Origin of the sequence: Amycolatopsis sp. NPDC058278 (genome assembly GCF_042881395.1) — a bacterium.
Classification (GTDB): Bacteria; Actinomycetota; Actinomycetes; order Mycobacteriales; family Pseudonocardiaceae; genus Amycolatopsis.
The window spans coordinates 1-54444 of the sequence record NZ_JBHVXZ010000068.1; the positions used below are offsets into that span (position 1 = coordinate 1).

Genomic DNA, 54444 nt, shown 5'->3' on the forward strand with positions numbered 1-54444 from the left:
GGTCGGGGCTATCCCCTCGGGGGGCAAACCGGGGTCCCCCCCCCCCCCAAACCCAACGGCGGGGGGGCCGGGGCCTCGCCCGGGGGGGGGTCTGGGGGTTCGACCCCCAGAAGAACACAACGAAACCAGAACCGCGGCTCAACCGCGAGCGAAGCGAGCGAGGAGATGCCGCGGTGGCGGTGAAGCCTGGGGGTCGCCTCACCGCGACCGCGGCGGCCGCCGGACCGAGGGGGGAGGTGCCCGGCGGTGTCTGTGTCTTCCCAGTGGCGCGCCCGAACATTGAGTGGCGCGTTAATAAACGAGAGTAACGGGTCGGAGCGTGATCGCGCCATAACTGGGCGCAAAATTCGCCCGGTTTTTTGGTGATCTCACTGCCAGCGAGTCGTGAGCGCGCCGAGCGCACCCAGGGCCACCGCGGCGGCGGTGGAGGTGCGCAGGACCGTCGTCCCGAGCCGGACGGCCCGTGCGCCCGCGTCGCGGAGGACGCGAAGTTCCTCGTCGGTGATCCCGCCTTCCGGCCCCACGACCAGCAGCACGTCCCCGGTCTCGGGCAACTGCAGGTCGGCGAGCCGCTCGGGGACGTCGGACTCCAGCACGATGGTCAGCGACATCGTGGCCGCGAGCCCGGCCAGCTCCCTCGTGGTCACCGGTTCGGCGACCTCCGGCACGTGCGCCCGCCGGGCCTGTTTCGCGGCCGCCCGGGCGGTCGCCCGCCAACGCGCCAGGGCCTTCTCGCCGCGACCGCCGTCTTCCCACTTCGCGACGCTCCGAGCCGCTCGCCACGGCACGATCGCGTCGACCCCGGCCTCGGTGGCGAGTTCGACGGCGAGCTCGCCGCGGTCGCCCTTGGCCAGCGCCTGCGCGACCAGGACACGCAGCGCGGGCGGCTCCTCGGTCCAGTACGACTCGACCGACAGCGTCACCAGCGCGTCGCGCCCGGCCTGGACGCCTTCGACGACGCACCGGGCCATCGCGCCGGCGCCGTCGGACAGGACCAGCCGCTCCCCCGCGCGCAGGCGGCGGACGGTGGCCGCGTGCCGGGCTTCCTCGCCGTCGAGGACCGCGCGGCCCGAAGCCGGCACCGACGCGGCGAGGAAGACCGGCAGGGTGGTGTCGGGCACGGTCAGCGGTGGTTCTTGGCGCGGAGCTTGGAGAACAGCCCGCCGTGCTTGGTGCCGTTGGACGCCAGCGTCGGGACCTCTTCGCCCCGCTGCTGGGCCAGCTCGACGAGGAGTTCGCGCTGGGCTTCGTCGAGCTTGGTCGGGACCACGACGTCGATGTGGACGTGCAGGTCGCCGCGGCCGTCGACGCGGCCGGAGGACCGCAGCCGCGGCATGCCCTTGCCGGTGAGGACGAGCTCGGCGTTGGGCTGGGTGCCCGCCTCGATGTCGAGTTCGTAGTCGCCGTCCACGAGGGTCGAGATCGGCACCGTGGCGCCGAGCGCGGCCGTGGTCATCGGGATGCGGAAGTTGCAGTGCAGGTCGTGGCCCTGCCGGACGAAGACCTCGTGCGGGGTCTCGTCGATCTCGACGTACAGGTCACCGGCGGGGCCGCCGCCGGGGCCGACCTCGCCCTGGCCGGACAGCCGGATGCGCATGCCGTCGCCGACGCCCGGCGGGATCTTGGCCGTGACGTTGCGGCGGGCGCGGATGCGGCCGTCGCCGCCGCACTGGCGGCAGGGGTCGGGGATGACCTCGCCGAAGCCGCGGCAGACCGGGCAGGGGCGGGCGGTGACGACCTGGCCGAGGAACGACCGCTGGACGGACTGGACCTCGCCGGCGCCGCCGCAGGTGTCGCACGTCTTGACCGAGGTGCCTTCGCTGGTGCCCGCACCGCGGCAGAGGTCGCAGACGATCGCCGTGTCGACGGCGATCTCCTTGTCGACCCCGGTGGCGCACTCCTCGAGGGTGAGGCCGAGCCGGATCAGCGCGTCGGAGCCGGGCTGGACGCGGCTGCGCGGGCCGCGCCCGCGTCCCCCGCCCCCGCCGGCCGCGCCGAAGAAGGCGTCCATGATGTCGCCGAGGCCGCCGAAGCCGGCGAACGGGTCGCCGCCACCGCCGCCGCGCGCGCCGCCGTCCATCGGGTCGCCGCCGAGGTCGACGATCTTGCGCTTCTGCGGGTCGGACAGCACCTCGTAGGCCGTCGTGACCTCGCCGAACTTGTGCTGCGCGTCTTCCGACGGGTTGACGTCGGGGTGCAGCTCCCGGGCCAGCTTCCGGTACGCGCGCTTGATGTCCTGATCGCTCGCGTTCTTGGCCACCCCGAGGATGCCGTAGTAGTCCCTCGCCACCGTCTCTGCTTCTCCTTCTGCTCTGCCCGGCTCAGCGGCCGGCCAGGATCTGCCCCACGTAGTTGGCGACCGCCCGCACCGCGGCGATCGTGCCGGGGTAGTCCATCCGGGTCGGGCCGACCACCCCCATGCCGCCGAGCACCACGTCGTCGCGGCCGTAGCCGATCGAGACGACCGAGGTGCTGCGCATCTGCTCGTCTTCATTTTCCTCACCGATGCGCACCGTGATCGCACCGGGGTTGCGCGCGGCGGCCAGGAGCTTGAGCACGACGACCTGTTCCTCGAGGGCTTCGAGGACCTGGCGCAGCGAACCGGGGAAGTCGGCGACGTTGCGCGTGAGGTTCGCGGTGCCGCCGAGCACCAGGCGTTCTTCGGGGTGTTCGGCCAGTGACTCGACCAGGACCGTGGTGACGCGGATGAGCGTGTCACGCAGCTCGCCGGGCGACTTGTCGGGCAGCTCGGCGACCCGCGCCGCGGCGTCGTTGAGCCGCCGTCCGGCCATGGCCGCGTTGAGCACGCTGCGGAGCCGGGCGACGTCTTCTTCGGTGATGACGTCGCCGAGGTCGACCGTGCGCTGGTCCACGCGCCCGTTGTCGGCGATCAGCACCAGCATCAGCCGCGCCGGGGTGAGCGGCACCACTTCGAGGTGACGCACCTTGGCGTTGGTCAGCATCGGGTACTGGACGACGGCGACCTGGCGGGTCAGCTGCGCGAGCAGCCGGACCGAGCGCTTGAGGACGTCGTCGAGGTCGGTGCCGCTGTCGAGGAACGTGGTGATGGCGCGGCGCTCGGCCGCGCTCAGCGGCTTGATCTCCGACAGCCGGTCGACGAAGAGGCGGTAGCCCTTGTCGGTCGGGACGCGGCCGGCACTGGTGTGCGGCTGGGTGATGTAGCCCTCTTCCTCGAGCGTCGCCATGTCGTTGCGCACCGTGGCGCTCGACACACCCAGGTTGTGCCGCTCGACGATCGCCTTGGACCCGACCGGTTCCTGGTTGGACACGTAGTCGGCCACGATCGCGCGCAGCACGTCGAAGCGGCGTTCCTCCGCGTTGGCCACCGGTTCCTCACCTACCTCGCTCGCTGCTCGATCCGAGTTTACGTAAGCCTGAGCCGGTCGCGCTCAACGCCGCCCGCCCGGCCGGGTAAAGAGTCCGCAAACCGACGCCCATGAATTGTTCTAAAAATGAGTTTCCCGCTTGAATGGGGAACCGAAAACCGGTTTGCTCCCTCTGATCGACACATCCTTCCCCGACTGACGAGGTCGCCGTGAACAATTTTGCCCCGGCTTCGGCCGGTATGCCCGAAATAGCCCGGCGCGCGGCCGAGGCGAAGGCACGGCTGGAGCACGTCTCGGCGACCGCCACGAGCGCCGACGGGGCCGTCACGGTCACCGTCAACACCGCCGGTGCGCTGCAGGAACTCAGCTTCGGCCCGCGTGCGGACGAGCTGCCGCGGACCCGGCTGGCCCAGGCGGTCCTGGCCGCGGCGCGCCGGGCCCAGCTCGACGCGGCACAGCAGCTGACCGGCATCATGGCGCCGGTGATCGGCGAGCACAGCGAGGCGATGGAATTCCTCAAGGAACAGATTCCGGCGCCCGAAGTCCCCGAAGAACGCAGCGGAGAACCGCGCCGGAAACCGCCGTCCGACGACGACTTCGGCAGCCCGATCCTGCGCCGGGGGCTCTGATGGCGATGCGGGTCGACTTCGACGTCCTCGGCGGGCACGAGGACGACATCCGCGAGATCGCCGCCAAGGTCCAGCAGGCGCTCGACGCCGCCGGCACCGCACAGGCCCTCGACTTCGACGCGTTCGGCCTGGTCGGCCAGGTCTTCGCCCTCCCCATCCAGGCGTGGATCGACACGGCCGACAGCTTCCTCGCCGCGGCCGTCGAGGCCGGCCACGAAGTCGCGGACCGGGTGAAGACCGCGCACACGGCGTTCCGCGAGCACGAGCAGAAGACGAAGTCCCTGATCGAAGGTATCGGCAAGGAGCTGCCGGCATGACGGAGACGCAGGAGAACCCGCTGGTCACGACGGCCGAGTCGCCGGGCGGCTTCTGGAGCGGCATGGGCGACGGCTCGAAGGGCGAGCCGGCCAACCTCAACGCCCAGACCGGCGGCGCGGGCATCTTCAGCGACGCCGCGTCGACGCTCACCGACGCCCGGAACGGCGACTGGGGCAACCTCGCCATGGACGTCGGCACCGACGCCCTCGACCTGCTCGGCGCGGCGATGGATCCGCTCGGGACCCTGGCGAGCGCGGGCGTCGGCTGGCTGATCGAGCACATCAGCTTCCTCAAGGACGGTCTCGACAAGCTGGCCGGCAAGCCCGAAGCGATCACCGCCAAGGCCGTGACCTGGACGAACATCGCCAAGCAGCTCACCGAGACGGCCGAGAGCTACGAACAGCAGGCGAAGAAGGTCCAGGGGTCGTTCAGCGACTGCGGGTCCGCGGAGGCCTACCAGCGGACGGCCGAGAGCTACGTCGGCGTCCTGCGCGGCGCCGCGTCCCACGCCGAAGGCGCGTCGACCGCGATGAACGTCGGCGCGGCGCTGGTCGGCACCGAGCGCGGGCTGATCCGCGACCTGATCTCGTCGTTCGTGGGCGAGCTGATCGTCAAGGCGCTGGCCGCGCTGGCGGCGTCGTGGTGCACCTTCGGCGGCACGATCGCGGCGTTCATCGCGGACACGGTGATCGAAGGCGGGGTGCTCGCGGAGAAGATCAGCACGCGCATCGCGAAGATCGTCGAGAAGCTGGAAGGCCTGGCGAAGGGCGCGGGCAAGTCGAAGGCGGCTCTCGAAGGCGCGGCGAACGCGCTGAAGAAGGCGGGGAAGGCGGCCGACCGGATCGTGGACCGCAGCGTCGAGACGGCGGCCGGCATCGAGCGGAAGGCGAACGAGCTCAAGCAGGCGGGCCGGGAGGCGAAGTCCGCCGAAGAGACGGCGAAGGGCTGGAGCGACGCCGCCAAGGAGCGCGTCCCGGGCCGCGAGAAGCTGGAAGGCCCCGGCAAGTACTCCGAGGAGGGCCGCAGCGTCCTGAACCAGCACAAGGTCCTCGACCCGAACGAAAAGGTGCACTGGAACACCGCCGACACCGTCGGCGTGGCGACCGAAGGCCGCCGCCAGGAGAACGAACAGTACGACCGCTACCACGAGGCCCAGGAGGCCTACGAGAAGGAACACCCCGAAGGCGAGGGCGAGTGAACGACCGGCCCGAGGTGGAGCTGGCCAACCGCAACGGCCGGCTCCACCCCGCGCAGCGCGGCGCGCTGCTCGACCTGAACTTCTGGGTGGCGGCGACCCTCGTCATCGCCGGTCTGGTGGTGACGGTGACCCTCGCCACCGCGGCGGAGACCGCGGGCGAAGTGCTGGGCACCGTGGTCCCGCTCCTGGCGATCACCGGCTGGTTCGCGTTCGTCTGCTGGCGCCGGCTCGCCGACGCCTTCGGCGGCCGGCTGACCGCGGTCACCGGCTGGACGCACGACTTCGACAGCGCTCGCCTCACCGACGAGTACCCGATCGGCCTGCACCGCAGCCCGGAGGGGTTCAAGAGCCTCGAATCGTTCAGCCTGCGCGCCGGTGGCCGGACCTACCCGCTGGAGCGGAAGCTGCGCGAGCGGATCCGGCCGGAGCGGGTCAACACGATCCTGATCGCGCCGCGGTCCAAGGTGCTGATCAACGTCCTCCCGGCCTGACCGGCACGCGCTCAGCGGCGGGCTTCGATCCGCAGGTCGCCGCGGGTCACCGTGCGGAGGTGGTCACTGGCGAGCACGTCGTGCGGGTAGCCGAGCTCGATCGCGGCGACCTCCTCGAGGCAAGCCAGGTGCGAGGCGCTGAAGGCGACCTCCAGGGCACCCAGGTTGTCTTCGAGCTGGGCGGGGGTGCGGGCGCCGATGATCGGCGCCGTCACGCCCGGGTTCCGCAGGGTCCAGGCCAGCCCGACCTGGGCGGGGGTGCGGCCCAGCTCGGCGGCGACCTCCCGCACGACGTCGGCGACGGCGAGGCTGCGCTCGGTGACCAGGCCCAAGCCCGCGTTGAAGCTCTTGCGGGCGCTTTCGCCGGGTCCGGGCTCCGCCGCGGTCAGGTCCGCGCGGCGGTACTTGCCGGTGAGCAGGCCGCCGGCCAGCGGCGAGTACGGGGTCACCCCCAGCCCCATCGCCCGGGCCATCGGGATCAGGTCACGCTCGGCGGCCCGGTTGAGCAAGTTGTATTCGATCTGCAGCGCGACCAGCGGCGACCAGCCGCGCAGGTCGGCGATCGCCTGCATGCGCGAGACCTCCCAGGCCGGGACGTTGGACATCGCCACGTACAGGACCTTTCCGGCGCGGACGAGATCGTCCATGCCGCGCAGGATTTCCTCCACCGGCGTCGTGAAGTCCCAGACGTGCAGGTAGAGCAGGTCGAGGTAGTCCGTGTTCAGCTGCCGCAGGCTGGCCTCCACCGACGCGAAGAGGCTCTTGCGGTGCGGTCCCCCGGAATTCGGGTCACCGGGCCGGCGCAGCGTGGTGTACTTCGTCGCCAGCACCAGGCTCTCGCGGTGCTCGCGCGCGAACTCCCCGAGCAGGCGCTCGGAGCTGCCGTCGGTGTAGGTGGGCGCGGTGTCGACGAAGTTGCCGCCGCGCTCGACGTAGGTGTCGAACAGCTTGCGCGCCTCGTCCTTCTCCGCGCCCCAGCCCCACTCGGTGCCGAAGGTCGCCGTGCCCAGCGCCAGCGGGGAGACCCGCAGCCCGGAGCGGCCCAGCAGCCGGTAGGTGTCAAGGGTGAGGGACATCAGGTCCTCCTGTGCTCGAAATCCGTCGGGCACCAGCCTGTGATCACCGCGGGCCGGGGGTAAGGGAGAGGACTTCCTGGGAACACGAGTCCTACCCCCGGCGGTTGTACCGGGCATGATCACCCCGACCGAGGAGCTGGCCGCGTTCCTGCGGACCCGGCGCGAGCGCCTGGACCCGGGCGACCTCGGCTTGCCCGCCCGCCGGCAAGCCCGGCGGACCCCGGGTCTGCGCCGCGAAGAGGTCGCCGAACTGGCCGGCGTCAGCGTCGACTACGTCGTGCGGCTCGAGCAGGGGCGGGGGCTGCGGCCTTCGGCGGACGTGGTGGCCGCCCTGTCCCGGGCGCTGCGCCTGACCCCCGCCGAACGCACCTATCTGTTCGACCTGACCCGGCAGCGCCCGGACGACGCCGTCGAGCCCGCGACCACCGCGGTGCCGTCACTGGCCCGGCTGGTCGACGACCTCTCGCCGCTGCCGGCCATGCTGATGAACCACCGCTACGACATCCTGGCCTGGAACGGCGAAATGGCGGCGCTGCTGCTGGACTTCGGCACGCTGCCGCCGTCACAGCGCAACGCGATGTGGCTGTGCCTGCTGCACCCGGAGATCCGCGACTACTACGTCGACCGCGAGCGCGTGGTGCGGGAAGGCATCGCCCACCTGCGCGCCGCGTGGGCCGCCCACCCGGAAGACCCGGCGTTGCTCGGCCTCATCGCCGAATGCACCCGGGACGAGGAGTTCGCGCGGCTGTGGGCCGAGCGGGACGTCAAGGCCACCGGCCGCGGGAGCAAGGTGCTGCGCCATCCCGCGGCCGGCGTCCTCGCGGTGGACTTCGAAGTGCTCCTGCCCCTCCGGGACACCGATCAGCGGGTGATGATCGGCCGGCCCGCGGACGAGGCGAGCCGGGCCGCGCTCAGGAGTTGCGTGGGAAGCCCAGGTTGACCCCGGCGTGCGAGCGGTCCGGCCACCGCGAGGTGACGACCTTCGTCCGGGTGAAGAAGTGGAACCCCTCCGGCCCGTACGCGTGGCTGTCGCCGAACAGCGAGTCCTTCCAGCCACCGAACGAGTAGTAGCCCACCGGGACCGGGATCGGGACGTTGACCCCGACCATGCCCACCTCGACCTCGCTGGAGAACTTCCGCGCGGCCGCGCCATCACCGGTGAAGACGGCCGTGCCGTTGCCGTACGGGTTGGCGTTGATCAGCGCCAGCGCGTCGTCGTAGGAGGCCGCGCGCGCCACCGAGAGCACCGGCCCGAAGATCTCGTCGGTGTAGATCGACATCTCTGGGCGGACGTGGTCGAACAGCGTCGGGCCGAGCCAGAAGCCGCCTTCGGAGACCTCGATGCCCCGGCCGTCGACGACCAGTGACGCACCGGCGGCCACCCCGGCGTCCACATAGGACTCGACGCGGGCGTGGTGGGCCGCGGTGACCAGCGGCCCCATCTCCGACTCCGGGTCGCGACCGTCGCCGACGCGCAGCCGGGACATCCGTTCGGTGATCTTCTCCACGAGTGCGTCGCCGACCGGGTCGACGGCCACGACCACCGACACCGCCATGCACCGCTCCCCCGCCGAGCCGAACCCGGCCGACACCGCGGCGTCGGCGGCCAGGTCGAGGTCGGCGTCCGGCAGCACCACCATGTGGTTCTTCGCCCCGCCGAGGGCCTGGACGCGCTTGCCGTGCCGGGTGCCGGTTTCGTAGACGTACCGCGCGATCGGCGTCGACCCGACGAACGAGATCGCCTTGACGTCGGCGTGTTCGAGCAGCCCGTCCACGGCGGCCTTGTCGCCGTGCAGCACGTTGAGCGCGCCCGCGGGCAGCCCGGCCTCGGCGAACAGCTCCGCGATGAACACCGCCGCCGACGGGTCCTTCTCGCTCGGCTTCAGCACCACGGTGTTCCCGCAGGCCAGCGCGTTGGGAACGAACCACAGCGGCACCATGGCCGGGAAGTTGAACGGCGAGATCACGCCGACCACGCCCAGCGGCTGGGCGATCGAGTAGACGTCGACACCGGTGGAGGCGTTCTCGCTGAACCCGCCCTTGAGCAGCTGGGCGGCCCCGCACGCGAACTCGACGTTCTCGATCGCGCGGGCGATCTCGCCGGCCGCGTCGGACTCGACCTTGCCGTGCTCGCTCGTGATGATCTTCGCCAGCTCGTGCTTGCGGGCGGAGAGCAGCTCGCGGAAGGCGAACAGCACCCGCGTCCGCCCGGCCAGCGACGTCCCCCGCCAGCCCGGCAGCGCCGCCTTGGCCGCGGCGACGGCGGCTTCGACCTCGGCCTCGCCGGCGAAGTCGACGTGCGCCCGGACCTGTCCGGTGGCCGGGTCGAAGACCTCGCCGGACCGCCCGGTGGCCCCGCTGAACGGCTTGCCGTCGATCCAGTGGCTGATGCGGTCGGTCACGGCGGGCACTCCTCGCACTCGGCAACATCCCGTGACGAGTCTCCGGGCGGGCGCCACGCCAGGCCATCGGCAACGTGTACGCCAGTTGGCTTCCGGCCGTACAGTCTGTCCCTGCCGACCCCCACGCCGAGGAGCCATGTACCCGACCGTCGCCGAGGTCCTCGCGCTGCCGGTGCTGCGCCAGGGCCGTCCGCACGTCGTCGCCGGCGCCGCCGGGCTGGACGCGCCGGTGCGCTGGGCGCACGTCGCCGAGGTCGCCGACATCGCGCACCTGCTGCGCGGCGGCGAGCTGGTGCTGACCACCGGCGTCGCGCTGCCCGACGACGGCCCGGCGCTCGCCCGGTACGTCGCCGACCTGGCCGGGGTCGGCGCCGCCGGCGTCGTGGTGGAGCTGGTCCGGCACTGGAGCGACAAGCTGCCCGCCGCGCTGGTCGGCGCGGCGGAGGAGCACGGCCTGCCGCTGGTCACGCTCTCGCGGGAGACGCGGTTCGTGAGCGTCACCGAGGCGGTGAACGGCCAGATCGTCGACGCCCAGGTCGCCGAGCTGCGCGCCGCCGAGCGCGTGCACGAGACGTTCACCGCGCTGACGGTCGCGGGCGCCGAACCCGGCGTCGTCCTGGGCGAGGTCGCCCGGCTCACCGAGCAGCCGGTCGTGCTGGAAACGCTCTCCCACGAGGTCCTCGCCTACGACGCGGCCGGCACCGACCCGGCCGAGCTGCTCACCGGCTGGCCGGCCCGGTCGCGGGTGGTCCAGGTCGGCGAGCGCACCGGCTACCACCCGGGTTCGGGCTGGCTGGTGACCGTGGTCGGCGCGCGGGGGCACGACTGGGGACGGCTGATCCTGGTCTGCGCCGACCAGCCGCCGCACCGCCACCGGGTGGTCGCCGAGCGGGCCGCGTCCGCGCTGGCCGTGCACCGGCTGGTCGCCAAGGAGTCCGAGGGGCTCGAACGCCAGGCCCACCGCGCGGTGCTCGCCGAGCTGCTCGCTTCGCCCGCCCCGACGGCGGAGCTGCTGGCCCGGGCCTCGGCACTGGCCGTGCCGCTGCCCGGACGGCAGCTGGTCGGGCTGGCCGTCCGGCCGCGGCTGACGGGGACGGCGCGGCCGGCGCTGTCCACCCCGCCGGTGCTGCGCGAGCTGGCCGAGGCGACGGTCCTGGCGGCCCGCCGCGCGAAGGTGTCGGCGCTGGTGGCGGCGGACGACCTCGGCGTGCGGGCCCTGATCGCGCTGTCCCCGGAGGCGAACGCCGACGCCGTGCTGCACCGGCTCGCCACCGACGTCCACGAGGCCCGCGGCAGCGCACCGGGGGTGCTCGCGGTCGGCACGACGGTGGCGTCCCCCGCCGAAGCCCGCCGGACGTTGCTGGAGGCGGGCCAGGTCGCGGCGGCGGCGCTGGGCACGGGCGCGGACCGGGTGGTGCACCGGTTGTCGGACGTCCGCCTGCGCGGCCTGCTGCACCTGCTTTCCGGCGACGACCGCGTGACCGCGTTCGCGGCGCGGGAGCTCGGCCCGTTGCTCCAGCGCGACGCGGCCTCGGGCAGCCGGCTCGTCCAGGCGTTGCGGCACTACTGCGAGCAGGGCGGCAACAAGTCGGCGGCAGCCGCGGCGGCCCACACCTCACGCACGGCTTACTACCAGCAGCTCGCCCGGATCGAGCAGGTCCTCGGCGTCCGGCTGGAGGACCCCGAGTCGATGTTGTCGCTGTACGTCGCCCTGCTGGCCTGGGACCTCACCCGGCCGAGGGAAGAAGACTCACCCGGACGTGCAGCACAGTGATCGGCACCGGACGGCCGATGACACCGATATGGCCCTAATCCCCTTCGCAGCTTGCTTGCTGAGTCTCGGCTGTCTGACACCGGCGCAGCCCCCGGCCTCGACCCTGCAGCTGACCACCCACGACACCGCCGGCCGGATCGGCTCGGTGGTGCTGACGTGCGACCCGGTGGGCGGCACGCACCCCAAGCGCGACAAGGCGTGCGCGGTGCTGTCCGGCGTCGGCGGTGACTTCTCGCGGATCACCGCGCGGCACCAGGCGTGCACGCTGATCTACGCCCCGGTGGACGTCGCGGCGATCGGTACCTGGCACGGGAAGCCGGTGTCGTTCGAGACGACGTATGCGAACCGCTGCGAAGCCGCCCGCGACTCGGACGAGGTTTTCGCGTTCTGACGCCGCTCCGCGACAGCTGAACGGCATCACCCGGCCGGGCACGGCCTGCCCCGGGGCAGGCTGTGCCCATGCCACCACCGATCGCCACGCCCCGGGCCCGCGCGCTGGGCTTCGGGATGAAGAGAGCCCGGCAGGCACGGAACCTGAAGGTCCGCGAGCTGGGCCGGTTGACAGATGTGCTGCCGCAGAACATTTCCAACTGGGAGAGCGGCAAGCGCATCACGAAGATCGAAGAGGTCGCCACGATCCTCGCCGCACTGCGGGTGGAGTCGGGCGAACGCGCCCGGCTCCTCGAGTTGGCCCGCAACGCCAACGAGCCCAACTGGCTCGAGCAGCACGCCCCGCCGATGGCGCTCGGCGAACCCGGATCGCTCCAGCTCGTCCAGGGGGTGATCTCGGAACCGGAGGCCTGAAATGTCAGATGTCACCTGGCGGAAGTCTTCTCACAGCGGCGAAGAGACCAACTGCGTCGAAGTTCGGCTCGCCGGGCTGTCGCAGATCCGCGACACGAAGACCGCGCGGGCGGCACACTCTCCGTCACCACCCGATCGTGGGAAGCCCTGGTCACCAGCCTGAATGCGCGGAAGCCGCCGGGCCGCCCCCACGACGACCCGGTGACTTCCGCGTAACTCTTAACCACGCACTACTCGCCGGTCCGGTTCACCCGCACGCGGTGACCGGGCCGAGAGTCACATCACGGGCCGCCGAGCGGCTGAGGTTCCACGCCGGCCAGCCGTCTGAGGTGCCGTCGGTGTCGTCGCGGAGGACCTGCCGCAGCACGCAGGTGCGCAGCGGATCCGCCAGGCGGTCCGAGACGACCGGGACCACGTCGGCGGAGAAGCGGGCCAGGTAGCGGTCGTCGAGGGGCTTGCCGGCGGCCGCGCGGTCGAGGTTGGCGTCGGCGATGAGACGTTCCGGGTCGAGGACGGCGAGGCCGAGCAGCGCCGCCGCGGCCGTGCCGATCGCCGCGCGCGGCAGCCACGCCGGGCGCAGCCGGACCAGCGCCGCCAGCACCAGCACGAACAGCGCGCCGAACCAGAGTTCGCAGACCTCGACCAGCAGCCGCAGCACGGTGAAGCCGTACCCCTGCTGGTAGGTCCACATGCGACTCAACGCCCGAACCGACGAGCACCAGGGACAGCGCGCTGAGCGCGCCGAGCAGGACGCGCTGCCGGAGCCGGTCGGCCTTCGTCGAGTCCGGCGCCCACCGCAGCGCCGCGGCGACGATGGCCAGCGTCAGCACCGTGACGGCGCACAGCTGCCAGAAACCGCCGCGGGCGTACTCCGCCGACGTCAGGTTGCTGGTGCGCAGGACGTACTCGGTGCCGCCGAAGAGCACGACCAGCCGGACCCCGACGAAAACGCTGAACACCAGGACGAGGACGACCAGCGGGACCGTCCACTCCAGACCGTATCCGCTCCGGTGTGGACGGTCGCCCGAGACGCGCGGCGGTGGCGCGGCGAGGAAGTAACAAGCTCCGGCGACGACCAGTGCGACGACGGCGAACACCGAGCACCACCGCACGACCGTCGCGACGCTGAGATCGGGGATCATGGCGTTGACGACGGCGGCGAAGGCGGCATCGGCACTGGCCAGCAGCGGCACGAAGACCCCGACGAGACCGGCGGCGGCCAGCACGGCAAGCGCGATCCGCCGGGCGACGCCGTCCCGGCGGGCGGTGAAGCGACCGGTCCCGCGCCCGACCCACGGAATGGCCCGGAAGGCTTCGATCGGGACGGCGAGCATGTCGTAGAGAACGGAGTGAACGGTCCGCTCCCCGACGACAGCCAGCGACCCGGCCACGACGGCGGCGACGACGCAGAGGACGAACAGCCACCCCGACGCCCGCACGGCCCCCACGGCGAGCAGCCCGAGCGCGAGTGCGGCCCACCCGGCGCTGCGCCAGGTGAAGGCCCCTTCCGCGGTTTCGCGCGAACGCCGATCGGCCACGACGACAGCGGCGGCCACGGCCAGCCCGCTGAGCAGCCACCCCACCCCGGGCCGGTCGACGGGCAGCAGCAGCGCTCCGGCCACCCCGGCCAGGCCGGCGGCCGGGAGAACGGCGGGCGGCAGCGGAACGACAGCGGACTTCGGCGGCGGCAACGGCCGCAGCAGCACTTGCGGAGCAGCAACGGCCACCCCACCGCCCGAGGCAGTGGGCAGCCCGGCCGTCACTTCCGGACCGCGGGCCGCGCCGATCTCCCGCGTGGCCACCGATCGCTTGCCCCGGGGCACCCCGGAACCACCGACATGAGCTTTGGGCATTTCGCCTCTTCCTCGAGATCCCGTGTTCACTTTTGCAAATGGCGATCCTCGCAACGGCTCCAGGCAAGGCAGCGAGCAGGACTAAACCGGCAGCGTCACCCGGATCCGGCTGCCCGGCCCCGGCGCCGGATCCACCACCCCGATCGTTCCCCCGTGCAGTTCCACCGCCCACCGGGCGATCGCCAGCCCCAGGCCCGTGCCCCCGCCCGAGGGCCGCTCGCCCCGGGTGAACCGCTCGAACACCCGCTCCCGGTCCGCCGGCGCGATCCCCGGTCCCTCGTCGCACACGTCGATGCGCACCTCCCCCGGCCGCACCTGGGCCACGACCCGGACCTGACCCCCCGCCGGGCCGTGGCGGGCCGCGTTCTCCAGCAGGTTCGCCACCACCTGGAACAACCGCCCGCGGTCCGCCGTCACCACCGCGCCCTCCGGGGACACCGACACCTCGAACGTCACCCCGCGGCCCGCGAACGCCGCCTCGCCCACCACTTCCGACAGCAGCGACCACAGCGAAAACGACGTCTTGTGCAGCGGGATCGCCCCCGCGTCCAGCCGCGACAGGTCCAGCAGTTCGTTCACGAGCGTCGCCAGGCGTTCGGTCTGCTGCAACGCCGTCTTCAGCGTCGCCGGGTCCGGGTCCTCGACGCCGTCGACGAGGTTCTCCAGCACGCCGCTCAACGCCGTGATCGGCGTCCGCAGCTCGTGGGAGACGTTCGCGATCAGCTCCCGGCGCTGCCGGTCCGCGTCGCCGAGGTCCCCGGCCATCTGGTTGAACGCCCCGGCCAGCACCCCGACTTCGTCGCGCGTGGTGGCCCGGATCCGGCGGCTGTAGTCGCCCTTCGCCATCGCGCGCGCCGCCGCCGTCATCTCCCGCAGCGGCCGCGTCATGCCGTGGGCCAGCACCTGCGACAACACCAGCGCGAGCACCATCGCGGTGATCGTCGTCTTCGGCGGCAGCCAGCCGATCTGCCAGTTGAAGAACGCGAACGCCACCCCACCGGAGGCGACCATCAGGATCGCCAGCTTCAGCTTGATCGACCGGATCCGGTCCAGCGGCCTCGGCACGAAGTTCACGATCCCGCCTCCAGCGCGTACCCGACGCCGTGCACGGTCCGGATCAGGTCCGCGCCGAGCTTCCGCCGCAGCGCTTTGATGTGGCTGTCCACCGCCCGGGTGGCCGCGGACGTGCCGTGGACGTCCCAGTCCCACACCTCCGACAGCAGCCGTTCCCGCGGCTGCACCACCCGCGGCCGCCGTGCGAAGTGCACCAGCAGGTCGAACTCGATCGGCGTCAGCTGCGCCGCGACCCCGGCCCGGGCGACGCGCCGCTGGTCGACGTCGATCTCGAGGTCGCCGAGCACGATCCGGGTGCCGGCCACCGAAGACGAGCGCTCGACCCGCCGCAGCAGCGCGTGCACCCGCGCGGTCAGCACCCGCATCGAGAACGGCTTCGTGAGGTAGTCGTCTGCGCCGACGCCCAGCCCGACCAGCAGGTCCGTCTCGTCGGCCCGTGCGGTCAGCATCAGCACCGGCACCGGGCGGCGGCCCTGGATCCGGCGGCAGACCTCCAGGCCGTCGAAGCCCGGCAGCATCACGTCGAGCACCACCAGGTCCGGCTCCGAAGCGGCCTCCGCCTCGACGGCGGCCGGTCCGTCGTGGACGACCTCCACCCCGAACCCTTCGGCCCGCAGCCGGGCCGCGATCGACGCGGCGATCGTGACGTCGTCCTCGACGACCAGCACCCGCCGCCCACCCAGTTCCATGACCACGACCCTAAGCACCTCCGGTGGAGACGGTTCGCGTGAAGTGTGAAGATCCTGTGGAGACGTTTCAGCCGCTTTGCCGGTTGATGACGGCCGGATGTGTGACGCAGGTCATGCACTCCGGGACCTGTTCGCGCAATCGACAGACTGCACTCCTGATCGGCGAAGAGTGAACAGACTGCCGTTGCCCCGGCGATGACCAGGCGCGCAGGATTCCGCAATGGCGCCGACACCCGCAGACCAGCGCGTGCACGACGACGGCCGGGTCGAGCTCGACCCCGCCGACGTCCGGTCTCTCGAAGGCAGCCGGTTCTTCAACGAGGAACTGGCCCCCGTTCCGGTCGAAAAACGGACCTGGACCACCTACAACTACTTCGCGCTCTGGATGGGGATGGCCCACAACATCCCCAGCTACGCCCTGGCCGCGTCGCTCATCGCGCTCGGCATGAACTGGGTGCAGGCGCTGATCACGATCACCATCGGCAACCTGGTCGTGCTGGCCCCGATGCTGCTCAACAGCCACGCCGGCACCAAGTACGGCATCCCGTTCCCGGTGTTCGCCCGCGCGTTCTACGGCCTGCGCGGCGCCAACCTGGCCGCGCTGCTGCGCGCGTTCATCGCGTGCGGCTGGTTCGGCATCCAGACGTGGGTCGGCGGCGAGGCCATCTACGTCATCGTCGGCCGGCTGCTCGGCTCGTGGTGGCGGGACTCCGCCGTCGTCGCCGGGCAGCACTGGACGCTGTGGCTGTCCTTCGTGGTGTTCTGGATCGGCCAGATGCTGATCATCTGGCGCGGCATGGACGCGGTCCGCCGGTTCGAGAACTGGACGGCACCGCTGGTGTCCGTCGGCTTCCTGATCATGCTCGGGTACGTGCTGGTCAAGGCGGGCGGCCTCGGCCCGATCCTTTCGGCGCCCGGCGAGCTGGGCTGGGGCCCGGAGTTCTGGAAGGTGTTCGCGCCGTCGCTGATGGCGATGATCGCGTTCTGGTCGACGCTGTCGCTGAACATGCCGGACTTCACCCGCTTCGGCGGCAGCCAGCGCAAGCAGGTCCGCGGCCAGGTCCTCGGCCTGCCGACGACGATGACGTTCATCGCGATCGTGGCCATCCTGACGACGTCGGGCGGGCACGTGCTCTACGGCGAGGACATCTGGGACCCGGCGAAGCTGGCCGACAAGTTCACCAGCCCGGTCGTGGTCGTCATCGCGCTGGTCGCGCTGGTGCTCGCCACCATTTCGGCCAACCTCGCGGCCAACGTCGTCAGCCCGTCCTACGACTTCTCGAACGCGTTCCCGAAGAAGATCACGTTCGCGGTCGGCGGCGGGATCACCGGCGTCATCGGCATCCTCATCCAGCCGTGGCGGCTGTACTCCGACCCGAACATCTACATCTTCGCCTGGCTCGGCTTCTACGGCGGCCTGCTCGGCGCGGTCGCCGGGGTGCTCGTCGCCGGCTACTGGCTCGTCAACCGCACGAAGCTGCGGCTGAAGGACCTCTACACACCCGATGGGGTGTATTGGTTCAGCGGCGGGTGGAACTGGCGCGCACTGGTCGCCACGCTGGTGGGAGCGCTTCTCGCCGTCGGTGGCGCCTACAGCGCCGACAACTCCGGCCCCTTCCCCGCCGACGGTTTGATCCCGTTCCTCAAGCCGCTTTACGACTACAACTGGGTGATCGGCCTCGTCGGCGCGTTCGTCGTCTTCGCCGCCCTTTCGATTCCGTCAACCAAGCCGTCAACCAAGGAGGAAGCAAGTGAGCGTCGTCCGAGCCGGATTGATCCAGCAGCGGTGGACGGGTGACAAGGAGTCCATGATCAAGGCGGCGGTCGACCACATCGCCACCGCCGCCTCGCAGGGCGCCCAGGTCGTCTGCCTCCAGGAGCTGTTCTACGGGCCGTACTTCTGCCAGGTGCAGGACGCCGACTACTACTCCTACACCGAGGCCATCCCAGACGGGCCGACCACGCGGCTCATGCAGGAGGTGGCCGAGCGCCACGGCATCGTGCTGATCGTGCCGATGTACGAGGTCGAGCAGCCCGGCGTCTACTACAACACCGCCGCGGTGATCGACGCCGACGGCACCTACCTCGGCAAGTACCGCAAGAACCACATCCCGCAGGTCAAGGGGTTCTGGGAGAAGTTCTACTTCCGCCCCGGCAACCTCGGCTACCCGGTGTTCGACACGGCCGTGGGCCGCATCGGCGTCTACATCTGCTACGAGCGGCACTTCCCCGAGGGCTGGCGCGCGCTCGGCCTGGCCGGGGCGAAGATCGTGTTCAACCCGTCGGCCACCAGCCGCAGCCTGTCGCAGTACCTGTGGCGGCTGGAGCAGCCGGCGGCCGCGGTGGCGAACGAGTACTTCGTCGGCGCGATCAACCGGGTCGGCGTCGAACCACTGGGCGACAACGACTTCTACGGCCAGACGTACTTCGCCGACCCGCGCGGCCAGCTGGTCGGTGACGCCGCGTCCGACACCGACGACGAGGTCGTGGTGCGCGACCTCGACCTGGGGCTGCTCGACGAGGTCCGGAACCAGTGGGCGTTCTACCGCGACCGCCGTCCGGACACCTACGGCCCCCTCGCGGAGGCCTGATGACCACGCTCATCCAGGGTGGTCAGGTCGTTTCGCCGTCGGGAGCGATCCTGGCGGACGTCCTCGTCGACGGCGAAACCATCGCCGCGGTCGGGGCGCCCGGGACGCTGACCGGCGACGAGACGATCGACGCCACCGGGAAGTACGTGCTGCCGGGTGGCATCGACGCCCACACCCACATGGAGATGCCGTTCGGCGGCACCCACTCGGTCGACACCTTCTCGACCGGGACCACGGCCGCGGCGTGGGGCGGCACGACCACGATCATCGACTTCGCCGTGCAGGCCAAGGGCACGTCACTGCTGTCCACACTGGACAAGTGGCACGCCAAGGCCGACGGCAACTGCGCGATCGACTACGGCTTCCACATGATCGTCTCCGACGTCAACGACCAGTCGCTCAAGGAGATGGAAGCCTGCATCGACGGCGGTGTCGGCAGCTTCAAGATGTTCATGGCGTACCCGGGAGTGTTCTACTCCACGGACGGGGAAATCCTGCTGGCGATGCAGAAAGCGCGCGAAATCGGCGCTACGATCATGATGCACGCCGAAAACGGCATCGCGATCGACCAGCTGGCGGCGCAGGCCTTCGAAGCGGGCCACATCGACCCCGTGCAACACGGCCTCACGCGGCCGCCGGAACTGGAAGGAGAAGCGACGTCGCGGGCGATCCAGCTCGCGAAAGTGACCGGATCCCCGCTGTACATCGTGCACCTTTCGGCGTCGCAAGCGCTTGCGGCGGTCGCGGAAGCGCGCAACGACGGTCAGAACGTCTTCGCCGAGACCTGCCCGCAGTACCTGTACCTGTCCATTGAGGACCTGGCGAAGCCGGACTTCGAGGGCGCGAAGTACGTCGCTTCACCGCCGCTGCGGGAGAAGTCGCACCAGGCGGACCTGTGGCGCGGGCTGCGGACGAACGACCTGTCCGTGGTCTCCACCGACCACTGCCCGTTCTGCTTCAAGGACCAGAAGGAACTGGGCCGCGGCGACTTCCGGGCCATCCCGAACGGCATGCCGGGCGTCGAACACCGGATGGACCTGCTGCACCAGGGCGTCGTCGCCGGTCAGCTGACACTCGGCCGGTGGGTCGAGACGTGCTCGGCGACACCGGCGCGGATGTTCGGGCTGTACCCGCGAAAAGGTGTCATCGCGGCGGGTTCCGACGCGGACATCGTGATCTACGACCCTTCGGCGACGCAGACGCTGTCGGCTTCGACGCACCACATGAACGTGGACTACTCGGCGTACGAAGGATTCGAGATCACCGGCCGCGTGCACACCGTGCTGTCCCGGGGGCGCGTTGTCGTGTCGCCCTCAGGGTTCTCCGGTTCGACGTCGCACGGCAAGTTCCTGTCCCGCTCGCTGAACCAGTACCTGAACTAGGGGGCGGGCCATGGATTTCGGGATCGTGCTGCAGACGGACCCGCCCGCGCGGGACGTCGTGCGGCTGATGAAGGACGCTGAGGACGCGGGGTTCCGGTACGGCTGGACGTTCGACTCCTGCGTGCTGTGGCAGGAGCCGTTCGTCATCTACTCGGCGATCCTGGCGGCGACGTCGTCGCTCGTCGTGGGGCCGATGGTGACCAGCCCGGGCACGCGGGACTGGTCGGTGATGGCGTCGACGTTCGCCACGCTCAACGACATGTACGGCAACCGGACGGTCTGCGGCATCGGCCGCGGCGACTCCGCCCACCGGGTGGTCGGCAAGCCGCCGTCCACCTTGGCCACGGTGCGCGACTGCATGCGCGTGGTCAAGGACCTGGCCGAGGGCCGCCCGGTGACCATGAACGAGAAGACCGTGCGGATCCCGTGGATCTCGAACGGGCAGCTCGAGATGTGGATGGCCGGCTACGGGCCGAAGGCGCTGCAGACGGTCGGCGAGCACGCCGACGGCTTCATCCTCCAGTGCGCGGACCCGGCGATCGCCCGCTGGACGCTCGGTGCGGTCCGCGACGCGGCCCGGGCGGCCGGGCGCGACCCCCGCGGCATCACGGTCTGCGTCGCGGCCCCGGCGTACGTCGGCGAAGATCTGCCGCACCAGCGCGAACAGCTGCGCTGGTTCGGCGGGATGGTCGGCAACCACGTCGCGGACCTGGTCGCGCGGTACGGCTCGTCGGGGGCGGTACCGCGGGAGCTGACGGACTACATCCGCGAGCGGGAAGGGTACGACTACAGCCACCACGGCAAGGCGGGCAACCCGTCGACGGAGTTCGTCCCGGACGAGATCGTCGACCGGTTCTGCCTGCTGGGGCCGCCGTCCGCCCACGTCGAGCGGCTGCAGGAACTCGCGGACCTGGGTGTGGACCAGTTCTCGCTGTACCTGATGCACGACGACCGCGAGGCGACGCTGGCGTCCTACGGGTCGCAGATCATCCCGAAGCTCACCGCGTAGGGCCCGCCCTACCCCGGTTCCGGGGGTGCGCACCAGCGCGCCCCCGGTCCCGGTGCCGGGACCATCAGGGCCATGAATTCTCCGAAACTCCGTGCTGCGCTGGCTCTGGGGGCCGCCGCGAGCGTGGTCGCCTTGAGTGCGCCCGCGGCCGTGGCGAGCCCGGCCGGAATCGTCTGGGAATCCGCGTGCGCCGCCGGGTACCAGTGCGGCCACCTCGACGTCCCACTGTCCTACCAGGACCCGTCGGCGGGCTCCGTCCGCATCGCGGTGGGTCGCTTGCCCGCCACCGACCAGGCCCACAAGCTGGGCACGATCTTCTTCAACCCGGGCGGCCCGGGTTCGTCCGGCCGGCTCGCACCCGCGTTGACACCGTTCCTGCACGAGCGTTACGACATCGTCGGCTTCGACCCGCGCGGCGTCGGCGCGAGTTCGCAGATCCACTGCTTCACCGACCCGTCGCAACTCGAGGTGCTCCAACGAGCTTTGGGCACCTTCCCGCTGACGCGCGCGGCCGAGCAGCAGCAGATCGCGGACACCCGCACGATCACCGACCTCTGCGAACAGAACGCGGGCCCACTGGCCGGCCACCTCTCCACCGGCACGATCGCCCGCGACCTCGACCGGCTGCGCGCGGCGTTCGGCGAGCCGAAGCTGCGGTACTACGGCAAGTCGTACGGCACCTACCTCGGCGAGACCTACGCCAACCTGTTCCCCGGCCGGGTGGGTTCCCTGGCCCTCGACGCGGTCGACGACCCGGTCCGCTGGTCGACCGGATCCGGCCCGATGAGCTACCGCCTGCAAGGCTTCTCGGACGCCCCCAAGGCCCTCGCGTCCTTTTTGGACTACTGCGGATCACGCTGCACCTTCGACTATTCCGCGATCCTGGACCGGCTGGAGGCGGGTCCGATCACGGTGACGGACACTTCGGGCAAGCAGGTCACCGTCACTTACCAGAGCGCGATCGCCCGGATCCACGGTTACCTGACGGACGTGCAGTCCGCACCTTCGCTGACGGCATTCCTCCAAGCACTGGCCAACCCGGCATCCCCCGCTCCGGCTTCGGCTGACGGACCACCGGACATCGACTCCCTCCTCGGCGGCGGCGCAACACTGTGTTCGGACGCGGCGAACCCACGCGACCCCGCGGTGTGGTGGGACTACGCCCGCCGAGCCAACCAGGTCGCCCGCGGCTTCGGCCCGTACGACGTCTACAAGACCCTGCCGTGCGCGACCTGGGACGTGTCGGACACGGACCGCTACACGGGCCCGTGGAACCACCCGACGGCGCCGATCCTGCTGATGGCCAACCGCCAGGGCGACCTGGAGACCCCGTACGCGGGCGCGCAACGGACAGAGCGCCTGCTGGGCAATGCGCGCTTGCTGAGCCTGGACACGTACGGCCACGGTGCCCGCGGCAAGAGCACCTGCATCGACGCGGCGCTCGACCGCTACTTCGGCACGGGAGCGGTGCCCGCCCTGGGCACGGTCTGTGCGCCGGACCGCGGTCCCTTCGGCTGAAGGTCGTCCACGCGGCGGGGCGCGATCACCCGGCCGGCCTACGTGGAGGGCCGGGTTCTCGAAGAGGTGAGCGAACCGGTGCGTCATCTCGGGCACGCGCTGTGCAGTGTCCAAAGTAGCCAGAACGTGGTCCCGGGGGGCAGGAGACCGGCCTCGCGGGCCGAAGTCCTGCTGCCCGAACTCCGGCCGATGAGGTTTTGAAGGATTAACGTGGTAAAGTATTCGTCATCCGGCCACCACGGTGGTTGATTCAACTCTGATTTCTTCGGCGAGTCGGGAACAGGCGAAACTGGATCGTTGATCCAGTTTTCACACCCTCGTAACCGGACGACGAATCGCCATTTCGAAATCCGGACCAGTTCTCGCACAGAACGGCACCGGCATGGACATCGCGGAGCGCGCCCAAGCACTTGCCCTGAAGATCCGCAAGCACAAAGAGGGCATCGAGACCGAAGAGGCGACTAAGAACGCCTTCGTGATGCCGTTCATCAGCACCGTGCTCGGCTACGACGTATTCAACCCGGCCGAAGTGATCCCCGAGTTCACCGCCGACGTGGGCACCAAGCGAGGCGAGAAGATCGACTACGCTATCGTGCACAACGGCCAAGTGGAGATTCTCGTCGAGGTCAAGAAGATCAACGACCCGCTGCGCATCGAGCACGCTTCCCAGCTCTTCCGTTATTTCGCCGTCACGAACGCCAGGATCGCCATCCTCACGAACGGGCAGGTGTACGAGTTCTACACCGACCTCGACGCGCCGAACCGGATGGACGCCAAGCCGTTCCTTGTGCTGGATTTCGCCGACATCGACGACACCCTGTTGCCCGAACTGGCCAAACTCACGAAGGGGTCCTTCGACCTCGACTCGGTCATCAGCGCCGCCGGCGAGTTGAAGTACATCGGTCAACTCAAGCGCGTCCTCGCGGCGCAGTTCAAAGAACCCGAAGACGAGTGGGTGAAGTTCCTGACGACGCGGGTGTACGAGGGATCGTTCACCCAACGGGTCCGCGAACAGTTCGGACCGCTGGTGGGTAAGGCAGCCCGCCAGTTCCTGAACGAACAGGTCAACGACCGGTTGAAGAACGCTCTCGGTGGACCCGACTCGTACGTCAGCGTGTCGAGCGGCAGCACCGCACCACCCGACCAGCAGCCGCAGGCGGCCATCGAGAAGGGTTCGGCCGACGACGAGCACGCCATCACGACCGAAGAAGAACTCGACGGCTACCGGATCGTCCGTGCCATCGTCTGCGCCGAGGTGCCCGCCGCCCGGATCGTCGCCCGCGACACCAAGACCTACTTCGGCATCGTCCTGGACGACAACAACCGCAAGCCCATCGCCCGGCTCTGGTTGAACCCGTCGAAGAAGTACCTCGGCGTGTTCGACGAGAACAAGGTCGAAACCCGGCTGCCGATCACGTCGGTCGAGGACATCTACCAGCACTCGGACCACCTGCGGAGCACGGTGGCGCGGTACGTCACGCTGCTCCCGGCGGTGCCGGAACCCGCTCAGTCCACCAGCGCTTGGTAGACCAGCTGCCGCAACTGCGGCCGCAGGCGATACGTGCTCGACGGCAGCAGCTGCGTGTAGAAGCCCACCGTCAGGTCCTTGTCCGGATCCACCCAGAAGGCCGTCGAAGCCGCGCCGCCCCAGGCGAATTCGCCCGCTGATGACAACGTTCGGGCCTTCACCGGGTCCTCCAGTACCGAGAAGCCGAGGCCGAACCCGTGGCCGTCGAAGGGCATCTCCGCGAACAGGGGGCGGCCGAACGCCTCCAGGTCCACCCGGCCCGGCAAGTGGTTGCTCGCCATCAAGGACACCGTTCGCGGGGACAGCAACCTGACGCCGTCCAGGTCGCCTCCGCGCCGGAGCATCTCCGTGAAACGCCAGTAGTCCGCCGCCGAGGAGACCAGTCCGCCGCCGCCGGAAAGGCAGTCCGGGCGGGCCGTGCCCAAGCGGCCGAAGGCGTCGTTGCGGGTCGCTCGTCCCGATGACGGGTCGCGCACGTACATCGCTGCCAAGCGCGACGGCGACGATGCCACGAAACCCGTGTCCGTCATGCCCAGCGGCGTGAAGATCCGCGACGCGAAGAACTCGTCCAGCGGAAGACCGGACACCACCTCGACGAGCCGGCCGAGCACATCGGTCGCGACCGAGTAGTTCCACTCCGTGCCCGGCTGGAAGACCAACGGCAGTGACGCCCACTGCGAAGAACACGCCGCCAGATCAAGGCCCCGCGGAGTGCCCCACTCGAAGCCCGCCGCGCGGTAGATCGCATCCACCGGGTGACCGTGGTGAAAGCCGTACGTCAGGCCCGCCGTGTGGGTCAGCAGGTGCCAGACGCGGATCGGCGAAGTGGCGGGCTCGGTCAACGGCGCCAGCGCCGACCCCTTGACGTACACGCGCGGCGAAGCGAACTCCGGCAACCAGCGCGAGATGGGGTCGTCCAGCTCCAGCAGGCCCTCTTCGGCGAGCATCATCGCCGCGACCGAGGTGATCGGCTTGGTCATCGAGAAGATCCGCCACAGCGTGTCCGTCTCCACCGGCGACCCGGCTTCGACGTCCCGATGCCCGCCGCGGCCCAGGTGGACGATCCGCCCGCGCCTGCTCACCACCGCGAGCCAGCCCGGCAACCGGCCATCCTCGACGTACCGGTCGAAATGCGCGTCGATCCGGGAAAGCCGTGCCGCGTCGAAGCCGGCCTCGGCCGGGTCGACGTCCACCTCGAAGTCCGCCATGCGGCGAGGCTACTGGCCGGCTTGCTACTTTTCCCGCGCCCGCTCGGCTGCCTTCTCCTCGCGCCACGCTTCGTCGTTCTTCCCGTAGCGCCAGTAGCCCGAGATCGACAGCAGCTCGCGCCGTACCCCGCGCTCGTCGAGCAGGTACCGCCGCAGCTCGCGCACGAACCCCGCCTCGCCGTGGACGAACGCCTGGACGATGCCCTCGCGCCACGGCAGCTCGCGCACCGCGGCGGCGACGTCGCCGCCCGACGCCCGGTGCAGCCAGGTGATCTGCGCGTCCGCCTTCGTGACCAGCGGCTGCTCCTCGTCCGCGTTCTCGACGAGGATCACCGCGTGCGCCGGGACGCCGGCGGGCAACGCTTCGAGCGACGAAGCGATGGCCGGCAAGGCGCTTTCGTCCCCGGCCAACAAGTGCCAGTCCGCCTCGGGGCCGGGCGCGTACGCGCCTCCCGGGCCCAGCACCAGCAGCTCGTCGCCCGGCTGGGCCGACGCCGCCCACGGGCCCGCGATGCCCTCGTCGCCGTGGTGGACGAAGTCGAGGACGAGCTCGCCGGCCTGCGGGTCGAACCCGCGGACGGTGTAGGAGCGCTGCCGCGGCCAGTGCTCGCGCGGCATGTTCGCCCGGCACTCCTGGACGTCGAACGGCTCCGGGTACTCGACGCCGGGCACCTTGAACAGCACCTTCACGTAGGCGTCGGTGAACTCGTTCGGCGTGAAGTCCGCGACGCCCTCCCCGCCCGCGACGATCCGGATCATGTGCGGGGTCAGCCGCTCGGTCCGCAGCACCCGCAACCGCGTCGCGGGACGCCCGGACCGCCGGGGTGCTTCAGCCATCGGCCACTCCAACCATCGCTAAGGCTTACCTAACTCAGCCTACGCGCCGGAACTGGCACGCGGCTACTCAGGTGTACCCAGCTCGTCGAGCAATCCCACGAACCCGGCGGCGACCTTCGCCCGGAACCCCACGAAGAACCGGTTCGCCAACGGCACGCCCCACCGCCCCCGTGAAGCCGCGTTGATCACCCGGTGCTCGACGCGCGTTCCAGCCGGATCCGCCGTGACGCGGTACTCCCCGCGGTACCACCAGCCGCCCTGCACCGCCACGAACCCCCGCTCCCGGTCGACCTCCATTCGCATCGAGTAGCCGTCACACAGCTTCCGCCACAGCCGTTCGAACACCTCCGCGGGTGGCCGCGCGACCACCCCGGACGCCTCCGCAAGCGTTTTCACCCGCGCGGATCCGAAACCCGCGTGTTCTGGAACGCGGTGATCAGCCATTCGCCTCCTTCCCGGACGAGCACGAAGGAAACGGTCGACTCGCGCCCTTCGTCCGCGACCTCCGCCCCACTCAGCGACGAGCCACCGCCGACGACGGCCACGGCGACGTCCGGCCGGACGAACCGCACCTTCGCCGCTCCGCCCAGCGACCCGGTGAGCTTCGACCCCCGCAACGGCCCCTCGAACAAGGCCCGGTGCGAACTCTCGATCGCCTCCCGACCCGGGAAGTTCGCCCCGAAGAACGTCACGTAATCCGCATCTTCGGTGAAGAGCCGCCCGTACGCGACGGCATCCCCGGAGTTCCACGCGTCGGCGAGCCGGCCCAGCACCCCACGCACATCGGCTTCGGCGGTAGCAGTCATCAGATCCCCCTCGAACGCTGTTCGTCTTACAAACACCGTTCTACTCTCGAACAGCGTTCGCGTCAAGTACAGTGTTCGGGTGACCCTTCCCCCGCCGCCGTGGCGCAGCGCTCCCCGCCGCCGCGCCGCGAAACCCGTCCTCTCCCAGGCCTCGATCGTCCGAGCGGCCTTGATCGTCCTGGACGACGAGGGGTTCGACGCGGTCACCATGCGGCGGATCGCCCAGGAACTGGAGACCGGACCGGCGTCGCTCTACGCGCACGTCTCGAACAAGGACGAACTGGCGGAGCTGATGCTCGACGCCGTGCTGGCCGACGTGCACGTCCCCGAGCCGGACCCGGCGCGCTGGGACGAGCAGGTCAAAGACCTCGTCCGCGACCAGATCCGGGTGATGGCCGCGCACCGCGGCATCGCGCGCATCGCGTGGGACATCGCCGTGCCGGTCACGCCCCACTCGCTGAAGCAGGGCGAGGCGATGCTCGCCCTGCTTCGCGCGGGCGGGTTGACCCTCAAGCAGGCGACCTTCGCGGGCGACGCCCTCTCCCTCTACGCGAAGGCGTACGCCTACGAAGCGAGCGGCTGGACCTGGGGCGAGATCGACCAGGCCGAAGCCGGCGAACGCGGCAAGCAGATGGTGGCGTACATGCGGTCACTGCCCGCCGAGTCGTTCCCCAACATGCTGCACATCGGCGAGTTCTTCTCCGCGGAGACGGCGGCGGAACGCCTCGAGTTCGCGCTCGACACCCACCTCGCCGGCCTCAAGGTCCTCGCGGCGAAGAACTAGGGCCGCAGCACGATCTTGCCGCGCGTGTGCCGCCGCTCCAGCTCGCGGTAGGCGTCCCGGACCTCGTCCAGCGGGTAGACGCGGGCGATCGGCAGCGTCAGCAGCCCCTTGTCCAGCAGGAGGCCCAGCTCGCGCAGCACGTCGGCCGACGCCCCGGCCGCGTTGGCGTCGGTTTTCACGTTGTACTTCTCCGCCGCCGCGAAGTCGATGATCGTGTCGATCCGCCCCGGGTGGATCCCCAGGTGCAGCGCCAGTTCCACGTACCCCGAACCGAAGGTGTCCACGAACGCGTGCACGCCGGAAGGCGCGGCTTCGCGGATCCGCTCGAGCACGCCCTCGCCGTGGGAAACCGGGATGACACCGAGCTCGCGCAGCCAGTCGTGGTTCGCCTCGCCGGCGAGGCCGATCACCGTGGCGCCGGCCAGCTTCGCCAGCTGCACCGCGAGCGAGCCCACGCCGCCCGCCGCCCCCGAGACGACGACCGTCTCCCCTTCCCGCGGGCACACCGCGCCCACCGCGGCGTACGCGGTGGTGCCGGCGACGAACAGCGAGCCGGCGACCTCCCACGGGACGCCTTCGGGCCGCGGCGTGAGGTTGGCGGCCTCCGCCACGACGAACTCGGCGTGGCTCGACCGCGTGTCGACGAACCCGATCACCTCGTCGCCGACGGCGATGTCCGACACGTCTTCACCGAGCGAAGCGACCACCCCCGCGAAGTCGCTGCCCTGTCCCGACGGGAAGGTCGCCGGGTAACGCGAGTGCAGGAGGCCCCGCCGGATGGCGGCCTCGCCCGGGTTGATCCCGGCGGCACGCACCTCGACGAGCACCTGACCGGGTCCCGGAACCGGACGCGGGACGTCCTCGACCCGGAGGACCTCCACGTCGCCGTACTCGTCGAACCTGATCGCGCGCGCCATGGGGCCTCCTCGAAAGTCGTTGCTGAGTACAAGTAACGACACGGTCCCCGGTTTTAATCCCTAACCGGCGAGGCGGCGCACCACCCCGTCGGCCAGCAGCCGGCCGCGGTCGGTGAGCACCGCGCGACCCCGCGAGTCCAATGCGGACGGATCGAGCAGCCCCTCGGCCGCGGCCGCCCGTGCCTCGGCCAGCCCCGGCTCGTCGAGCACGTCGAGCGGCAGCCCTTCGGCGACCCGCAGTTCGAGCATGATCCGCTCGAGGTGCTGATCGTCGTCGGTGAGCACCTCGCGCCCACCCGCGGGCGAGTCGCCGCCGGCGAGCAGGGCGGCGTAGCGGGCCGGGTGCTTGACGTTCCACCAGCGCACCCCGCCGACGTGGCTGTGCGCCCCAGGACCGGCGCCCCACCAGTCGTCACCCCGCCAGTAGCCGAGGTTGTGGCGGCAGCGGGCCGCGTCGGAGGCCGCCCAGTTCGACACCTCGTACCAGCGCAGGCCCGCCGACGACAGCGTGGCGTCGATCATCTCGTAGTCCGCCGCCAGCACGTCGTCGTCCGGCGCGGGCAGCTCGCCGCGGCGGACGCGGCGGGCCAGCGCCGTGCCCTCCTCGACGATCAGCGCGTACGCCGAGACGTGGTCGACGCCGGCGGCCAGCACGGCGTCGAGCGTCGCGCGCAGGTCGTCGGCGCGCTCCCCCGGCGTGCCGTAGATCACGTCGAGGTTCACGTGCTCGAACCCGGCCGCGCGCGCTTCGGCGGCGGCCTTGCCCGGACGCCCCGGGGTGTGCACGCGGTCGAGGATCTTCAGCACGTGCGACGCGGCCGACTGCATGCCCAGCGAGATCCGCGTGTAGCCCGCTTCGCGGATCCCGGCGAAGAACTCCGGTGACGTCGATTCCGGGTTCGACTCCGTCGTCACCTCGGCCCCGGGCGCCAGGCCGAAGACGTCCCGGACGGCGTCGAGCACCGAACGCAGCCCGTCCGCGCCGAGCAGCGACGGCGTGCCGCCGCCGACGAACACGGTGTCCGCGGCCGGCGGCACGACGAGCACGCGCGCGGCGAGCTCCAGCTCGCGGCGCAGCCCTTCGAGCCAGGACTGCGGCGACGCCCCGGAGTCGAGCTCGCCCGCGGTGTAGGTGTTGAAGTCGCAGTACCCGCAGCGCGTGGCGCAGAACGGGACGTGCACGTACACCCCGAAGGCTCTGCTGCCGAGCCCCTTCAGCGCGCTTTCCGGCAACGCCGGATCGATCGGTGTGGCGGGGTCGGGACGCAGCTGAGGCACCCTCGGATTGTCCACCCCGCCACGCTCGGTCGCGCCGGGAGGCCGATCGGGTTAACACCCGTTACGACGCCGGAAGGTCGGCCGCCGCCCAGTCCGGGTCGACCGGGATCAGCTCGATGACGTCGAGCAGCACGTCGTTCGGGTCGGCGACGTAGAAGTGCCGCTGCCCGTAGACCTCGTCCACCACCGGCGTCACCAGCTCGACACCCGCCTCCTCCAGCCGTTTCGCCTCGGCGTGCGCGTCTTCGACGACGAGCCCGAACATCAGCCCGGCCGTCTCCTGCGTGCGGTAGCCCGGCGGCACGGTCTCGTGCCCGCGCTGCACGAAGCTGATCTCGTACCCCGGCGCGCCGGCGTTGACGCTGGCGAACCAGTCGAGCTCGACGGTGACCGGCAGGCCGACGACGTCCGCGTAGAAGCGGGTGGTCGCCGCGATGTCGTCGACCAGGTAGCCCGCCCCGAAACCCTTGACCTGCATCCCCAGTTCCTCTCTTCAAAGCACTTTGGTTGAAGTACTCTACATGTAGTGGTTCAGTCGGCGCAAGTGGGTGCGCTCTGGACGGTTGACACGATTTCCGCAGGTAAGTGACCCTTCTCCCACCATGCGGGCAGGCCTGGACCACATTGTGGACGCGTGGCACGCTGACGCCGTGACTCATGCCGGTGTTCTGCTCGTGGCCCGCCGCCACGTCGACCTCCTGCGGGTCGCCAGCGCCCTCTGCGTACCCGTTCGCTGACTCCCGAGCGCCACCACCTGCCACGAACCTGGACAGCCGGTGCCGGAGGAAACCCGCGAGCCGGCGGGCCTCCGCCGCCACGAACCGCCTTTCGGAGGACGCCGCCATGGCCACGCCCCAAACCCCAGCCCGCCCCGCGCGCGCCAAGCAGAAGCGCGGCGAAGGGCAGTGGGCGCTCGGTTACCGGGAGCCGCTGAACCCGAACGAGCGGTCCAAGAAGGACGACCACCCGCTCAACGTGCGGGCGCGCATCGAAAACATCTACGCCCACCGCGGGTTCGACGCGATCGACCCGGGTGACCTGCGCGGCCGGTTCCGCTGGTTCGGCCTCTACACCCAGCGCAAGCCGGGGATCGACGGCGGCCGCACCGCGGCGCTGGAGCCCGAAGAGCTCGACGACCGCTACTTCATGCTGCGGGTCCGGATCGACGGCGGCGCGCTGACGACCGGGCAGCTCACCGTGCTCGGCGAGATTTCGCAGGCGTACGCGCGCGACACCGCCGACATCACCGACCGGCAGAACATCCAGTATCACTGGATCCGGATCGAGGACGTCCCGGCGATCTGGGCCAAGCTCGAGAACGCCGGCATGACCACGATGGAGGCGTGTGGCGACAGCCCGCGCGTCATGCTCGGCTCGCCGGTGGCCGGCATCTCGGCGGACGAGGTGATCGACGGCACGCCCGCGCTGGACGAGATCAAGCGCCGCTACATCGGCAAGCCGGAGTTCGCCAACCTCCCCCGCAAGTTCAAGACCGCGATCTCCGGCCAGCCCGACGTCGCCCACGAGATCCACGACGTGGCCTTCGTCGGCGTGGAGCACCCCGAACACGGACCCGGCTTCGACGTCTGGGTCGGCGGCGGCCTGTCGACCAACCCGATGCTCGGGCAGCGCCTCGGCGCCTGGGTGCCCCTGGACGAGGTCCCGGACGTCTGGGAAGGCGTCATTTCGATCTTCCGCGACTACGGCTACCGCCGGCTGCGTTCGCGGGCCCGGCTCAAGTTCCTGGTCAAGGACTGGGGCGCGGAGAAGTTCCGGCAGGTGCTGCAGGACGAGTACCTGAAGCGTGAGCTGCTCGACGGCCCGCCGCCGGTGGACCCGGCCGTCCCGATCGACCACGTCGGCGTGCACCCGCAGGTCGACGGCAAGTTCTACGTCGGCGCCGCGCCGATCGCCGGCCGCTCCAGCGGCGGCACGCTCGTCGCCGTCGCCAAGGCCGCCGAGCGGGCCGGCTCCGGCCGCGTACGGCTCACCCCGCAGCAGAAGGTCGTCGTGCTCGACGTCCCCGAGGCCCAGGTCGCCACCCTCGCCGCCGAGCTGGCCGAGCTGGGACTGGAGACGAAGCCGTCGCCGTGGCGGCGCGGGGTGATGGCCTGCACCGGGCTGGAGTTCTGCAAGCTCGCCATCGTCGAGACGAAGGCCCGCGCGCAGCAGCTCGTCTCGGACCTCGAGAAATCCCTCGCCGACATCCAGGACGGCCTCGAAACGCCGGTGACCGTGCACCTCAACGGCTGTCCCAACTCCTGCGCGCGGATCCAGACCGCGGACATCGGCCTCAAGGGCCAGATCGTCACCGACGCCGACGGCAACCAGGTCGAAGGCTTCCAGGTGCACCTCGGCGGCGGGCTCGGCCTCGACGCCGGGTTCGGCCGCAAGCTGCGCGGGCACAAGGTGACTTCGGGCGAGCTGACCGGGTACGTCGAGCGGGTCGTGCGCAACTACGTCGCCGGGCGCGAACCGGGCGAACGGTTCCCGCAGTGGGCGGCGCGCGCCGAGGAAAGCGCCCTGCAGTGACCTCCACCGAGCGTGCGGCTCCGTACTACTGCCCCTACTGCGGCGACGAGGACTTGCGGCCGGAAGAGAACGGCGGCTGGCTGTGTTCCGCTTGTCGCCGGGTTTTCTCGGTCAAGTTCCTCGGTCTTTCCCTCCCGGAGGTGTCCCGATGACCGCCACTGCCGACTACAAGACCCTCGCCGAGCGCGCGTCGAAGGAACTCGCCGACGCCACGGCGGAAGAAGCGCTGCGCTGGACCGCCGACACGTTCGGCGACGACTTCATCGTCGCGTCCAACATGCAGGACGCCGTGCTGATCGACCTGGCCACGAAGGTCAAGCCCGAGGTGGACGTCCTGTTCCTCGAGACCGGCTACCACTTCCCGGAAACGATCGGCACCCGCGACGCGGTCGAAGCGGTCTACCCGGGCGTGAAGATCGTCAACGCCCAGGCCGAGCAGAGCGTCGCCGAGCAGGACGCCGAACACGGCGCGAAGCTGCACGACCGCGACCCGACGCTGTGCTGCAACCTGCGCAAGGTCGTGCCGCTGCGCAAGACCCTGGCGAACTACTCGGCGTGGGTCACCGGCGTCCGCCGCGTGGACGCGCCGACCCGCGCGAACACCCCGATCGTCACCTGGGACGACCGCAACGGCCTGGTGAAGGTCAACCCGATCGCGCCGTGGACCGACGACGAGTTCAAGGCCTACATCGCCGAGCACGGGATCCTGGAGAACCCGCTGGTCTCGATCGGCTATCTCTCGATCGGCTGCGCGCCCTGCACGGCTCGCGTGGAGCCGGGCCAGGACCCGCGCAGCGGCCGGTGGGCCGGGCAGAGCAAGACCGAGTGCGGACTGCACGGCTGAGGAAGGGACGCATGACGACCTTGGAGCCCGCGACCGATGCGGCACAGGACAACTTGGCGGCTTTGGAATCCGAGGCCATCCACATCTTCCGCGAGGTGGCGGGCGAGTTCGACCGGCCGGTGATCCTCTTCTCCGGCGGCAAGGACTCGACGCTGCTGCTGCACCTGGCGATCAAGGCGTTCTGGCCGGCGCCGGTGCCGTTCCCGCTGCTGCACGTGGACACCGGGCACAACTTCGACGAGGTCATCGAGTTCCGCGACCGCGTCGTCGAGCAGCACGGGCTGCGCCTGGTCGTCGCGAAGGTGCAGGACTGGATCGACGACGGGCGCCTCGAAGAGCGCGCCGACGGGATGCGCAACCCGCTGCAGACCACGCCACTGCTCGACACGATCGCCGAGAACAAGTTCGACGCCGTCTTCGGCGGCGGCCGGCGCGACGAGGAGCGGGCCCGGGCCAAGGAGCGGATCTTCAGCCTCCGCAACTCCTTCGGCCAGTGGGAACCGCGGCGGCAGCGGCCCGAGCTGTGGAACCTCTACAACGGCAGGCACCGCCCGGGCGAGCAGGTCCGCGTCTTCCCGCTGTCCAACTGGACCGAGGCCGACGTCTGGAACTACATCGCCCGCGAGAAGGTCGAACTGCCGTCGATCTACTACGCGCACCAGCGCGAGGTGTACCTGCGCGACGGGATGCTGTTGACCGAGGGCCCGTGGGGCGGTCCGCGCCCGGGCGAAGAGGTCCGGGAGCGGACCGTCCGCTACCGGACCGTCGGCGACGGCTCGTGCACCGGCGCGATCGAATCCACCGCGGCCACCGTCGAAGAGGTCATCGCCGAGGTGTCGGCCTCGCGGCTGACCGAGCGCGGCGCAACCAGGGCCGACGACCGGATGTCCGAGGCGGCCATGGAAGACCGCAAGCGTGAGGGGTACTTCTGATGAGTTCGCTGCTGCGCCTGGCCACCGCCGGGAGCGTCGACGACGGCAAGTCGACCCTGGTCGGCCGGCTGCTGTACGACACGAAGTCGGTGCTCGCCGACCAGCTCGACGCGGTCACCCGCGCGTCCGTCGACAAGGGACTGTCCACACCGGACCTGTCGCTGCTGGTGGACGGCCTGCGCTCGGAGCGCGAGCAGGGCATCACCATCGACGTCGCCTACCGCTACTTCGCGACGCCCAAGCGGTCGTTCGTGCTGGCCGACACGCCGGGGCACGTGCAGTACACGCGCAACACGGTGACCGGCGCGTCCACCGCGCAGCTGGCCGTGCTGCTCGTCGACGCGCGCAAGGGCGTGATCGAGCAGACCCGGCGGCACGCGGCCGTGCTGGCCCTGCTCGGCGTGCCGCAGCTGGTGCTGGCGGTGAACAAGATCGACCTGGTCGGCTACGACGAAGCGACGTTCACGGTGATCGCCGAGGAGTTCGCCGCGCACGCCCTGTCGCTGGGCTACCCGCGGGGGTCCGTGCTCGCGATCCCGGTGTCGGCACTGGAAGGCGACAACGTCGCGAGCCGCTCGGAGCGGACGCCGTGGTACTCCGGCCCCAGCCTGCTGGAGCACTTGGAGGAGGTGCCGGTCGCGCCCGATCCGCACGACCAGGCCCTGCGGTTCCCGGTGCAGTACGTGATCCGCCCCCGCACGCCCGAGTACCCGGACTACCGCGGCTACGCGGGCCAGATCGCGGCGGGCACGGTCCGCCCGGGTGACGAGATCGTCGTGCTGCCGCAGGGCATCCGCAGCCGCGTCGAGCGCATCGACACCGCGGACGGCCCGCTCGAGGAAGCCGGCGCGGGGACGTCGGTGACGCTGCTGCTCACCGACGACATCGACATCTCCCGCGGCGACCTGATCGCCGCCGCGGACGCGCCGCCGCGCGTCACCGACGAGATCGCCGGCACGCTGTGCTGGCTGTCGTCCAAGCCGCTGAAGCCGGGCGCGCGCGTGCTCGTCAAGCACGGCACGCGCACGGTGCAGGCGCTGGTGGACGAGTTGCACGCCCGGTTCGACGAGCAGACACTGTCCAGTGTGGACTCACCGGCCTCGCTGGAGCTCAACGACATCGGCCGCGTCTCCCTGCGGCTGGCCGAGGAGCTGGGTGTCGACGACTACGGCGTCAGCCCGCGCACCGGCGCGTTCCTGGTGATCGACCCGAAGGACGGCGACACGCTGGCCGCGGGGCTGGTGGGTGAGCGCTTCTCGTGACGCCACCCCTGGTCGCCGTCGCGCACGGCAGCCGTGATCCCCGTTCGGCGGCGACCGTGCGGGCGCTCGTCGACGTCGTGCGCGCCCAGGCACCGGGCCTTTCGGTGCACGAGTCCTTTCTGGACCTGTCGGCGCCGCTCGTCACGGACGTGCTGCGGTCGTTGTACGCGGACGGCCACCGGACGGCGGTCGTAGTCCCGCTGCTGCTGGGCAGCGCGTTCCACGCCCGCGTCGACCTGCCGGCGCTGATCGACTCGGTGACGGCGTCCTGCCCGGGCTTCGTCGTGCGGACGTCCGACGTGCTCGGCGCCGACCCGGCCCTGGAGGCCGTCGCCCTCGACCGGCTGGCGTCCGCGCCCCACCGCCGCGACACGGGTGTGATCGTCAGCGCGGTCGGCTCGTCGAACGCTTCCGCGAACGCCGTCGTCGCCTCGCTCGCTTCCCGCTGGGAAGAGCGGCTGGGGGTCCCGGTGAGCGAGGCGTTCGCGTCCGCCACCCAGCCGGACATCCCCGCGGCGGCGGCTTCGTTGCGTTCGCGGGGCACGCGGCACCTGGTCGTCGCGTCGTGGTTCCTGGCGCCGGGCCTGCTCCCGGACCGGATCGCCGCGCTGGCCCGCGAGGCGGATCCGAAGGCGTTCATCGCGGAGCCGCTGGCCGACGACCCGCGCGTCGCCGACGTGGTGGTCAGCCGGTACGCGTCCGCGGTCAGCGAACTGCTCCGCCAGTACGCGTAGCTCCCGGCGCTAGGCGTCGAAGATCGCGTACATGTCGGCCACGGGCAGCGCGGGTGACGAGGCTGCCGCGGAGACGACGCCCGGGTCCTCATCGGCCAGCAGCCGCCGGACCGTGGGGAAGGGCACGTTCGGGTGGCGGGCGGCTGCTTCTCGCGTGCCGGCCACGGGATCCGTCGCGACCTCGGCGACGAGCGGCGCCGGAAGATCGGGGTAGGAGCAAGCGATGGCGCGCAGGCCGGAGTCGCCGCTGTGCGCGAACCGGAGGAAGGCGTCCCGGGGAAAACAGGGATGCTCGGTCAGCAACCGCCCGAACGCCCGGCTCTCGCCGTGCGAGAGAAACAGCTCTTCGAGTGCGGCGCCGGACACGGAATCGTGGTCTGCCGCGGTGACGCGGCGGACCATCGTCGACTCGTCGGTCATCAGGCGGTCGAGCGCCCACTGCGGGAGCTCCCGGCTGCCCGCCACGACCGTCCGGAAGAATTCGTACGGGGAGTCGAGGTACTCCAGGCGCCCGGCGAGCGGCATCTCGCGCAGCCACTGCACCTCCCTGACGTTCCGCGACAGGTTGGACAGGAAGTAGTCCACCGTCCACTCGCGGATGGGGTGCAGTGCGGGCACTTTGGCGAGCAGAGCGGCCCGGACGTCGTCCGGGGTGACCTGGTTCAGCAGCAGGCCGACCATGAACATCTCGTTCTCCGCCGCGGCGAGCGATCGAACCGTCCCGGACGGCAGAGCGGGGTGGTTGGCCAAGCGAAGGTTCTCCTCCGCGTCATCTGACTCGGAGAACCGGGTGATCAGCTCCGGCGTGAGGTCGGCGTGCCTCAGCGCGTCCGCGCTCGTCACCGGGTCGGCGAGGAGCGCGTCGAGCAGATCGGGTGGCGGCGGGACGGCAGACCAGTGCAGTGCGGCGTAACGGATGTCGCCGTCTTCGTCGGTCAGCCACGCGCGCAACACCTCCGGCGGCGGGTTGTGCCAGCGCTCGGCCAGCGTCTTGCGCACCTCGGACGCCGGGTCGGCGGCGAGCCGGATGAGCACGCCCTCATCGATGATCCGGTCGGCCGTGGACGCGCGCACCTCGGCCGAAGGATGTTCGGACAGCCGAAGCAGGATGCCCTGTGGCGTCGACTCGTTGCCCCCCAGCCACCGGGCGCCGTCGGCACCCAGTTCGAGCACCACGTCCACGAAGCGCTCACTAACCCGCGGCCTCGTCCGGACCACGGCGTAGACCAGTCCGGGATCCTGGATCAGCCGGATCGCGAGGTCGTCGGGAGTAGCGGGATTCGAGGCCAGGCCGCGCACAGCAGCCTGGCGGCGAGTCGCGGCCATGTCCGGAGCTTATCGACCACCCTGCGTACCCGGGACAGCAGCGCCACCGCCAAAAGGTGAGTCGTATTCACATTTTCGTGACCCTGCGCGCATGGGAACGGTGAATCCTTGACGTGCTACTTAACTTGCCGGTAACTATCTGAACGGCTGCGCAGCTTTCTTCCCCTCGTGAGACCGCAGGCAGGTGGATACAGATGAAAGCTCTTCACTTCTCCCGGCTCGCCGCGCTGACCGCGGCCGCGGTGCTGCCGATCGCCCTCGCCGCTCCGGCGTCGGCGGCCACCAGCGTCACCTTCGACTGCCAGGCCGACGCCCCCATCGTCGGGCCGCAGAAGGTGGCGCTGAACCAGGACGCGGACGTCACCGCGCCCGCCACGGTCGCGCCCGGCGGTGCGTTCGACGTCGTCATCGATCCCGCGCCGAACACCGTGCCGGGCGAGGTGAGCGGGAACAAGGTCAAGAACATCAACACCTTCGCGCTCAAGATCCCGATCCCGGCCAACTCGTCGTACGTCGGCGCGGACCTGACGGGCGGCTCCGGCCTCGGCTCGACCCCGCCGGCCATCTCCGTCGCGAACGGCGTCGCCACGCTGAGCTTCCCCGGCCCCATCGCCGGAGGTGCCACGTTCGAACTGCCCACCGTCACCGCGCACCTGACCGCCGGCCAGTCGGGCACCATCCAGACGAAGCTGGGCGGGACCAGCTACCGCGACCCGGGCCTGACGTTCAAGGCGGTGGCGAGCACGATCATCGGCGACCTCACCGCGCCGACGGCCTGCTTCCCCGACCCGAGCCCGGTCTTCACCACGACGACCATCGGCTGAGCGCCGGGCCACCCCGCGGGTTCCCGCCCGCGGGGTGGCCCGCGTAACACCGGCCGTGCGCGGCGGATGTGCAAGGGTGTCGGGCATGGCTGACGAACTGGTGCACTACGACGTGGTGGGCGGCACCGCCACGATCACCCTGGACTCCCCGCACAACCGCAACGCGCTGTCGGCTCAGCTGCGCCGCGAGCTCTCGGGCGCGCTGGCAGCGGCGGCCGCGGACGACGCCGTGCGGGTGATCGTGCTGACCCACACCGGGCCGGTCTTCTGCGCGGGGATGGACCTCAAGGAGGCCCGCGGCGCCGGCGTGGGCGACCAGGGCGTGAACGAGTTCCCGAAGATCCTCGACCAGCTGTGGACCAGCCCGAAACCGGTGGTCGCCCGCCTGGCCGGCCCCGCCCGCGCCGGCGGCATCGGCATGGTGGCGGCGTGCGACATCGCCGTGGCGGTACCGGAAGCGACGTTCGCCTTCTCCGAGGTCCGCATCGGCGTGGTCCCGGCGATCATCTCCCTGACGGTCCTGCCGCGCCTCAACCCCCGCGCGGCGCACGAGCTGTTCCTGACCGGCGACACGTTCGACGCGCGCCGCGCGGTCGAGATCGGCCTCCTGAACTCGGCGGTCCCGGCGGACGAACTGGACGCCGAGGTCGCGCGGTACGTCAAGGCACTGGCGGCGGGCGGTCCGAAGGCGCTGGCCGAGACGAAGGCGCTGCTGAGCCGTCCCCGCCCGGCCACCCCCTCGGACGGCTTCGACGAGATGCTCGGGCTGTCGGCGAAGTTCTTCGCCGGTGAGGAAGGCCAGGAGGGCATCCTGGCCTTCGCCCAGAAACGCAAGCCGAACTGGGTCCCGCAGGACTAAGCCGGGACGCGGGCCTGCTTGCGCGGAACCAGCGCGAGCAGGCCCGTCACCCCACCGGCCAGCGCGGCGACGACGTACACCGGCGTCAAACCCCCGGCCTGGTAAGCGATCCCGAGCACGGCGACCCCGAGTGTCTGCCCGAACTGCCGGGTCGTCGTCATGATCCCCGCCGCCATCCCCGCTCGCCCCGGCGGTGCCGCCGCCGCGATCGCGGATCCCATGGCGGGCCCCGAAATCCCGACACCGATCCCGGTCACCGCGAGCCCCAGCGCGATGCCGGTCACCGACTGCTGTCCCAGCTGCAGCCCGCAGCCGAAGGCCCCCAGCAGCACACCCGCGCCCAGCAGCACCCGCGGCGGGAACCGGTGCAGAACCTTCCCGAGCAGGGTCGAAGTCAGGAACGACGCCACCGCCAGCGGCGCCAGCGCGAGCCCGGCCTCGATCGGACCCGGTGCCGGCCCCGCCTGCAGCCACAGCGAAACGTAGACCAGCGCGGCGAAAGTCAGCGTCGAAGCCGCCGCACACGCGATCAACGTCGTGAACCCGCCGTCGCGGAACAACCCCAGTTCCAGCATCGCGTCCGCCCGGCGCCGTTCCACCACGACGAACCCGGTGAACGCGGCCACCGACATCGCCAACGCCCCCACGGTGACCGGCGAGGTCCAGCGTCCGGAACCACCCAGGGTCAACCCGTGCACCAGGCTCGCGGCGAAGATCGCGAACCACACCGCACCCGCCAGGTCGAACCGGCTGCGGCGAGCCGGAGCGTCCGGCAGCAGCGCCCGCATCGCGAACAGCCCGGTCAGCAACGCGAGCGGAACGTTGACGAAGAACACCGCTCCCCAGCCGAAGTACTCGGTCAGCACGCCGCCGGCGAGCGGGCCCACCGCCGCGCCGAGCCCGCTGACCGCGAAGAAGACGCTGATCGCGGTGCCCCGCTCACGTCCTTCGTAGGTCTTCGCCAGGAGGGCGAACCCGGTCACGGCCAACGCCGAACCACCGACGGCCTGCACCCCGCGGGCCGCGATCAGCGTCCCGATGTCCGGTGCCAGGGCGCAGGCCAGGGACGCCGTGCCGAACACGGCCAGCCCGGCGAGGAACGTCCGCCGCAGGCCGAAGCGGTCGGCGAGCGAACCCGTCGCCAGCATGAGCACCGCCAGGACGAGCGTGTAGACGTCCGGTACCCACTGCAGCTGCCCGACCGACGCCGACAGATCGGCGCCGATCCGGGGCAGCGCCACCGTCACGACGGTCGTGTCCAGCAGGAACAGGAACGACCCCGCACAGACGACGGTCAACGGCCACCACTTGCGCATCGAAACTCCCTTCGTGTGTGCCCCGAAGAGTGCGGGAGAAGCGCCGATCATCACCAGAAAAGTCGATTAGTCCGCCGGATACCGTCATCCAATACGCTGGAGACATGGAAACCGTCACGCTCGACGACGTCGACCGGGGCCTGCTCCACGCCCTGCAGATCGATGGCCGCGTGCCGATGCGCGCGCTCGGCCCGGTGCTCGGCGTCTCGGAGAACACCGTCGCCCGGCGCTACCAGCGGCTCCGGACCGCCGGCGTCCTCAAGATCACCGGCGCGGTCAGCGGCGGCGAAGCCGGCTACACGACGTGGACCCTCCGCCTGCGCACGACCCCCGACGCCGGAGCCGCCGTCGCGGCCGCGCTCGCCGACCGGCCCGACGTGTCGTGGGTGCACCTGCTCTCCGGCGGCACCGAGATCTCCTGCACCGTCCACGCCCCGGACACGGCGGGGCGCGACGACCTCCTGCTGCACAAGCTGCCGCGCGCCAACCGGGTGACCGCCGTCTCCGCACACGAACTGCTGCACACGTTCGCGCTCCCGGACGGCTGGAGCGGACTGCACTGCCTGTCCCCCGGGCAGATCGAGCGGCTGCGCCCGCCGGAGCCCAGCGGCCCCGGTCTCCCGCCGGCTCCCGAGGACCAGCCGCTCCTCGACGCGCTGGCCCACGACGGCCGGGCGAGCTACACGGCGCTGGCCGCGGCCACGGGCTGGTCCGATTCGGCCGTGCGGCGCCGGATGGACCTGCTGCGGCGGCACGGCACGCTGACCTACCACCTCGACGTGTCCCCGGCCCGGCTCGGGTTCCGATCCGAGACGCGGTTGTGGCTGACCGTCTCCCCCGCGCACCTCGCCGAGGCGGGCGCGGCGCTGGCGAGCCACCCCGAGACGTCGTTCGCCGTCGCCACCACCGGCACGACGAACCTCACGGCCATGGTGAACTGCCGCGACGGCCGCGACCTCTACCGCTACCTCACCGACCGCGTTGCCGGGATCCGCGGCGTGCAGACCCTGGAAAGCGCGCCGGTGATCCGCACGGTCAAACGCGCGGGGACACCGCTCAGGCGTCCGGCAGCACGACCGTGAGCCGCCACGAACCGGCGCTGCGGCCGCTCGGGCCGAGTGCGCGCTGCGCGTCCGAAAGCACGCTGCGGATGGCCAGGTACGTCTTGGGTTCGGCCTTGCGCAACGCGTCCGAGCCCGGCCAGATCAGCACGTGCTCCCCCGGTGGCAGCCACGACAGGTCGGTCAGGCAGTCGTAGAGCGCGTCGAGGTTGTGCCCGAAGTGGTCCGGAAAGGACAGTGCTTCGGCGAAGGCGGTCAGCGTGCCGGCCTTGTCGACGGTCGGCCGCGAGTTCACCAGGTGCGGGTACGCGCCCCGGGCGAACGCCTCTTCCGCGGCGGCCTTCGCCTGCTCGTCGGCGCTCATCGGGCCGGGTCCACGACGACGAACGACGCGTAGTGGTCGCCGGTGTAGTACAGCTCGTGCGCCTGCCCGGTGATCAGCCGCCGGGCGCCGCGGTCGGCACTGCCCGGGGTCTTCACCGTGTATTCGTGGTAGTAACCGGATTTCTTACCAGGCAAGCGCTTCTCACGGTTCTCGAACACGACGTCGTCGTTGCGCGGGTAGGGGTAGGGGCCGCCTGCCTCGATCAGCTTCCACGTGTCCGACGCCTGCGGCGGCAGCGTGGAAAGCGCCTTCACCGGCAGCCCGGAGTCCGCGCCCGGCACAGCGGCGCCGCCCTTGGCCGGCGTGCTGCTCTTCGCGGACCCGCTCGCCGACGTACTCGGCGCGGGCGACGGCGAGCCGTCGCCGAGGTTGTCCTTGACCAGCCAGCCCCCCAGCACCAGCACGAGGAGCCCGATCAGCGCGGCGGTGATCCGCCTTCGGTTGAACATGGTGCGCGAGCCTATGCCGACCCGTCGGAGTCGTCGTCACGCCCCGGAGCGAGCCGGCGGGCGAAGAGTCCGACGACCTTGTCGAGCACCCAGGCCGCGGCCAGGCACAGCGGCACGACGACCACCATGACCAGCACGAACTGCACCGGGAACCAGGCCTGGGCGAGCCACAGCTCGACCCCGTCCCACCAGTCGGCAAGCCCGTTGAACACGGTGTGAGCCTACGCGCGCCCTGCTGCCGTTGCGCTTCAGGGGCGGTACGTTGCGAGGCATGTTCGCCGTGTACGCGCAGGAGCCCAACGCCGACAGCCCGCTCGACTCGCTCGTCGTCGGCGAGCGACCCGAACCCGAAGTACCGGACGGCTGGGTCCGCGTGCGCGTCAAGGCGGCCAGCCTCAACATGCACGACCTCTGGACCCTGCGCGGCGTCGGGATCAAGCCGGAGCAGTTCCCGATGATCCTCGGCTGCGACGGCGCGGGCACCCTCGACGACGGCTCCGAGGTCGTCATCCACTCGGTGATCAACGCGCCGGGCTGGCAGGGCGACGACACCCTCGACCCGAAGCGCACGCTGCTCACCGAGAAGCACCAGGGCACCTTCGCCGACCAGGTCGTCGTGCCCGCCCGCAACGTCGTCCCGAAGCCCGCGGCGCTCAGCTTCGCCGAAGCCGCCACCATGGGCACGGCCTGGCTCACCGCCTACCGGATGCTCTTCGTGAAGTCCGGGCTGCGGCCCGGGCAGACGATGCTCGTACAGGGCGCCTCCGGCGGCGTTTCGACGGCGCTGGTCCAGCTCGGCCGCGCGGCCGGGTTCCGGGTCTGGGTCACCGGCCGCACCGAGGAGAAGCGCGCTCTCGCAACGAGCCTCGGCGCGCACCAGGCGTTCGAATCGGGCGCGCGGCTGCCCGAGCGCGTCGACGCCGTGTTCGAGACCGTCGGCAAGGCGACCTGGTCACACTCGGTCAAATCGCTCAAGCCGGGCGGGATCATCGTGGTCTCGGGCTCGACCAGCGGCGCGGACGCGCACGCCGAGCTGCAGCGTGTCTTCTTCCTCCAGCTGCGCGTCGCCGGCTCGACCATGGGCACCCGCGACGAGCTCGCGGATCTGCTCGCCTACCTCGATCTGACCGGTGTCCGGCCGCAGATCGGCGCGGAAATGCCGTTTTCCGAGGCACCCAAGGGGTTCCAGGCGATGCTCGACGGGGACACCGCCGGCAAGATCGTCTTCACCCGCTAGGCCGCTGTGAGCTGGGCGGATCCCTTGATCCATCCGGCCCGGCATTTCGTGAATTCTTGACGTCTTCAGTTCGAGACCTGGTCGTTAGCACCGAAATTCGACCAAAACCCCACCTCCGCCAGGTAATCTTGGAGGCATGACCGCGACGAAGCGGCCCGCGCCGGCTGTCCCGGGCGGCCGGCCCAGTGACGAGGACCCGATCCGGGTCTCCTTCCGGCGCTACGCCGGCGTCCGCACCCGTGTGCTCGAGGTCGGCGACACCGGCCCCGAGCCGGAGGTACCGCGCCGCTCGCTGCGCCGCCGGGCCGCCGCGCCGCACGTCCGGCCCACCGCACCACGTCTGGTGCTCCTGCACGGCTACTGCGACAGCGCCGACACCTGGCGCCCCGCCCTGAAGCAGCTCGCGGCCGCCGGGATCCCGGCGGTCGCGGTCGACCTGCCCGGATTCGGCGACGCCCAGCCGCTGCGGCCGGGCCCGATGCTGCCGCAGCTCGACGCGTTCACCACCGCCGTCGTCCGCGAACAGGCCGTGCTCGGCTCGGTCGTGCTGGCCGGAAACTCCCTCGGCGGCACCATGAGCCTGCGTGCCGCCCAGAACAGCCGCCTGCCGATCTCGGGCGTCGTGTCCATCGCCGCGCCGGGGTTCGTGGACTCGTGGCTGATCCGCACGGTGGCGCGCTACCCGCTGCCGCTGCGGCTGTACTCGTCCCTGCCCGTTCCGGTGCCGGGGTTCCTGGTGCGCAAGGTCGCCGAGCAGCTCGTCCCGCGGCTGCTGTACGCCGACTCGGGCGCGGCCGACGCGACCCAGGTGCAGCGCTTCACCGCGCTCTTCCCGGACTACCGCGCGACCAAGAGCCGGCTGGAAGAGGCCCGGCAGCTCGTCGCCGAGCTCGCCGACGCCTACCGCCTCGACTCGGTCGAGGTCCCGCTGCTGGTCGTCGCGTGCGGCAAGGACAAGCTCGTCACCGCCGCGTCCGGACGGCAGCTGCACACGCTGGTGCCGCACAGCAGGCTGCTGGTCCGCGAGGACTGGGGGCACTGCCCGCAGCTGGACGACCCGGTGGAGGTCGCGGAGCTGCTCACCTACTTCGCGGCGAGCGCGGTCCGGACCACTCAGGCGAAGCGGGCGGCCGCGTCGGCGCCGAAGGCCGTCAGCGAGGACACCGCGGCGGGCTGACGCGCTCAGGCTGTCGGCGCGCCGGGTTGGCGGTAGGTTCCCGCGAGGGCCCGCGATCCGGGCCCTCCACCGACCGTTCGGGAGACGATGATGTCCGCTCCAGGAGGCCTGGGCTCGAGCTCCGGCATCTTCCGGCGCAAGCCGATCGAACAGATCCAGGACAAGGCCGAAGGCGGCCTGAACCGCACTCTGGGACTTTGGCAGCTGACCGCCATCGGCGTCGGCGGCATCATCGGCGCCGGGATCTTCGCCCTCGCCGGCAGCGTCGCGCACGGCGACGACGCGGCGGGCATCCCCGGCGTCGGGCCGGCCGTGCTGATCTCGTTCCTCATCGCCGGGGTCGCCAGCGCCGCGGCGGCGTTCTCCTACGCGGAGTTCGCCGGCCTGATCCCGAAGGCCGGCTCGGCCTACACCTACGGCTACGCGGTGCTCGGCGAGATCGTCGGCTGGTTCATCGGCTGGGACCTGCTGCTGGAGTACACCGCGATCGTGGCGGTGGTGGCGATCGGCATCTCGGGCTACTTCAGCTTCCTGCTCGGCCAGCTCGGCCTCGACCTGCCCGCGTGGATGCTGGGCGCGCCCGGCACCGGGCCCGGCCACAAGGTCGACCTGTTCGCCGCGCTGCTGTGCCTGCTGATCGCGTACCTGCTCAACCGCGGCATCCGCAGCGCCGCCCGGTTCGAGACGGCGATGGTCGGGATCAAGGTCCTGATCGTGCTGGTGGTCATCCTGGTCGGCTTCTTCTACGTCAAGACCGGCAACTACACGCCGTTCGCCCCGGCCGGCTTCGGCGGCGCGGTGACCGGCGCGGCGACGGTGTTCTTCGCCGTCTTCGGCTACGACGCCATGAGCACCGCGGCGGAGGAGTCGAAGGACGCCCAGCGGCACATGCCGAAGGCGATCCTCTACTCGCTGGGCATCTCGATGGTGCTGTACGTGCTGGCCTGCCTGGTGCTGACCGGCATGCAGAAGTACACCGAGATCGACCCGAAGAGCGGGTTCTCGACGGCGTTCAAGTCGGTCGGCCTTTCCGGCCTGGCCACGGTGATCGCGATCGGTGCCATCGTCGGCATCCTCACCGTGCTGTTCACGTTCCTGATGGGCGCCACCCGCGTCGGCTACTCGATGAGTCGCGACGGCCTGCTGCCGCCGTGGTTCGGCAAGACCAACCCGAAGCGCCAGGTGCCGAGCCGGATGACGTGGATCCTCGGGGCTGCGTCCGCGATCATCGCCGGGGTGCTGCCGATCGGCGAGGCGGCCGAGCTGACGAACATCGGCATCCTGCTGGCGTTCGTCGTCGTCTGCGTCGCGGTGATCGTGCTGCGCTACAAGCAGCCGGACCTGCCCCGGACGTTCAAGACGCCGGGGATGCCGGTGGTGCCGGCGATCGGCATCGTGTTCTCGCTCTGGCTGATCACGTTCCTGCAGCCGGCGACCTGGATCCGGTTCGGTGTCTGGTTCCTGATCGGCCTGGTCGTCTACTTCCTCTACAGCCGGCGGCACTCGCTGCTGAACCGCACGGGCGGCTAGCGGATCCGGTCGAGGCGGGCGGCGGCGTCGCGCGCCTCGACCTTCAGCCGTTCGATGATCACGGCGGCCGAGGCGTCGTACGCGAGCGGGTAGGTCTGGCCCGCCCACAGCGAGATCGCTTCCGGGTCCCCGGCCTTCGCCGACGCCTTGCGCACCGGACCCGCCAGGTGGTTGAGCTGCGGGTACGCGGCCGGCGCACCCTCGGAGAGGGCGTCGGTGAACTTGTTGACCAGTCCCCGCGCCGGGCGGCCGCTGAAGGCGCGGGTGAAGGCCGTCTCGCGCTCGGCGAGGGCGAGCGCCTTGCGGTGCGCCTCGGACGTCCCGGCTTCGTCCGCGCGCAGGAAGACGGTGCCCAGCTGGGCGGCGACGGCCCCGGCGGCGAGCACGGCGGCGACGTCGGCCCCGTGCACCAGCCCGCCCGCGGCGATCAGCGGCAGGTCGACCCGGGCGGCGACCAGCCTGAGGAGCGCGAGGACGCCGTATTCCGCGCCGCCGCCAGGTCGGCGCGGGTCGTCGGTGAACAGGCTGCGGTGGCCGCCCGCCTCGAAACCCTGCAGGACGAGCGCGTCGGCACCGAGGTCGGCGGCCCGGGTGGCCGCCTCGGGTGTGGTGACGGTGATGACGATCTTGATGCCGGCGTCGCGGAGCCGGAGGACGTCCGACGGCGAGGGCGGGCCGAAGGTGAACGACACCACGGGAACGCGCTTCTCGAGCACGACGTCCAGCTTCGCGGGATACGCGTCGTCGTCCCACTTCGGCTCGCCGAGCTCGACGTCGTACTCGCGGGCGAACGCCTCCAGCCGGGTTTTGTGGGCCGAGATGTCGGCGCCGGTGTCGAGCTGCGGGACGAAGAGGTTGACGCCGAACGGCCGCCCGGTGAGCTCGGCGGTGCGGTCGATCTGGGCCGTCAACGCCGCGGGCGTGAGCATGCCGGCGGAGAGGAAGCCGAAGCCACCGGCCTCGGACACCGCGGCGACCAGCTCCGGGGTGGTGGGACCGCCGGCCATCGGCGCGGCGACGACCGGGAACGTCAGCTCGTCGAACATGCCACCGAGCGTAGCCCGGACCCGCCCATCCCGCGGACCGCCGGCGAGTCCACCCGGTTTGGTCTAGACCATGCGCGCCGGACCTGCGACGATCCGGGGAGGTGCGACGGCGAGGTCGCGCCCTTCTCGCCAGGAGGTCCCCCGGTGAAGCAGTCCTTCGCGCGGCGGCTCGGCCGCGCACTCGCCGTGCTGGCCCTGATCGGCGCCGGCACGACAGCCGCACACCTCACGCCCGCCGCGGCGGCCACGCCGGCGTTGCAGTCGATCGTGCCGGTGCCGGTCTCGGTGACCCCGGCGGCCGGGGTCGCGTTCCCGCTGGTCTCGACGACCAAGATCGTCACCGAAGCCGGTTCGGCACCGGCCAGGCAGGTCGGCGACTACCTCGCCGGCGTGCTGCGGCCGTCGACCGGCTTCGCGCTGCCGGTGTCCGACGCGCCGGCGTCGGTGCCGTCCGACAGCATCGCGCTGCTGCTCGGCGGCGCGCCCGCGACCGTCGGCGCCCAGGGCTACCAGCTGGTGTCGACGGCGTCATCGGTCACCGTGCGGGCCACTACCGCGGACGGGCTCTTCGCGGGCGTCCAGACGTTGCGGCAGCTGCTGCCGGGGCGCGCGGAAAGCCCGACGGCCCAGCCGGGCCCGTGGAGCATCCCGGGTGCGACGATCGTGGACTACCCGCGCTTCGCCTACCGCGGCGCGATGCTCGACGTCGCCCGCCACTTCCACCCGGTGCCGACCGTCAAGCGGTACCTCGACCAGCTGGCCCAGTACAAGATCAACAACCTCCACCTGCACCTGGCGGACGACCAGGGCTGGCGCATCCAGATCGACAGCTGGCCCCGCCTGACGACGTACGGCGGCAGCACCCAGGTCGGCGGCGGCGCGGGTGGCTACTACACGAAGGCGCAGTACACGGACATCGTGAACTACGCGGCTGCGCGCCACATCACGATCATCCCGGAGATCGACATGCCGGGACACGTGAACGCGGCCCTGGCGTCGTACGCGGAGCTGAACTGCACCGGGGTGGCCCCGGCCCTGCGCACGGACACGGCGGTCGGCTACAGCTCGTTGTGCATCTCGAAGGACATCACGTACACCTTCATCGCGGACGTCCTGCGCGAGCTGGCGGCCCTGACCCCGGGCCCGTACCTCCACATCGGCGGCGACGAAGCATCGGCGACTTCGCAGGCGGACTACCTGACGTTCATGAACAAAGTGCTTCCCCTGGTGGCGGCGACGGGCAAATCGGTGGTGGGCTGGCACGACATCGCCAAGGCGTCCCTGCCGGCTTCGGCGTCGCCGCAGTTCTGGGGAACTTCGACGTCGGACGCGGGGGTGTCGACGGCGGTTTCCCGCGGAAGCAAGGTGATCCTGTCGCCGGCGAACAAGGCGTACCTGGACATGAAGTACAACAGCTCGACGCCCATCGGGCTGTCGTGGGCGGGCTACATCGAGGTCCAGGACGCGTACGGCTGGAACCCGGGAGCGTACCTGTCGGGCGTGGGCGAATCGGCGGTCCGCGGCGTGGAGTCGCCCCTGTGGACGGAAACGGTGGTGACGCCATCGGACATCGACTACCTGGCGTTCCCCCGCCTGGCCGCGCACGCGGAGCTGGGCTGGTCACCGTGGTCGACCCACGACTGGACGGCCTTCCGGACCCGGCTGGGCGCCCAGGCGCCCCGCTGGGTGGCGCAGGGCATCAACTTCTACCGGTCATCGCAGATCGCGTGGGACACGGGCGGGACGACGAACCCGGGCACGTGCGCGGACCCGGCATGGAGCGCTTCGCAGGTGTACACGGGCGGGAACGTGGTGTCCCACAACGGCCACAAGTGGACGGCGAAGTGGTGGACACAGGGCGAGGAGCCGGGAACGACGGGCCAGTGGGGGGTGTGGACCGACAACGGCGCTTGCTGAGCGGGAAATCACCCGGGCTTCTGCTGTTAGTGTTCGGCTGTGCCTGAGCCTTGTCCCATCTGTGCCAAGCACCGCGGTACCGGACCGCTCGCCAGCCCGGTTGTCTGGGCCGATGAGCTCGTCGTCGTGACTCATCGGCCCGGGACCTTTCCCGGATATCTGTTCGTCGAGACCCGGCGGCACGTGGCGAACCTCGATGGGCTCACCGAAGCCGAAGCTCTGGCCGTCGCGCGAGCCGCCTGGGTGGGTGCCCGCGCGCTGCGGGCCGAACTGGATCCCGAGTCCGTGCACTCGGCCATCGCCGGACGGGGGCCGGCGCGGGCTCATTTCCACCAGCACGTCTTCGTGCGGCATCGGGACACTCCCGCCGAGCTCGGGTGGATGGATGTCGACTGGCCCGGCGCGCCTCGCGAGGACGTCACCCTCCTGTGCGGACGGTTATCGCCGCACTTCGGCCGGTGAAGATCGGACCTCCGGGACGTCGGGCGGGCTAGGTTGGAGCGCATGACCGCTGATCTGGAGCAGGTTCGCACGCTGTCGCTGCAGGAACACGGCCTCGCCACCGTCGCCACGACGCGGGCGGACGGCACCGTGCACGCCTCCGTCGTCAACGTCGGTGTCTTCGACGATCCGGTGACCGGTGCGCCGGGTGTCGCCTACGTCGCGGTCGGCAAGGCGCACAAGCTTCTCCTGCTGCGGCGGGCCGGGCACGCGACCGTCACCTTCCGGCGCGGCTGGAACTGGCTCTCCGTCACCGGTGCCACCCACCTCATCGGGCCCGACGATCCCGACCCCGTCTTCGACCCCGCGGGCCTGCCGCAACTGCTGCGTGACGTCTTCATCGCCGCCACCGGCACCCACGACGACTGGGCCGAGTACGACCGGGTCATGGCCGAAGAGCGGCGGGTCGCGGTGTTCATCCGGGCAGACCGGATAATCGGCAATCCCTGACCCCGCCGGCCCCAGGAGTCGTCCCGTTGTCCGAGTCCCCGCCCCGCGTGACCACGCCGGTCAAGGTCCTCGTCGGCTTGCTCGTCGCCGCCGACGCCGGATTCGGCGCGGCGCTCGTCACCGGGCTGGTGCGCGGCCTCTCGCCGTGGCTGATCGGCGGTGCCTACGCGGCGACCGCGCTCGCCGCCGTCCTGGCTTACCGCGTGTCCCGTGCCCGCGACCTCAAGCGCGGCTTCGAGGGCCTGCGCGACCTCACCATCGGCGACGAGGGCATCCGCCTGCCGGCGGGCACGCTCAGCACGCGTCTCGTTCCCTGGCCGGAGATCGCGGAGGTGACCGTCCGGCGTTCGGCCCGCTTCGGCGACGGCTACCTGCGCGACGCCCTCTGGGTCGACCTGGTCACCGGCGGAGGCGTCGAAAGTTCGGTGCAGCGCTACGCGCCGCGCAGCAAGCTCGAACCGGCGCCGCCCGGGCGGAGGCAGTTCGAGCAGACGGCGATCCTCACCCCGGCCCTGTTCGACGCCGTGCTCGACCGGCTCCGGAAGGAACTGCGCCACCGGCAGCTGCACGCCCAGCTCCGCGGGACCCCTCGCATCCGGCCCCACTGACCGGCGCCGCGTCAGCCGAGCCGGCCCAGCAGCTCCCGTGGCACGATCCGCACCGGGAACGGCCGCTCGAGCTCGACCGCCTCGTCGCCCGCCGCCTTGGCCACCTGCTGGTAGTGGCCGTCCGCGTCCAGCTCGAACACGGTCAGTGCGGGCTCCTTCGGATCGATCACCCAGTAGCTGCCGGTCCCGAGCCGTTCGTAGACCGCCTTCTTGGTATTGAGGTCGTGGATCGCCGTGCTGGGCGACAGCACTTCGACCGCCAGCACCGGCGGCGCCGGGAGATCCTTGTCGGTGAAATCTTCGTCCCGGCCAACCAGGATGTCCGGCTGCAGCTCAGTATCGTCCCCCGAGTGCACGGCGAACGGCGCGCCTACCACCTCGAAATCAGTCGGACACGCGGCTTCCAGTACGCCATAGAGCCGGTAGGCGATCTTCTGGTGTCTCAGACCGGGCGCGGGGCTCACGATGAGCACCCCGTCGATGAGTTCGCGGCGTCGGCCATCGTCCGGCATCCCCTCGAGGTCGCGCACCGTCAGGGGGCCCGAATCGGCGGGGTGCTCGATGTCAGCCATGACCGTCATGGTGCTCTCCTTTCGCTCTTCGCACCAGAGGAAACCAGAGAGCACCGACAGAAACCGCATCGAACACGGGTTCGGCGCCCATATTCACGCGTAGGCGTGAATATGGGCGCCACTGTCACATCAATGGAACAGTTACTTCTTGTTCTTGCCGGAGTCCTCAGTGGACAGTGCGGCGACGAAAGCCTCCTGCGGAACCTCGACCCGGCCGACGGTCTTCATCCGCTTCTTGCCTTCCTTCTGCTTCTCCAGCAGCTTGCGCTTACGCGAAATGTCACCGCCGTAGCACTTCGCGAGCACGTCCTTGCGGATCGCGCGAATCGTTTCGCGGGCGATGATCCGGGCGCCGATGGCGGCCTGGATGGGCACCTCGAAGTTCTGCCGCGGGATCAGTTCGCGGAGCCGGTTCACCATGCGGTTGCCGTAGTTGTAGGCGTCGTCCTTGTGCACGATCGCGGAGAACGCGTCCACACCCTCGCCCTGCAGCAGGATGTCCACCTTGACCAGGTCCGCCGCCTGCGTGCCGGCCTCTTCGTAGTCCAGCGACGCGTAGCCGCGCGTCCGCGACTTCAGCGTGTCGAAGAAGTCGAAGATGATCTCGCCCAGCGGCATGTTGTAGCGCAGCTCGACCCGGTCCTCGGACAGGTAGTCCATCCCGAGCAGCTGACCGCGCTTGTTCTGGCACAGCTCCATGATGGTGCCGATGAATTCCGACGGCGCCAGGACGCTGACCTTGCTGACCGGCTCGAGCACCTTGTCGATCTTGCTCCCGGTCGGCCAGTCCGAGGGGTTGGTGACGTGGATTTCCTTGCCGTCGTCCAGCACCACGTCGTAGACGACGTTCGGCGCCGTCGAGATCAGGTCGAGGCCGAACTCGCGCTCGAGCCGGTCGCGGGTGATCTCCAGGTGCAGCAGGCCGAGGAAGCCGCAGCGGAAGCCGAAGCCCAGCGCCACCGACGTCTCCGGCTCGTAGTCCAGGGCGGCGTCGTTCAGCTGGAGCTTGTCCAGCGCCTCGCGCAGCTCGGGGTAGTCCGAACCGTCGACCGGGTACAGGCCCGAGTAGACCATCGGCTTCGGCTCGCGGTAGCCCGCCAGCGCTTCCTTGGCGCCGTTGCGCTCGGACGTCACCGTGTCGCCGACCTTCGACTGACGGACGTCCTTCACACCGGTGATCAGGTAGCCGACCTCGCCGACGCCGAGGCCCTTGCTGGGCTTGGGCTCCGGCGAGATGATCCCGACCTCCAGCAGCTCGTGCGTGGCGCCGGTGGACATCATCTTGATCTTTTCGCGCGGCGTGATCTTGCCGTCGACGACGCGGATGTAGGTGACGACGCCGCGGTAGGTGTCGTACACCGAGTCGAAGATCATCGCGCGGGCGGGCGCGTCGGCGTCACCCTGCGGTGCCGGGACCGACTTCACGACCTCGTCGAGCAGCGCGCCGACGCCCATGCCGGTCTTGGCCGAGACCCGCAGCACGTCGTCCGGCTCGCAGCCGATGATGTGGGCCAGCTCACCCGCGTACTTGTCGGGGTCGGCCGAGGGCAGGTCGATCTTGTTGAGCACCGGGATGATCTGGAGGTTGTTCTCCAGCGCGAGGTAAAGGTTGGCCAGCGTCTGGGCCTCGATCCCCTGCGCCGCGTCGACCAGCAGAACGGCGCCTTCGCACGCCTCCAGGGCCCGGGAAACCTCGTAGGTGAAGTCGACGTGGCCGGGGGTGTCGATCATGTGCAGGACGTGGTCCTGCCCGTCGACCTTCCAGGGCAGCCGGACGTTCTGCGCCTTGATCGTGATGCCGCGCTCGCGTTCGATGTCCATCCGGTCGAGGTACTGAGCGCGCATGGCCCGCTCTTCCACGACGCCGGTGAGCTGCAGCATGCGGTCGGCCAGGGTGGACTTGCCGTGGTCGATGTGCGCGATGATGCAGAAGTTCCGGATGAGCTCCGGAGGCGTGAAGGTCGTGTCGGCGAACGTCGTCACTCGAATGAGTCCTCGGAAAGTCGGGGATGGCCACCTCTATGGTCCCATGGCCCTCCGGGTGCGGGTGGGGGTCATCCCCGATGCGGGCTTTTGCGATCCGTGGTGCCCTCGAAGTATGAGTACTCCGCACCAGCCGGCACTCCCTCCCCCGCCGGAGACCAGCGGGTTCGCCCGCGTCCTCGACCGGACGTTCGGTCACCCCTCCGGCGCGCTCGGCCGCCTCGGCGGTTGGGTCATGGCCCGGGGCAACGCCGCCACCGAACACCGCGTCGTCGACCTCGCGAAGATCGAGCCCGACGAAACCGTCCTGGTCGTCGGCCCCGGCCCCGGCGTCGGCTTGGAAGCCGCCGCGCGCCTGGCCGGGCGCGCCGTCGGCGTCGACCCCTCTCTCGAGATGCTCGCGCTGTGCCACGAGCGCTGCGGCGACCGGGCCGAGCTGCGCGAAGGGTCGGCGGCGCACACCGGCGAGCCCGGCGAGTCCGTCGACGTCGTGCTGAGCGTGAACAACGTCATGCTGTGGGAAGACCGCGCGGCCGGGTTCGCCGAGCTGTTCCGGGTCGTGCGTCCCGGCGGCCGGCTGCTGCTGTCCGCGCACGAGAAGTGGCTGCCCGTGAGCAGGCACGTCCTGGCCGACGAAGCCGCCGCCGCGGGCTTCGCCGACCTGCAGACCTGGACCTGGGAGCCGCCGGGGTTCGCCGCGCTCGCCGCGCAGCTGCGCGCCGTCAAGCCCGCTTAGCGGGTGTCCGTGCGGATCGGGTGGCCCTCCGGCACCTCGACCAGCACGATGCGCGTGCCGTCCGGATCGGCGATCCAGGCCTCGTCGAGGCCCCAGGGCTCGCGCTGGGCGTCCCGCACCGGCTTCAAGCCCCTCGCCTCGAGATCGGCCAGGGTGCCGGCGAGGTCCCGGACCTGCAGCCAGAGCACCAGATCGGGCGACGAGCCCGTCTCGCCCGCACCGGAGACCTCCAGGGAGCCGTGGCCGAGGAAGAACACGGTGCCGCCGGGGAATTCCCGCTCGACGGCCAGGCCGAGGGTGTCGCGGTAGAACGCCGTGGACGCGGCGACGTCCCGCGGGCGGATCAGCAGCCGGCTCTTCAGGATCTCCATCCGACCATCCCTACCGGACGGGCTCAGGCGGCCGCAATCGCGGCGATGCCGGACAGCACGATCACCGACCCGGCCAGCCGCCGCACGGCGTCACGTTCGCCCAGGACCAGCCACGCGGCGAGGCCGCCGAGCACGATGCTCAGCTCCCGGGCGGGCGCGACCAGGCTGACCGGCGCCATGGTGAGGGCGAACAGCACGAGGATGTAGGCGATCGGCGACAGGACCGCGACGAGCAGGACCTCGCGGCGCTGCTCCCGCCAGATCCGCGACACTTCGGCA

General features: G+C 70.8%; 58 protein-coding genes and 1 pseudogene (1 of these 59 only partly in view). 34 read left to right on the forward strand and 25 right to left on the reverse strand.

Features of this window, described 5'->3' with window-relative positions; all coding sequences use genetic code 11:
* Positions 1–368: 368 nt before the first annotated feature.
* Genes ACFVYA_RS30295 through hrcA form a run of 3 tightly spaced genes read right to left on the reverse strand, consistent with a single transcriptional unit; the run spans position 369 to position 3347 of the window.
* Positions 369–1121, reverse strand: a complete 753-nt coding sequence (locus ACFVYA_RS30295) for a 16S rRNA (uracil(1498)-N(3))-methyltransferase (RefSeq protein WP_387049817.1) — start codon at positions 1119–1121, stop codon at positions 369–371.
* A 2-nt stretch (positions 1122–1123) separates the two neighbouring features.
* On the reverse strand, positions 1124–2290 hold the full coding sequence (dnaJ, locus tag ACFVYA_RS30300; protein WP_285985082.1) for a molecular chaperone DnaJ: 1167 nt from the start codon (positions 2288–2290) through the stop codon (positions 1124–1126).
* 31 nt (positions 2291–2321) lie between these two features.
* Positions 2322–3347 carry a heat-inducible transcriptional repressor HrcA gene (gene hrcA / locus ACFVYA_RS30305; RefSeq protein ID WP_285985083.1) on the reverse strand — a complete coding sequence of 342 codons (1026 nt, stop codon included), beginning with the start codon at positions 3345–3347 and terminating at the stop codon, positions 2322–2324.
* A 209-nt stretch (positions 3348–3556) separates the two neighbouring features.
* Between hrcA and ACFVYA_RS30310 the strand changes: the two genes are divergently transcribed.
* From ACFVYA_RS30310 to ACFVYA_RS30325, 4 genes are read left to right on the forward strand one after another with little or no spacing between them, the layout of a single operon-like run.
* On the forward strand, positions 3557–3976 hold the full coding sequence (locus ACFVYA_RS30310) for a YbaB/EbfC family nucleoid-associated protein (RefSeq protein WP_387049818.1): 420 nt from the start codon (positions 3557–3559) through the stop codon (positions 3974–3976).
* The gene (locus ACFVYA_RS30315) at positions 3976–4293 is read left to right on the forward strand and encodes a type VII secretion target (protein WP_285985085.1); all 318 of its coding nucleotides are present in this window, start codon (positions 3976–3978) and stop codon (positions 4291–4293) included. Before ACFVYA_RS30310 ends, ACFVYA_RS30315 begins: the two co-directional genes overlap by 1 nt.
* The gene (locus ACFVYA_RS30320; RefSeq protein WP_387049819.1) at positions 4290–5492 is read left to right on the forward strand and encodes a hypothetical protein; all 1203 of its coding nucleotides are present in this window, start codon (positions 4290–4292) and stop codon (positions 5490–5492) included. The genes ACFVYA_RS30315 and ACFVYA_RS30320 overlap by 4 nt, the downstream gene beginning before the upstream one ends.
* A complete protein-coding gene (locus ACFVYA_RS30325) occupies positions 5489–5983 on the forward strand; it encodes a hypothetical protein (RefSeq protein ID WP_387049821.1) in 495 nt (164 codons plus the stop codon). Before ACFVYA_RS30320 ends, ACFVYA_RS30325 begins: the two co-directional genes overlap by 4 nt.
* Before the next feature lie 11 nt (positions 5984–5994).
* On the opposite strand, the gene ACFVYA_RS30330 is transcribed toward ACFVYA_RS30325, so the two are convergent.
* On the reverse strand, positions 5995–7059 hold the full coding sequence (locus ACFVYA_RS30330; protein ID WP_387049823.1) for an aldo/keto reductase: 1065 nt from the start codon (positions 7057–7059) through the stop codon (positions 5995–5997).
* Positions 7060–7174: 115 nt separating this feature from the next.
* Between ACFVYA_RS30330 and ACFVYA_RS30335 the strand changes: the two genes are divergently transcribed.
* Complete coding sequence (locus ACFVYA_RS30335) at positions 7175–7999, forward strand: helix-turn-helix domain-containing protein (RefSeq protein ID WP_285985089.1); 825 nt, start codon at positions 7175–7177, stop codon at positions 7997–7999.
* On the opposite strand, the gene ACFVYA_RS30340 is transcribed toward ACFVYA_RS30335, so the two are convergent.
* Positions 7971–9461, reverse strand: a complete 1491-nt coding sequence (locus tag ACFVYA_RS30340) for a CoA-acylating methylmalonate-semialdehyde dehydrogenase (RefSeq protein WP_387049825.1) — start codon at positions 9459–9461, stop codon at positions 7971–7973. The two genes, ACFVYA_RS30335 and ACFVYA_RS30340, sit on opposite strands and share 29 nt — an antisense overlap.
* A gap of 136 nt (positions 9462–9597) precedes the next feature.
* On the opposite strand from ACFVYA_RS30340, the gene ACFVYA_RS30345 reads away from it, so the two are divergent.
* The 4 genes from ACFVYA_RS30345 (at position 9598) to ACFVYA_RS30360 (ending at position 12202) form a co-directional block, all read left to right on the forward strand.
* Positions 9598–11235 carry a PucR family transcriptional regulator gene (locus tag ACFVYA_RS30345; RefSeq protein ID WP_387049826.1) on the forward strand — a complete coding sequence of 546 codons (1638 nt, stop codon included), beginning with the start codon at positions 9598–9600 and terminating at the stop codon, positions 11233–11235.
* Positions 11236–11290: 55 nt separating this feature from the next.
* Positions 11291–11626, forward strand: a complete 336-nt coding sequence (locus ACFVYA_RS30350) for an SSI family serine proteinase inhibitor (protein WP_387049828.1) — start codon at positions 11291–11293, stop codon at positions 11624–11626.
* A gap of 68 nt (positions 11627–11694) precedes the next feature.
* Entirely contained in the window at positions 11695–12039 is a 345-nt protein-coding gene (locus ACFVYA_RS30355) for a helix-turn-helix domain-containing protein (RefSeq protein WP_387049829.1), read from the forward strand.
* A 1-nt stretch (position 12040) separates the two neighbouring features.
* Positions 12041–12202, forward strand: a complete 162-nt coding sequence (locus ACFVYA_RS30360) for a DUF397 domain-containing protein (protein WP_387049831.1) — start codon at positions 12041–12043, stop codon at positions 12200–12202.
* An 84-nt stretch (positions 12203–12286) separates the two neighbouring features.
* Here ACFVYA_RS30360 and ACFVYA_RS30365 read toward each other — a convergent pair.
* The 3 genes and pseudogenes from ACFVYA_RS30365 to ACFVYA_RS30375 form a co-directional block, all read right to left on the reverse strand.
* Positions 12287–13892, reverse strand: a pseudogene (locus ACFVYA_RS30365) (DUF4173 domain-containing protein).
* A gap of 81 nt (positions 13893–13973) precedes the next feature.
* Positions 13974–14966 carry a HAMP domain-containing sensor histidine kinase gene (locus ACFVYA_RS30370; RefSeq protein WP_285985096.1) on the reverse strand — a complete coding sequence of 331 codons (993 nt, stop codon included), beginning with the start codon at positions 14964–14966 and terminating at the stop codon, positions 13974–13976.
* On the reverse strand, positions 14963–15655 hold the full coding sequence (locus tag ACFVYA_RS30375) for a response regulator transcription factor (RefSeq protein ID WP_285985097.1): 693 nt from the start codon (positions 15653–15655) through the stop codon (positions 14963–14965). Before ACFVYA_RS30375 ends, ACFVYA_RS30370 begins: the two co-directional genes overlap by 4 nt.
* 220 nt (positions 15656–15875) lie before the next feature.
* Here ACFVYA_RS30375 and ACFVYA_RS30380 point away from each other — a divergent pair, with 220 nt between their 5' ends.
* From ACFVYA_RS30380 to ACFVYA_RS30405, 6 genes are all read left to right on the forward strand, one after another.
* The gene (locus ACFVYA_RS30380) at positions 15876–17453 is read left to right on the forward strand and encodes an NCS1 family nucleobase:cation symporter-1 (RefSeq protein ID WP_387049833.1); all 1578 of its coding nucleotides are present in this window, start codon (positions 15876–15878) and stop codon (positions 17451–17453) included.
* Between the two features lie 10 nt (positions 17454–17463).
* On the forward strand, positions 17464–18246 hold the full coding sequence (locus tag ACFVYA_RS30385) for a nitrilase-related carbon-nitrogen hydrolase (RefSeq protein WP_387049889.1): 783 nt from the start codon (positions 17464–17466) through the stop codon (positions 18244–18246).
* Positions 18246–19628, forward strand: a complete 1383-nt coding sequence (hydA, locus tag ACFVYA_RS30390) for a dihydropyrimidinase (RefSeq protein ID WP_285985099.1) — start codon at positions 18246–18248, stop codon at positions 19626–19628. The genes ACFVYA_RS30385 and hydA overlap by 1 nt, the downstream gene beginning before the upstream one ends.
* A gap of 10 nt (positions 19629–19638) precedes the next feature.
* Positions 19639–20637: a TIGR03842 family LLM class F420-dependent oxidoreductase gene (locus ACFVYA_RS30395; RefSeq protein WP_387049834.1), complete on the forward strand. Its 999-nt coding sequence runs from the start codon at positions 19639–19641 to the stop codon at positions 20635–20637.
* Between the two features lie 72 nt (positions 20638–20709).
* Positions 20710–22155 carry an alpha/beta hydrolase gene (locus ACFVYA_RS30400; RefSeq protein WP_387049836.1) on the forward strand — a complete coding sequence of 482 codons (1446 nt, stop codon included), beginning with the start codon at positions 20710–20712 and terminating at the stop codon, positions 22153–22155.
* Between the two features lie 382 nt (positions 22156–22537).
* Positions 22538–23683 (forward strand): type I restriction endonuclease, encoded by a 1146-nt coding sequence (locus tag ACFVYA_RS30405; RefSeq protein WP_387049837.1) that lies wholly within the window; start codon positions 22538–22540, stop codon positions 23681–23683.
* Here the strand turns inward: ACFVYA_RS30405 and ACFVYA_RS30410 are convergent.
* From ACFVYA_RS30410 to ACFVYA_RS30425, 4 genes are all read right to left on the reverse strand, one after another.
* A complete protein-coding gene (locus ACFVYA_RS30410) occupies positions 23662–24891 on the reverse strand; it encodes a serine hydrolase domain-containing protein (RefSeq protein WP_387049838.1) in 1230 nt (409 codons plus the stop codon). The genes ACFVYA_RS30405 and ACFVYA_RS30410 overlap by 22 nt on opposite strands.
* Positions 24892–24915: 24 nt before the next feature.
* Positions 24916–25728, reverse strand: a complete 813-nt coding sequence (locus tag ACFVYA_RS30415; protein ID WP_387049840.1) for a siderophore-interacting protein — start codon at positions 25726–25728, stop codon at positions 24916–24918.
* Positions 25729–25791: 63 nt separating this feature from the next.
* A complete protein-coding gene (locus tag ACFVYA_RS30420; protein ID WP_387049842.1) occupies positions 25792–26124 on the reverse strand; it encodes a hypothetical protein in 333 nt (110 codons plus the stop codon).
* Positions 26121–26534 (reverse strand): SgcJ/EcaC family oxidoreductase, encoded by a 414-nt coding sequence (locus tag ACFVYA_RS30425; RefSeq protein ID WP_387049843.1) that lies wholly within the window; start codon positions 26532–26534, stop codon positions 26121–26123. Before ACFVYA_RS30425 ends, ACFVYA_RS30420 begins: the two co-directional genes overlap by 4 nt.
* A gap of 79 nt (positions 26535–26613) precedes the next feature.
* Between ACFVYA_RS30425 and ACFVYA_RS30430 the strand changes: the two genes are divergently transcribed.
* Complete coding sequence (locus tag ACFVYA_RS30430; RefSeq protein WP_387049845.1) at positions 26614–27318, forward strand: TetR/AcrR family transcriptional regulator; 705 nt, start codon at positions 26614–26616, stop codon at positions 27316–27318.
* Here ACFVYA_RS30430 and ACFVYA_RS30435 read toward each other — a convergent pair.
* The 3 genes from ACFVYA_RS30435 to ACFVYA_RS30445 are packed head-to-tail and all read right to left on the reverse strand — an operon-like array spanning position 27315 to position 29991.
* Positions 27315–28235 (reverse strand): NADP-dependent oxidoreductase, encoded by a 921-nt coding sequence (locus ACFVYA_RS30435; protein WP_387049847.1) that lies wholly within the window; start codon positions 28233–28235, stop codon positions 27315–27317. The two genes, ACFVYA_RS30430 and ACFVYA_RS30435, sit on opposite strands and share 4 nt — an antisense overlap.
* A gap of 60 nt (positions 28236–28295) precedes the next feature.
* Positions 28296–29528: a radical SAM family heme chaperone HemW gene (hemW, locus tag ACFVYA_RS30440; RefSeq protein ID WP_387049849.1), complete on the reverse strand. Its 1233-nt coding sequence runs from the start codon at positions 29526–29528 to the stop codon at positions 28296–28298.
* Positions 29529–29574: 46 nt separating this feature from the next.
* Positions 29575–29991, reverse strand: a complete 417-nt coding sequence (locus ACFVYA_RS30445; protein ID WP_387049851.1) for a VOC family protein — start codon at positions 29989–29991, stop codon at positions 29575–29577.
* 124 nt (positions 29992–30115) lie between these two features.
* Here ACFVYA_RS30445 and ACFVYA_RS30450 point away from each other — a divergent pair, with 124 nt between their 5' ends.
* The 7 genes from ACFVYA_RS30450 to ACFVYA_RS30480 all read left to right on the forward strand — a co-directional run bounded on the left by ACFVYA_RS30450 (position 30116) and on the right by ACFVYA_RS30480 (position 35817).
* Complete coding sequence (locus tag ACFVYA_RS30450; RefSeq protein WP_353067981.1) at positions 30116–30250, forward strand: putative leader peptide; 135 nt, start codon at positions 30116–30118, stop codon at positions 30248–30250.
* 106 nt (positions 30251–30356) lie between these two features.
* Entirely contained in the window at positions 30357–32045 is a 1689-nt protein-coding gene (locus ACFVYA_RS30455) for a nitrite/sulfite reductase (protein WP_387049852.1), read from the forward strand.
* Positions 32042–32197 carry an Insertion element protein gene (locus tag ACFVYA_RS30460; protein WP_247055118.1) on the forward strand — a complete coding sequence of 52 codons (156 nt, stop codon included), beginning with the start codon at positions 32042–32044 and terminating at the stop codon, positions 32195–32197. The genes ACFVYA_RS30455 and ACFVYA_RS30460 overlap by 4 nt, the downstream gene beginning before the upstream one ends.
* Positions 32194–32889, forward strand: a complete 696-nt coding sequence (locus tag ACFVYA_RS30465; RefSeq protein ID WP_285985112.1) for a phosphoadenylyl-sulfate reductase — start codon at positions 32194–32196, stop codon at positions 32887–32889. Before ACFVYA_RS30460 ends, ACFVYA_RS30465 begins: the two co-directional genes overlap by 4 nt.
* 11 nt (positions 32890–32900) lie before the next feature.
* A complete protein-coding gene (gene cysD / locus ACFVYA_RS30470; RefSeq protein WP_387049855.1) occupies positions 32901–33821 on the forward strand; it encodes a sulfate adenylyltransferase subunit CysD in 921 nt (306 codons plus the stop codon).
* Positions 33821–35083, forward strand: a complete 1263-nt coding sequence (locus tag ACFVYA_RS30475) for a sulfate adenylyltransferase subunit 1 (protein WP_387049857.1) — start codon at positions 33821–33823, stop codon at positions 35081–35083. Before cysD ends, ACFVYA_RS30475 begins: the two co-directional genes overlap by 1 nt.
* Entirely contained in the window at positions 35080–35817 is a 738-nt protein-coding gene (locus tag ACFVYA_RS30480; protein WP_387049858.1) for a sirohydrochlorin chelatase, read from the forward strand. Before ACFVYA_RS30475 ends, ACFVYA_RS30480 begins: the two co-directional genes overlap by 4 nt.
* 9 nt (positions 35818–35826) lie before the next feature.
* Here the strand turns inward: ACFVYA_RS30480 and ACFVYA_RS30485 are convergent, their stop codons facing one another.
* Positions 35827–37143: a hypothetical protein gene (locus ACFVYA_RS30485; RefSeq protein WP_387049860.1), complete on the reverse strand. Its 1317-nt coding sequence runs from the start codon at positions 37141–37143 to the stop codon at positions 35827–35829.
* A 194-nt stretch (positions 37144–37337) separates the two neighbouring features.
* Here ACFVYA_RS30485 and ACFVYA_RS30490 point away from each other — a divergent pair, with 194 nt between their 5' ends.
* Both ACFVYA_RS30490 and ACFVYA_RS30495 read left to right on the forward strand, forming a co-directional pair.
* Entirely contained in the window at positions 37338–37967 is a 630-nt protein-coding gene (locus tag ACFVYA_RS30490) for a cyclase (RefSeq protein ID WP_285985117.1), read from the forward strand.
* Between the two features lie 85 nt (positions 37968–38052).
* On the forward strand, positions 38053–38826 hold the full coding sequence (locus tag ACFVYA_RS30495; protein ID WP_387049863.1) for an enoyl-CoA hydratase family protein: 774 nt from the start codon (positions 38053–38055) through the stop codon (positions 38824–38826).
* Here ACFVYA_RS30495 and ACFVYA_RS30500 read toward each other — a convergent pair.
* Positions 38823–40142, reverse strand: coding sequence for an MFS transporter (locus tag ACFVYA_RS30500; RefSeq protein WP_387049865.1), 1320 nt, complete (start codon positions 40140–40142; stop codon positions 38823–38825). The two genes, ACFVYA_RS30495 and ACFVYA_RS30500, sit on opposite strands and share 4 nt — an antisense overlap.
* Before the next feature lie 104 nt (positions 40143–40246).
* Here ACFVYA_RS30500 and ACFVYA_RS30505 point away from each other — a divergent pair, with 104 nt between their 5' ends.
* The gene (locus tag ACFVYA_RS30505; protein WP_285985120.1) at positions 40247–41224 is read left to right on the forward strand and encodes an Lrp/AsnC family transcriptional regulator; all 978 of its coding nucleotides are present in this window, start codon (positions 40247–40249) and stop codon (positions 41222–41224) included.
* On the opposite strand, the gene ACFVYA_RS30510 is transcribed toward ACFVYA_RS30505, so the two are convergent.
* From ACFVYA_RS30510 to ACFVYA_RS30520, 3 genes are read right to left on the reverse strand one after another with little or no spacing between them, the layout of a single operon-like run.
* On the reverse strand, positions 41199–41567 hold the full coding sequence (locus ACFVYA_RS30510; RefSeq protein WP_285985121.1) for a barstar family protein: 369 nt from the start codon (positions 41565–41567) through the stop codon (positions 41199–41201). The two genes, ACFVYA_RS30505 and ACFVYA_RS30510, sit on opposite strands and share 26 nt — an antisense overlap.
* Positions 41564–42037, reverse strand: a complete 474-nt coding sequence (locus ACFVYA_RS30515; RefSeq protein ID WP_387049867.1) for a ribonuclease domain-containing protein — start codon at positions 42035–42037, stop codon at positions 41564–41566. The genes ACFVYA_RS30510 and ACFVYA_RS30515 overlap by 4 nt, the downstream gene beginning before the upstream one ends.
* Positions 42038–42048: 11 nt before the next feature.
* A complete protein-coding gene (locus ACFVYA_RS30520; RefSeq protein ID WP_086843106.1) occupies positions 42049–42249 on the reverse strand; it encodes a hypothetical protein in 201 nt (66 codons plus the stop codon).
* A gap of 59 nt (positions 42250–42308) precedes the next feature.
* Here ACFVYA_RS30520 and ACFVYA_RS30525 point away from each other — a divergent pair, with 59 nt between their 5' ends.
* The 3 genes from ACFVYA_RS30525 to ACFVYA_RS30535 all read left to right on the forward strand — a co-directional run bounded on the left by ACFVYA_RS30525 (position 42309) and on the right by ACFVYA_RS30535 (position 45981).
* Positions 42309–43274 carry a zinc-binding alcohol dehydrogenase family protein gene (locus ACFVYA_RS30525; protein ID WP_387049868.1) on the forward strand — a complete coding sequence of 322 codons (966 nt, stop codon included), beginning with the start codon at positions 42309–42311 and terminating at the stop codon, positions 43272–43274.
* A gap of 136 nt (positions 43275–43410) precedes the next feature.
* Complete coding sequence (locus ACFVYA_RS30530) at positions 43411–44451, forward strand: alpha/beta fold hydrolase (RefSeq protein WP_285985124.1); 1041 nt, start codon at positions 43411–43413, stop codon at positions 44449–44451.
* Between the two features lie 90 nt (positions 44452–44541).
* Positions 44542–45981 carry an amino acid permease gene (locus tag ACFVYA_RS30535; protein WP_285985125.1) on the forward strand — a complete coding sequence of 480 codons (1440 nt, stop codon included), beginning with the start codon at positions 44542–44544 and terminating at the stop codon, positions 45979–45981.
* Here the strand turns inward: ACFVYA_RS30535 and ACFVYA_RS30540 are convergent.
* A complete protein-coding gene (locus tag ACFVYA_RS30540; RefSeq protein WP_387049870.1) occupies positions 45978–47027 on the reverse strand; it encodes an NAD(P)H-dependent flavin oxidoreductase in 1050 nt (349 codons plus the stop codon). The genes ACFVYA_RS30535 and ACFVYA_RS30540 overlap by 4 nt on opposite strands.
* 144 nt (positions 47028–47171) lie before the next feature.
* Here ACFVYA_RS30540 and ACFVYA_RS30545 point away from each other — a divergent pair, with 144 nt between their 5' ends.
* The 4 genes from ACFVYA_RS30545 to ACFVYA_RS30560 all read left to right on the forward strand — a co-directional run bounded on the left by ACFVYA_RS30545 (position 47172) and on the right by ACFVYA_RS30560 (position 50503).
* On the forward strand, positions 47172–48944 hold the full coding sequence (locus tag ACFVYA_RS30545) for a family 20 glycosylhydrolase (RefSeq protein WP_387049872.1): 1773 nt from the start codon (positions 47172–47174) through the stop codon (positions 48942–48944).
* 126 nt (positions 48945–49070) lie between these two features.
* Positions 49071–49406 carry a histidine triad (HIT) protein gene (locus ACFVYA_RS30550; protein ID WP_387049874.1) on the forward strand — a complete coding sequence of 112 codons (336 nt, stop codon included), beginning with the start codon at positions 49071–49073 and terminating at the stop codon, positions 49404–49406.
* Positions 49407–49448: 42 nt separating this feature from the next.
* Positions 49449–49895 (forward strand): pyridoxamine 5'-phosphate oxidase family protein, encoded by a 447-nt coding sequence (locus ACFVYA_RS30555; RefSeq protein ID WP_387049875.1) that lies wholly within the window; start codon positions 49449–49451, stop codon positions 49893–49895.
* 26 nt (positions 49896–49921) lie between these two features.
* Positions 49922–50503: a hypothetical protein gene (locus tag ACFVYA_RS30560; RefSeq protein ID WP_387049877.1), complete on the forward strand. Its 582-nt coding sequence runs from the start codon at positions 49922–49924 to the stop codon at positions 50501–50503.
* Between the two features lie 11 nt (positions 50504–50514).
* Here the strand turns inward: ACFVYA_RS30560 and ACFVYA_RS30565 are convergent, their stop codons facing one another.
* Both ACFVYA_RS30565 and lepA read right to left on the reverse strand, forming a co-directional pair.
* Positions 50515–51084, reverse strand: a complete 570-nt coding sequence (locus ACFVYA_RS30565) for a Uma2 family endonuclease (RefSeq protein ID WP_387049879.1) — start codon at positions 51082–51084, stop codon at positions 50515–50517.
* 132 nt (positions 51085–51216) lie between these two features.
* Positions 51217–53058 (reverse strand): translation elongation factor 4, encoded by a 1842-nt coding sequence (lepA, locus tag ACFVYA_RS30570; protein WP_387049881.1) that lies wholly within the window; start codon positions 53056–53058, stop codon positions 51217–51219.
* A gap of 115 nt (positions 53059–53173) precedes the next feature.
* Here lepA and ACFVYA_RS30575 point away from each other — a divergent pair, with 115 nt between their 5' ends.
* On the forward strand, positions 53174–53794 hold the full coding sequence (locus tag ACFVYA_RS30575; protein WP_387049883.1) for a class I SAM-dependent methyltransferase: 621 nt from the start codon (positions 53174–53176) through the stop codon (positions 53792–53794).
* On the opposite strand, the gene ACFVYA_RS30580 is transcribed toward ACFVYA_RS30575, so the two are convergent.
* Together ACFVYA_RS30580 and ACFVYA_RS30585 are read right to left on the reverse strand one after the other, a co-directional pair.
* Complete coding sequence (locus ACFVYA_RS30580; RefSeq protein WP_387049885.1) at positions 53791–54165, reverse strand: VOC family protein; 375 nt, start codon at positions 54163–54165, stop codon at positions 53791–53793. The genes ACFVYA_RS30575 and ACFVYA_RS30580 overlap by 4 nt on opposite strands.
* 23 nt (positions 54166–54188) lie before the next feature.
* Positions 54189–54444, reverse strand: partial view of a DMT family transporter gene (locus ACFVYA_RS30585; RefSeq protein ID WP_387049887.1) — the final stretch only. It continues 608 nt past the right edge of the window; the window shows 256 of its 864 coding nt (coding positions 609–864); its start codon lies off the right edge, out of view; the stop codon is at positions 54189–54191.

Bases quoted from the DNA above. Each gene is read 5' to 3' on its own strand.
- ACFVYA_RS30315 (WP_285985085.1), top strand. From the start codon at position 3,976: ATGGCGATGCGGGTCGACTTCGACGTCCTCGGCGGGCACGAGGACGAC.
- ACFVYA_RS30320 (WP_387049819.1), top strand. From the start codon at position 4,290: ATGACGGAGACGCAGGAGAACCCGCTGGTCACGACGGCCGAGTCGCCG.
- ACFVYA_RS30330 (WP_387049823.1), bottom strand. From the start codon at position 7,059: ATGTCCCTCACCCTTGACACCTACCGGCTGCTGGGCCGCTCCGGGCTG.
- ACFVYA_RS30335 (WP_285985089.1), top strand. From the start codon at position 7,175: ATGATCACCCCGACCGAGGAGCTGGCCGCGTTCCTGCGGACCCGGCGC.
- ACFVYA_RS30345 (WP_387049826.1), top strand. From the start codon at position 9,598: ATGTACCCGACCGTCGCCGAGGTCCTCGCGCTGCCGGTGCTGCGCCAG.
- ACFVYA_RS30355 (WP_387049829.1), top strand. From the start codon at position 11,695: ATGCCACCACCGATCGCCACGCCCCGGGCCCGCGCGCTGGGCTTCGGG.
- ACFVYA_RS30360 (WP_387049831.1), top strand. From the start codon at position 12,041: ATGTCAGATGTCACCTGGCGGAAGTCTTCTCACAGCGGCGAAGAGACC.
- ACFVYA_RS30375 (WP_285985097.1), bottom strand. From the start codon at position 15,655: ATGGAACTGGGTGGGCGGCGGGTGCTGGTCGTCGAGGACGACGTCACG.
- ACFVYA_RS30380 (WP_387049833.1), top strand. From the start codon at position 15,876: ATGGCGCCGACACCCGCAGACCAGCGCGTGCACGACGACGGCCGGGTC.
- ACFVYA_RS30385 (WP_387049889.1), top strand. From the start codon at position 17,464: ATGATCAAGGCGGCGGTCGACCACATCGCCACCGCCGCCTCGCAGGGC.
- hydA (WP_285985099.1), top strand. From the start codon at position 18,246: ATGACCACGCTCATCCAGGGTGGTCAGGTCGTTTCGCCGTCGGGAGCG.
- ACFVYA_RS30395 (WP_387049834.1), top strand. From the start codon at position 19,639: ATGGATTTCGGGATCGTGCTGCAGACGGACCCGCCCGCGCGGGACGTC.
- ACFVYA_RS30400 (WP_387049836.1), top strand. From the start codon at position 20,710: ATGAATTCTCCGAAACTCCGTGCTGCGCTGGCTCTGGGGGCCGCCGCG.
- ACFVYA_RS30405 (WP_387049837.1), top strand. From the start codon at position 22,538: ATGGACATCGCGGAGCGCGCCCAAGCACTTGCCCTGAAGATCCGCAAG.
- ACFVYA_RS30410 (WP_387049838.1), bottom strand. From the start codon at position 24,891: ATGGCGGACTTCGAGGTGGACGTCGACCCGGCCGAGGCCGGCTTCGAC.
- ACFVYA_RS30415 (WP_387049840.1), bottom strand. From the start codon at position 25,728: ATGGCTGAAGCACCCCGGCGGTCCGGGCGTCCCGCGACGCGGTTGCGG.
- ACFVYA_RS30425 (WP_387049843.1), bottom strand. From the start codon at position 26,534: ATGACTGCTACCGCCGAAGCCGATGTGCGTGGGGTGCTGGGCCGGCTC.
- ACFVYA_RS30435 (WP_387049847.1), bottom strand. From the start codon at position 28,235: ATGGCGCGCGCGATCAGGTTCGACGAGTACGGCGACGTGGAGGTCCTC.
- ACFVYA_RS30445 (WP_387049851.1), bottom strand. From the start codon at position 29,991: ATGCAGGTCAAGGGTTTCGGGGCGGGCTACCTGGTCGACGACATCGCG.
- ACFVYA_RS30450 (WP_353067981.1), top strand. From the start codon at position 30,116: ATGCGGGCAGGCCTGGACCACATTGTGGACGCGTGGCACGCTGACGCC.
- ACFVYA_RS30455 (WP_387049852.1), top strand. From the start codon at position 30,357: ATGGCCACGCCCCAAACCCCAGCCCGCCCCGCGCGCGCCAAGCAGAAG.
- ACFVYA_RS30465 (WP_285985112.1), top strand. From the start codon at position 32,194: ATGACCGCCACTGCCGACTACAAGACCCTCGCCGAGCGCGCGTCGAAG.
- cysD (WP_387049855.1), top strand. From the start codon at position 32,901: ATGACGACCTTGGAGCCCGCGACCGATGCGGCACAGGACAACTTGGCG.
- ACFVYA_RS30475 (WP_387049857.1), top strand. From the start codon at position 33,821: ATGAGTTCGCTGCTGCGCCTGGCCACCGCCGGGAGCGTCGACGACGGC.
- ACFVYA_RS30485 (WP_387049860.1), bottom strand. From the start codon at position 37,143: ATGGCCGCGACTCGCCGCCAGGCTGCTGTGCGCGGCCTGGCCTCGAAT.
- ACFVYA_RS30490 (WP_285985117.1), top strand. From the start codon at position 37,338: ATGAAAGCTCTTCACTTCTCCCGGCTCGCCGCGCTGACCGCGGCCGCG.
- ACFVYA_RS30495 (WP_387049863.1), top strand. From the start codon at position 38,053: ATGGCTGACGAACTGGTGCACTACGACGTGGTGGGCGGCACCGCCACG.
- ACFVYA_RS30500 (WP_387049865.1), bottom strand. From the start codon at position 40,142: ATGCGCAAGTGGTGGCCGTTGACCGTCGTCTGTGCGGGGTCGTTCCTG.
- ACFVYA_RS30505 (WP_285985120.1), top strand. From the start codon at position 40,247: ATGGAAACCGTCACGCTCGACGACGTCGACCGGGGCCTGCTCCACGCC.
- ACFVYA_RS30510 (WP_285985121.1), bottom strand. From the start codon at position 41,567: ATGAGCGCCGACGAGCAGGCGAAGGCCGCCGCGGAAGAGGCGTTCGCC.
- ACFVYA_RS30515 (WP_387049867.1), bottom strand. From the start codon at position 42,037: ATGTTCAACCGAAGGCGGATCACCGCCGCGCTGATCGGGCTCCTCGTG.
- ACFVYA_RS30525 (WP_387049868.1), top strand. From the start codon at position 42,309: ATGTTCGCCGTGTACGCGCAGGAGCCCAACGCCGACAGCCCGCTCGAC.
- ACFVYA_RS30530 (WP_285985124.1), top strand. From the start codon at position 43,411: ATGACCGCGACGAAGCGGCCCGCGCCGGCTGTCCCGGGCGGCCGGCCC.
- ACFVYA_RS30535 (WP_285985125.1), top strand. From the start codon at position 44,542: ATGTCCGCTCCAGGAGGCCTGGGCTCGAGCTCCGGCATCTTCCGGCGC.
- ACFVYA_RS30540 (WP_387049870.1), bottom strand. From the start codon at position 47,027: ATGTTCGACGAGCTGACGTTCCCGGTCGTCGCCGCGCCGATGGCCGGC.
- ACFVYA_RS30555 (WP_387049875.1), top strand. From the start codon at position 49,449: ATGACCGCTGATCTGGAGCAGGTTCGCACGCTGTCGCTGCAGGAACAC.
- ACFVYA_RS30565 (WP_387049879.1), bottom strand. From the start codon at position 51,084: ATGACGGTCATGGCTGACATCGAGCACCCCGCCGATTCGGGCCCCCTG.
- ACFVYA_RS30575 (WP_387049883.1), top strand. From the start codon at position 53,174: ATGAGTACTCCGCACCAGCCGGCACTCCCTCCCCCGCCGGAGACCAGC.
- ACFVYA_RS30580 (WP_387049885.1), bottom strand. From the start codon at position 54,165: ATGGAGATCCTGAAGAGCCGGCTGCTGATCCGCCCGCGGGACGTCGCC.